The organism is Nocardioides albus, assembly GCF_014648255.1.
GTDB classification, from domain to species: Bacteria; Actinomycetota; Actinomycetes; order Propionibacteriales; family Nocardioidaceae; genus Nocardioides; species Nocardioides albus.
On the sequence record NZ_BMQT01000009.1, the window covers coordinates 168,112 to 224,209 of the forward strand.

Sequence of the window (56,098 nt, forward strand, 5' to 3'; positions counted from 1 at the left end):
CGTATCGTCGAACTCGTACCGGAGAACTTCTCCAGATTAGCGCAGGGACCCGCCCATCACGCTCGGAAGGACACGCATGAGCCAGCGCCAGATGCTCATCGGCATGCAGCTCGGCAACGGATACGGCTCCCAGGTCACCGCCTGGCGTGCTCCAGGCGTCGCCCCGAGGAACTATTCCGACTTCGATGCTCAGGTGCGCTACGCACAGGCCGCCGAGCGCGGAAAGCTCCAGTTCCTCTTCCTGCCCGATACCCCGGCGCTGTCCAGCGACCTCACCCATGAGGCCCCGCAGATGACGCTCGACCCACTGCTGACTCTGGCGGCGGTTGCGCGCGGCACCGAACGTATCGGCCTGGTCTCGACCGCGTCGACGACCTTCATGGAGCCCTACAACATCGCCCGCCAGTTCAAGGCGCTCGACGTGATGAGCCACGGTCGCGCCGGCTGGAACCCGGCCACCACCAGCGACCCGAACGCGGCCGCGAACTTCGGCGGAACCATCGCCGAGCGGCCCGTGCGCTACCAGCGCGCCCACGAGACCATCCAGATCGTCCAAGCGCTCTGGGGAAGCTGGCAACGTGACGCCTGGATCACCGACACGGCCACCGGCCGCTACGCCGACACCTCGAAGATCAACCCCATCAACATGCAAGGCGAGTACGTCGCCTCCCGAGGCCCACTCCCCATCCCACCTTCCGAACAGGGCCAGCCCGTCATCTTCTCCGCCGGCGGCGGCGACTACGGCCTGACCATCGCCGGCCGCTACGCCAACGGCGTCATCGGCTCCACGTTCTCAATCGACGACGCCCGCGCCCAACGCGACGCCGCCCGCGAGGCCGCCCGGGCCGCCGGCCGCGACCCTGACGAGATCAAGTTCTTCGCCGGCATCATGCCCGCCATCGCCCCCACCGTCCGCGAAGCGGTCGAGCGGCGCAAGCAGCTCGGCGTGCACACCTTCCCCGCCCGGGTCCCCTACCTCGGCCAGATGCTCGGCATCCGCCTCACCCCGGACCAGATCGACGACCCTCTGACCCCCGAGCAGCTCGCAGCCGCACGACCGAGCCCCTTCGACCCGCGGGCACCACGCGCCCTGGAGATCGCCCGGGAGGGATGGACGATTCGCGAGATCCTCGGCCACGGCGCGATCGACTACCACCCCACCCCCGTCGGCCCGGCCTCCGCCACCGCCGACCACATGACCGAGTGGTTCGAATCCGGCGCCGTCGACGGCTTCTGGTTCTCACCCGACATCTACGAGGACGGCATCGACACCTTCGTCGACGAAGTCATCCCGGTCCTCCAGGAACGCGGCCTCTTCCACACTGACTACGAGGGCACCACGCTCCGCGACCACCTCGGCGCACCCGCCCAGTACGGGCTCGACGCACGCACCACCGCCGCAACCGCAAGCTGACCCACCGCATCAAGGAGATCCAAGCGTGAAGATCGGAATCATCGGAGCCGGATACGTCGGCGGAACGCTGGCGACGAAGCTGGCCGCAGCAGGCCACGACGTACGCCTCGCCAACTCGAAAGACCCCGCGACCCTGGCCGAGTTCGAGGAGATCGACGGCATCACGCCCGCCTGGGCCGCAGCCGCGGTCACCGACGTCGACGTCGCCATCCTCAGCCTTCCCCTGAAGGTCATCCCGAAGCTCTCGGACGAGCTGATCACCGCCCTCGCGACGGCCGAGATCGTGATCGACACCGGCAACTACTACCCCGCCCGAGACGGACGCATCGAGCCGCTCGACCAGGGGACCCCGGACAGTGAATGGGTCGCCGCGATCCTCGGTCGCCCGGTCTACAAGGTCTTCAACAACATCGTGGCACCGAGCCTGAAGCACAAGGGCGACAGCGACCCACGTCTGGCAGCCACGGTCGCCGGACCGTCCGGCGAGGACAAGAACCGGGCGTACGCCCTCGTCGGCCAGATCGGCTTCGACCCCGTCGATGCCGGTGATCTCGACCAGTCCTGGCGTCTCCAGCCCGGCACCCCGACGTACTGCCAGGACATGACCGCCGACCAGATCCGCGCCGGCATCGCGGCGACCAGTCCCGACGACGTCGAGGCCTACCATGCCGGACGGGACGCCATCGAGGACTTCGACGCCGCGATGGTCGCGATGCGCCAATACATGTAGTCGGCCAGTCGATCCCAAAGGGCGTGACCGGGGTTGGGCGGTCCGGCAGAGTGGTTCGTAGCACTCGCCGTACTCGACCTTCCGCCGTCAGGAGACGTGAGATGGACACGACCACCGCGATCGCTCGCTTCGACGAAGTCCGGGCTGACACCGAACGCCTCGCCGCACCGCTCTCCCCCGAGGACCAGACGGTCCAGTCGATGCCGGATGTCTCTCCCACCAAATGGCATCGCGCGCACGTCACCTGGTTCTTCGAGACCTTCGTGCTGGCGGAGAACGAGCCCGGTTTCACCCCGTTCCAGGACACGTACTGGTTCCTCTTCAACAGCTACTACGAGCAGGTCGGGCCGAGGTACGCACGGCCGATGCGTGGCGTGATCAGCCGCCCCGGGGCGTACGAGGTCGGCGACTATCGGCGCAACATCGACGATCGGATCCGGGACCTGCTCGACCGCGTGGACGAGGGCGCCTTCGCCAAGCTCGCCCCGACGATCGAGCTCGGCTTCCATCACGAGCAGCAGCACCAGGAGCTGCTGCTGATGGACATCAAGCACGTGCTGTCGCTCAACCCGTTGCAGCCGACGTACGCCGGGGGTCCGGTCGCGGGCGCCGGGACCGATCGTCTCGGCTGGGTCGACTTCGACGGCGGTCTGGTCGAGATCGGCTCTGCTGACGGCGGGGAGGGCGGCGGGTTCTGCTTCGACAACGAGCTGCCGCGGCATCAGCAGTGGCTGGAGCCTTACCGGCTCGCCGATCGGCTGATCACCAATGGCGAGTGGCTCGAGTTCATGGCCGACGGCGGCTACCGGCGTCCCGAGCTGTGGCTCTCGGACGGATGGGGGCGAGTCAACGCCGAAGGCTGGGACGCGCCGTTCTACTGGCGCGAGCTCGACGGGGAGTGGTTCGAGCACACCCTGCACGGCACCGCCCCGCTCGACCCGGGGCTGCCGGTCTGCCACCTGAGCCACTACGAGGCCGATGCGTACGCCACCTGGGCCGGCAAGCGACTCCCGACCGAGGCCGAGTGGGAGCACGCGGCCAGGGCGTACGAGGTGGTCGGCAACCTGGCCGACCGGGACAGCTTCCACCCGCGCGCGGCCGGCCCCGCGACCGATGGTCTGCGACAGCTCTTCGGTGACTGCTGGGAGTGGACCTCCTCGGCTTACCTGCCCTATCCGGGTTTCCACCCCGCCGCCGGCGCGATCGGCGAGTACAACGGAAAGTTCATGTCGAGCCAGATGGTGCTCCGTGGCGGATGCGCGCTCACCCCGCCGGGACACACCCGAGCCTCCTACCGCAACTTCTTCCCGCCTGGTGCGCGCTGGCCGGTCACCGGCCTCCGGCTCGCCGACGACGGGCGTCGTGCGTGACCTGGTCGGCAGCCGTCACATGTGCCCATCGCGGCATCCTCGGACCACCCCAGACGCACCTCGACTGGGCCTGTGACCACAGCTACTGCCCCGCTCCGCTGCGGCTCGGTCCGTGGACCGTCGCGGTCAGCGGCACCATCGACGACTCGTGGACGCTCATCCTCGACAACGCGCAGCATCAAGGTCTGCCGGTCGGGTCTGCCGTGGTCCAGATCGGAAACGAGATCGAGGTCGGCGGCTACTCGGTGCTCCTCAGTGACGGAGAAGACCTTGCGCTGCTGACCGGAGACGAGGGCAGTCACCTGGCAGTGCCGGCGTCCTGGGAGTACGTCGTCAGCAGCCGTCCGCTCGCAGGCGCACCGTCCACCCCGATCCCACCGCGCACCATCGGCGTCCTCAGCCCCTGCGGGCCCACCTGGTGGCGGCTCGACGCACCGCTTCACAACTCGAAGGAGAACCACTCGTGACCCACAGGATCACCACCCTGTTGACCGCCGAGCACCTCCGTCGAAGCCTTGCGGAGGACGCCCGCACCGGCTTGAGCTCGTCGCCGAAGTGGCTCCCGCCGAAGTACTTCTACGATCGACGTGGCTCGGAGCTGTTCGAGGAGATCACCCGGCTACCGGAGTACTACCCGACCCGCACCGAACGGGCGCTGCTGACCGAGCACGCGAGGGAGATCGCCGAGGCCTCCGGCGCCGAGGTGCTTCTCGAGCTCGGATCGGGTTCCTCGGAGAAGACCCGGCTCCTGCTCGACGCGCTGACGCAGGCCGGTCAGCTGACGACGTACGTCCCCGTCGACGTGAGCGCCAGCGCGCTCACCCAGGCGATGGACGCCCTCGCCGAGGAGCGGCCGGGGCTCGCGCTGCACGGTGTCGTCGCCGACTTCGACCAACATCTCGCGCAGCTGCCGAGCCCGGGACGTCGGCTGATCGCACTGCTCGGCAGCACGCTGGGCAACTACGACCGCCCCGGCCGCGAGCGGTTCCTGCAGTCGGTCGCCGCCGCCATGCAGCCCGGCGAAGGGCTGCTGCTCGGGCTGGACCTGGTCAAGGACCCCGGGCAGCTGGTCGCCGCCTACGACGATGCGGCCGGCGTGACCGCCGAGTTCAACCTCAACGCGCTGCACGTCCTCAACCAGAGCCTGGGTGCCGACTTCGACACCGACGGGTTCCGCCACCTGGCGCTCTGGAACGCCGACGAGGAGCGGATCGAGATGCGGCTCGTCGCGCAGGACTCCACCCGCGTGGAGCTGCGCGAGCTCGACCTCGTCATCAAGTTCGACGAAGGCGAAGAGCTCCTCACCGAACTGTCCTGCAAGTTCCGCCGAACCAGCGCCGCTCGCGAGCTCACCGACGCCGGCTTCCGCAACCTTCGTTGGTGGACCGACCCGGAGGAGGCGTACGCGCTCGTCCTTGCCAAGCACTCGCGCAATCCCTGATCAGCCAAGGCTGAGCGGAGCGGACACCCGGGCCGTGCCCACCTACAGATCGACCTGTCCGTTCTCAGGAATCCGACCAGCGAAGGCGATGGCAGCCGCCGAGGAGCGACCACCCCGGTCTTGCCGGCAGGTCGGGACGACAGCAACGATGCTGTGGGCGTGGTTCAGCAGGTAACCGCCCACGTCTCCGCGGCTGCCGACCACGACCATGTGCATGGCCTGGGCCTGCTCGGTGAGTGCATGCGCGAGGCTTCCCGCCTGGATCCGTAGGCACGGACGCAGGTCCGGATGACGCTCGCGGAGTCCGGAGATGCACGCCGCGACCCGCACCTGGTCGCGGGCCGGGCGATCGGGACCGCCGGCGCCGTAGCAGTACAGGACCGTGACCGGGAGGTGACCTGTGGCGGCCCGCTCGAAGGCGAACTCGAGCGCAGGTATCGAGTCGGCGGTCCCGTCGATGCCGACGAGCACACCCTGGCCCACGCCACCTGCGCCCGGGCACAGCACGACCACCGGGCACCGCGCGTCCCGGAGTGTCGATCTACTGACCGACCCGAGGACCCAGCTGCCGATCGGCCCCCTCCCCCGCGACCCGAGCACCAGCAGCGACGCATGCTCGGCGGCGAGGTCCAGCACGGGAGCCACGGCACCGACCTGCAGGGCCACGCTCACCTCCGGCCGGCGGTGGCCGTAGAACGCCGGAATCCTGGACAGCTCGTCGAGGCGGCGGGCGGTGAAGCGCCTCGCGCTCGCCAGCACGATCCTCCCGTGGGCCTGCGCAGGCTCCCCGGGGGAACCTGCTTCCAGCGTCGTGCGCGGCACCACATGGAGCAGACATACGTCCCGTCCGTCACGGAACGCCTGCTCGGCTGCCCAGGACACGCTGTCGGCCGCCGCCGGCCAGTTCTCGATGCCGACCACGACGGCACCCTCGGGGATGGCTGCGTACGTCATCTCGTCTCCTTCGGCTCTGCTCGTCAACCGCGACATCTCAGGCCGGCAGCACGCGGCGGCCGGTGATCTGCGTCGGCGTGATGCGCACGAACAGTGTCCGTCGAACGTCGGTCCAGGGCTCCGGCTCGATGTCGTGCTCCTCCAGCCAGGGACCGTCCACGAAGTCGGCGGTCCCGCGCGCCAGTACGCTCCAGCCCGAGGACATGCAGGAGCCGAGCTCGTCGACCTGATAGGAGAGCCGGCCGGCGCCGACATGATCCGCGATCGCCGTGCGCGGCACCGTACGGAACACGATCCCCTCGCCCACCATGACGTGGTTGACCGGCAGGACCAGCGGTCCCGCCGGCTCGCCGAGACCGACTCTTCCGACCTCGCTCCGCCCCAGCAGCTCCAGGCATTCGTCACGGTCGATCTCGGCCAGGTGACCGGGGAACCATCGTGCTGTCAGATCCATCGTCTACTCCTCGGTTACGCGCGTCCGGCGTGAACCAGCTGGTTCTCCGTCGCTGATGTGACACCGTCCGTGGCCCCGGCGCCCCCCTCGAACGTCGGGGCCACGTGCGGGTCTGTCTCGACCGGGCAACGGCTCTTGCAAAGCACCGTCAGGCGATGCCGCCCAGGTTCCCGGAACCGAGAAAGCTCTATCCACGCCCCAGGATCGCCAGATCCGAAGGCACGGGACGCGCAGCACTCACCAACGCGCCGAAGTCGACGTCTGCCTCCGGGTAGACGCCGTCGGCTCGTCTGCGGGTGAGACCTTGCGTTTGTTCATGGATCCACCCTCGTTCCTCGGTGCCGCTCCATGACAGGGACCCTGGGCCTGAGCCGAAGGGCCTTTGGTCGCTTCTACGAGGCGAGGAAACAGGGTCGTACGCCTCGTCGGCCCCCACCAGACGCGCGAGTCACCCCAGGGGTACCGCCCACTCGACGACGGTGCCCTTCGGCTTGGCCGCCTTCACGGTGCAGCGGCCGCCGTGCGCCTCGGCGCGATGACGCATGTTGGCCAGCCCGCTCTCGACCGCGACGTCGGCCACCAGCGCCTCGAAGTCGAAGTGACCGAGCTGGTCGGCCGACGCGACGGACACGCCGTGACCGCGGTGGTCGACCGCCCGCACGACGTACCCAGCCCCGACGAGCGCCCGAGCGAGCCGGTCGTAACGCTGCCCGTGCTCGGCGATGCCGTGGGCGATCTGGACGACGCCCCGCGGCGCGGACAGCTCCTCTCCCCATGTCCGGATCGCGAGCGCGGTGCCGTCGGTCGGCGAGACGAATGTGGCTGTGGTCGGCATGGGGCCTCCTGGTGACGGGGTGCCCATGCTGCCATTCCTACGGCGATCCCGCCGCCTGCTTTGCCGTTCAGCCGACCGCGGCGCGCAGTCCGTCGAACGCGTCGGCCATCCGGTTCATCTCACGTTCGGCGATGCCGTTGCCGGCTGCAACCTGACGCCAGCTCGCGGTCGCGGCGAACACTTCGTCCAACACTTCGGTGGCGCGTTCGTCTTTGAGACCGAACGCCGCAGCGGAGGCCTTCAGTCCGTCAAGCTCTTCGTCTCTGGCGTACGCGGACCCGATACCAATTTCGCGTTCCTTGGCGGTGTCGGGATTGGGGTTGACGTCGAAGACCGGAGACAACGTCCAACCTGCCTTCCTGCGCAGGAACCCGTGGTTACGGAGGTGGTCGTCGGTGTTGTGGATTGCGACCGAGAACGCGACTCGACGCCAAAGCTCGCGTAGGTCTTCGGCGATGGTGACGTCGCCGTGTTCGGCCAGGGCCTCTGCGATGTCGACGTAGTCGTACTCGCTGCTCTCACCGTCTCGTGCCTCGAGCAGGCTCATGGCCGACATGTACGGGATACGACTGCCGTCATCTGCCCGGTCGAACCGGTCCAACAGCAGGACCGCCTTCCCGTTGACGCGTTGCAGACGACGCCGCGGCACCCGAAGCCCTGCGTTCTCGGCGAGATCGAGGGCTGTCTTCTCCCAGGCGATGACATCCCAGTCGTCTTTGGGGCTCGCGAACTTCGCAATCAGGATCCGGTCGCCGTCACGCACCGACGCCTTCGGTCGTGCGCCACCGAGCGACCCTGTACCAGCGTCCAAGAGCTCCTTGACTGCTGACAGGTCGTCATCATCGAGCTCGACCTGTTCTGCGGCATGCAAGAGCCGCGGTAGCTCCAACAGCTTTGGCACGTCAGGGTCATCGGCGAGGAACGGACCTTCTGTGCCGCTGTCGGTGTCGGTGAACCGAAGTGCCCCCTGTCTGGTGAGGTCGGTGACACCCAGCAGGTAGTCGATCTCAGCGACGTCCCGACGGCTTCGCCCAGCATCGGCATCAGCGGCCTGCGGCCGCTTTCGAATCAGGTTCCTGCCCCAGCGGTCAGGGGCGCAGTCGGTGAAGCAGTACGGGAGCCCATCCGCGATCGCGTGCACTCCTTCGAACAGCGGCAACGCCGGGTCCAGCGGAAACGCCCGCTTGTGCGCCAGGTACGCAGGCTCGTACCGGAACGTTGTGGCAACACCTCGCCGGCTGACTGCGAAGAACGCTCGTCCGGCTCGGACCTCTTCGCACCCAACCTGCCCTGCCCCGATCGGCAGGCTTGTGTATACGTCGGCGCTTCGACTCATCGGCGCACCCGCTTGGGCAGGGCAAGGTTCTGTTCAACCAGCGATTGTCCCAGTGCCGTCTCGTAGGGGTTCATTCCTTCAGTGACAAAGTCGAGCACCCCAAGGACACGGCAGACTTCCAGGAACACGTCGAGGCCGACGCTGGCGTCTCCCTGCTCGAGCTTTCGGAGCGTGTTCCGGGTGATGCCGGCACGGTCAGCCACCTGTTCTGCCGTCAGGCCTTGCAGACGGCGGAACGTGGAGACGTAGTCTCCTAGCGCGCGGGCTGTACGCCGCGACTTCGCAGACAATGGGCGCTTCGGCATGAACAGTCACCTTGACCTCATAATGGTCATTACATTGACCATCCTACAGCGCATCGTGGTCAGCGCAATGATCATTGAGCGCCAACTAGCCCGTCCTTCGACCAGTCCTCAACCACCATTCCGAGCCCACGGCCCACCGACACATTCCCTAGTCGCGCTCTCCCCCGGTTCGAGATCAAGAACGGCAACGATCGTGGGGTCGGCGTCCACGAGGTGGAAGAGGTGGCCCACTCGCCCGTTGTCCACGGTGCCGTCCGAAGTGCCGATGACCTGCCACATGCCGTCATCGGCATCGTGGGAGACGAAGAGAATCGGCTCGGCGCCGGCCAGGACCGGAGCCGTCGTGATGCTGTTCGTACGCAGCAGCCAGTGCCGCAGCCACGCCGCTCTGCCGTCTCGATCCATCACAGAATCGGCGACTGCCCACACGAACGGCAGATCCTCGTGTGCACGCGCCTCGGCTGCTGTGAGATCCGGCCCGCCCTCTGGCACATCCTCGAACGGCTCATCGATCAGCGCGTACGCGATAGCTCCGTCGTTCTCGAAGACGGCCGCGTGGAACGTTCCGCCACCTTCGTTGCCGGCACCGATGCCGATGGAAAGTCGTCCGCTGTCGGCTTCCGAGCACCACCCAAAGGCGTACGACGCCAGCTCGCCGCCTGGACCGATGAACTCGCCGAACACCCGGCGATCCGTACCGTGCTCGGTCACAGACGCGACGATGCGACCCTCTTCTACCTTTATCTTCACGGCGTGAGAGTAGTGGTCGCGCTGCCGCCGCGACATACGGATTTCCATCCCCAACACAGGGGACGCGCAGCGTTCATTCCGCATGAGGTAGACGACCCGCGGATGTGCTGAATGCGTGACCTTCTTGGAGGAACCCGCGCCGAGCGCCGGGCAGGAGAGGCTGTACGCCGCGGACGTCGCTGAGCACGGCTACGTCTGGGACCTGACGCAGGTGTGGGCGCATCAGCCGGCGGCGAAGGAGCAGCTCATGGGACTGTTCGCGGCCATGGCCGATGCCGCAGGGCTGACACCGCGCGACAGGGCCGTCATCGTGATCGCGCAGGCAGCGGCCATCGGTGACTCCTACTGTGCCGTCGCATGGGGACAGCGCCTGACCGACTGGGCCGACCCCGAGACCGCGATCGCCGCGCTCACCGCCGACGACGAACCGTTCAGCGAACGGGAACGGGTGCTGGCCGACTGGGCGCGCACTGTCGCCCGCTCCCCCGGCAACAGCACACCGCAAGACATCCAGCGTCTGTGCGACGCAGGGTTCATGGAGCCCCAGATCGTTGCCCTGACCATCTTCGCCGGCCTACGCACGGCCTTCTCCAGCATCAACGGCGCGCTCGGCGCCCGACCAGATCTGCCCCTTGCAGAGGCCCTCAACCCCACCGTCCGCGCGGCCATCACTTGGGGACGAGCGCCCGAGCGGCGAGGATGACCGAGCCGCCCCACATCGCCCAGAAAGACGGGGCACGACGGCTCGCCGTTACCACCGAGTTGATTGCGCATCCAGGTCACCCCAGCGGGTCGCCGCATAGGGCACACTTCGGCCTGTGGCAGACCATGGGAAGTACGTCGACGACTTGATCGAAACGGTTCCGTGGTCGCGGCTGACCCATGCATACGACGTCGCACTCGATGCGCCGACACGGCTTCGGACGCTCGCATCCAGCGTGGAAGCCGGTACATCCGAGGGCGTTGACGACCTTGAGGATTGGCTTCTGTGGTCGGTCGTGCACCAGGGGACGCCCTACTCCGCCACAGCACCCGTACTTTGGATCGCGCGCCGGATCCTCGGGGACGGATCGACGCACCCAGCACTTGGCTGGTGCCTGCCGGCAGTGGCGGAGAGCGCGACCGCACTGCGCTGGATGCAGGAGTACGCAGCTAGCCATCCCGATGAGACGCCCGATCCCCAGCGGAGCACCGCGGGCCAGCCGCCCTGGGCGACTTACCTTCCACTTGAGCGCGAGCTCACCTCGAAGCAGGGCGACCGCCTCGATGATGATTACTTCCTCGCGGCCCCGGCGGACGACGTCACACTCACCGCATGCGTCATCGACTGGGAGCAGACCGTTGCGGAGTGCGTTCGAGATCGCCGATTCCTAGACGAGGCGATCAATGCGGCAAGCGCAATGGTGAGGCTTGCGCCCTCGCCACCTCTGGTTCATGCGCTGCGATCGCTTGTGAACGGCCCAGAAGACAGCGGCCGACGTGCGGCCGCGGCGTTCGCTCTTGCCTCCGCGGGCTCAGCGACCGGTGATGCTGAGGCCCTCATGGATCATGACGACCGCGCGATCCGAATGTCTGCAGCGCTTGGATGCCCCGACCATCCACGGGCCCTCGAGACTCTTGTTAGTGCGGCCGCAGACCGAACCTGGGTCCTTGAAACGTTTCCGCACGGGTTCGCTGGCCCGGACCCGTGGCTCGCTCCCGCGCTGTTGGCGGCCGTGCTCGATCGTGTGCCCGTCGACGCGGCAGATGACCGGCTCGTCGACGGTCTGGAACAGCAGCTCGCGACGCTGCCGTATGGACCCTTCGGTGCTACATATGAATGGGGACGCATACTGGCCTGGATTTTCCCGGACCGCTGGCAACAGACTGCGTATCGCGACGTGCCGTCGTCCGGTGATCTGTCGAACACACAGCGCCGGCTCCTCGGCGCCCTCGCTCGCAACGACGATCCCTGGGAGAGGGGTGCAGGCAACGCCAGTCTCGTGCTTGGACAAGTCGGGCTCCCTCATAACCGTGCTGTCGTCACTGAGCTGGCGGGCGTGGAAGTTCCGCGCCGCGGATCGTGGTGGCGTCGTAGTTGACACAGCCGACGGCTAGCCGCGGCAAGTCCTGCGGCAGTGACACGTCGGTTGGTGCAGAGTGTCGGTGTGAACCGGGCCGGACAGGTCCCGCGCCACAGACCCAGTTCGAACACCGGCACTCCTCGAAGGGCCAGGCGCCTCGGCGGGATCGCCGTCTCAGGCGGAGGCTTAGGTGTTGGCACGGACACAAGCGCGCGCTCCTCGCTGACATCCAGAGAACGCTGCGCTGCACCTCGAGAACCACCGTCAGGCCGTACGCGATTCGCAGGTGTTCCACGTCCGCACGGTTGCGGCATCACGTTTACGTGGACGCTAGCGTTCGGGCATGGCCTACGGTCTCCATCTCTTCCGCGGCGACGATTGGTCTGATCCGGAGCCGTTCTCCATCGAGGAATGGGACGAATTCATCGCTGCAACGAGCGACGTGCGTGGGACTGGGTTTGTGGAAACAACCTCGCCGACAGGTGAGGCGATCCGAATGGTGGATCCGGGTCTGGCCGAGTGGACGGGCCATAGTCACCACCCGATCATCCTGCTGTTTCGCAACAACAGGATGACGGTCACGAACCCTGACGACGAGACGATCGCGTGGCTCGTCTCGATCGCCAGGCCACTCCGGGCACGCATTCAAGGCGACGAAGGCGAGTTCTATTCCAACGACGGTGATACCGATTCCGAGTCGCCGCGCGCCGGTTGGTTATACCGTCTCCGCCGCCGTACGTAGACCGACGTGAGAGCGGCACAACCGCGCGACAGCCGTCTATGAGTACTCGAGCACTTCCGCCGTCGTTGGCCCCGCGGGATCATCTACGCCGTAGACGTCACGCCGCTCCCGTGGCGACGATCCACCGGGCATGTCACGCCGCTGCCAGTCGGGCGCGCTCTCATGCCGATGAGCGCGCCCACGTCTCGTGTCCGAGACTCGATAACGTGCGCCGATGGCGAAGATCAGCTCAGTCGGGTCGGGGCGATCCCGAAGCAGAAGGCGGGCAAGACCGGGGCGTGACGCTGCGCCGAAAACCGGGGCACCGTGAGGCTGCGCCGTGCATGATGGAAGCGTGGACGCACTCGAACTCATCGTGGACGAGGGGCGGCCCGCCAACGCGGGACGCTTCTTCCACTTGGGTGTCGATCTGCTCGACCTCCTGGACGAACTGTCGGAGGACGTCACCGTGGATTGGCGCATTCAGGACCTGCGCACCGGCTCGGCCCTGGCCACCGTGGCCGCGCCGGAAGACCGACCGCAGGCGGGTGCCGTGCTGCGACTGGTCGTCGGGTCCTTGGCCGGCGTCGTCCAGGGTGCGCCGCTGCCTGACGGCTGGAGTCCCGACGCGGTCAACGTCGCCCACCGCTTCGTGGAGCACGGCCAAGCGGCCGACAGCGAGAACGACTGGGTGCCGCCCAGGCTCCGACTGCTCACCGACGGCAAGCGGTCAGGGAACGACGTTAGTCTCACGCCCGCACTGGGCGAGCGACTGGCAACGCTGCAGCCCTTCGAGCGCAAGATGCCCGGCTCCGTGCGGGGCACTCTGGTCGGCCTCAACGTGTCGCGCGGCAACCGGGCGTCTCTGAAGGTCGCGAGCGGCCGGGTTGTGCGCGTCGGTTTCGACAGCGGCATGCGCGAGACGCTGAAGGAAGCGCTCTACAGCGCCGTCGAACTGCGCGGCGAGGTGCGCCAGGACGGGGACGGCCGGGTCTTCCACGTTCGCGCCGACGACGTCGCGCCCTTGGCCGAGCCGCGTGCCCGGTGGGCGGACATGTTCGGCGCGGCCCCGGACTACACCGGCGGCGCGCCCGTGGACGAGTGGCTGGAGGCGCACCGTGGCGAGGCCTGACAAGGTGGAGACCGCCCTGCTGGACGCTTCGGCGCTCCTTGGACTCGTAACCGGGGAGCCCGCCTTCGCCTGCCTCAAACCGCTGCTCGTCGCTGTGGACCGCGGGGAGATCCGACTCGTGGAGTCCACCGCGATCCTGATCGAGGTCCGCCCCCACCACGATGACGACGACGAGGAGAACGCCCGCGCGCGGGAAGACTTGCACGACCTGCTCCAGTCGGAGCGGACGCAACTCGTAGATGTCAACACGGTAGTCGCCCGCAAGGCGGGCCAGTTGGCCGCCGAACTGGGGTTGAAGACGTGGGACGCGATACACCTTGCGACCGCGATCCTTGCGCGGGTGGACGTGCTGATCGTGCGCGACCGCAAGTTGCCGGAGGGCGATTACGAGGGCGTGTGGGTGACGGGACCGTTCGACCTCAACGAGGACAACCTTCTCGGTCTGCTCCCGCCGTAGCGCGAGGGGGCTGCACAAGCCGATGCCAGCTGGCATAGCCCATTCCGCATGTGAGACTCCTACCGCTGGGTCATGCGCATCCAGCGTTCGGGCGGCGCTTTGTGAGCCCGAATCGCCTCCGCTTCCAAGATCTCCCAGCGTTGCAAGACATGCCGTTCGAACTCACTCGGAAGGCGCACACTGTGGTCTTCGACGTAGTGCGCGAGTCCCTCCGGCCACAAGTACGAACCGTCGGTCAGTTCGGCGTTTCCGTTGGCCGAAAGATTGCAGATCCGGCAGGACGAGAACCCCATCATGTGCAGCACGGGCAGACCACCTCGAAGGTACGCGACCACGAGTTCCCGCTCGTCGTCATCCCAAGTCTCGTCAAGGTGCCCCCGCGGATCTGGAAGCGTGGGTTCGTACTCACTGCGCCAATACCCGACACGAATGAGGATCGTCATATCGACATCCTGACGCAGCTGTCGCGACGTGTCGCTACAACGTGCCCACTCGAACCGCCGGGCGCGTCGGAACTGCGTCACACCGCCGCGAATGTCTCTGTAGGGCCGGAAGACCTCACCCGGTGAGGATGCGGAGGGCGGCTTGGCCCTCAGCCCGCCGATCAGCAGAGAGGGCCGTCCATACTCGGGCATTGTCGGGTATGGCTGTCGCGAGCGCTGCCAAGCGTGCCTTGTCTGACCCCGCGAAGTGCTCGCGCTCGGCATAGGGATCTTCGATCACCGACAACAGGAGCGCCGCGTCCTGGAGATGACGTTCATTGTCGCGCGAGTCGGACTGGTACGCGGCCGCCTTCAGGATCAGCGCACCGAACGGTGACGGCACGCTGATCGTCGTCACTCGTCCGGGCGTGATCTGCAGACGCGCGTTGATCGTTCGCCGCAACGCTTGAGTGCCGCCCTCGATCGACATCATGTTCTTGCCACGCAGCTTCTCGACCACTCGGGGCGCGGCGTGGTCGGCGACCAGTACGTCGACCACGTCCGTCGCACCCGTGACGAGATCCACCCGCGATGTGCCTCGGACGAAGCGGTGGGCGATCGTGTTTCGCGCATCGAGCGACGGAGCGAACACATAGCCGATCGACTCCAAAGCACACGTGGCTTCAGCGGCGACGCCACGCGTGGTTTCGACGTGCAGCACGATGTCCACGTCGTTCGTCGGCCGGATGGCGTCGATACCTCGATGGATGGCGTGGAGCTGAGCCATCAGGCCGCCTACGAGCGTCCACTTCTCGTGTGCCAGCACGGCCTCGATCTCGGCGACGTTCGGCCACGGTGCGCCCCATCCACCGCTTGGACTCGGCACCTCGATAGTGGGGCGTTCAGTCACGGAGGTCCTCCAACGCCCTCTCGATCGCGTCGAGGCCGGCCCGGCGCTCGCGTACATCGAGGGAATCGGCCAGATCCATCGCCGCGAGCACGACCCCCCGCTCCGAAAGGTCGCGCACCTGATCGAGGTCCATGGTTGTCGCGCGGAGCGTGACATGACCTTCCTCGTCCGGAGACAGGGCATACCGCGACACGACGCCGGCAACATTCGCGACCGCGACGTAACCATCGATGTCGGTCGTCTCGACGAGTCCGAGCCGACCGGCCACCCCGACCGGATACACCAGCTCTGACTCGAGGTATTTGCCTGCGCTGGAATGAGCGCGGTAGCGGGTCACAGCGGCCCGCCCACGGGCACGTTCGACCAGGTCAGTCGCGGACAGAACGCGAAGTCGCGCCCTGACTCGGGACTGCTGCCGCTCCCCCAGCCAGTCGGCGTCCGCTCCCGACAGTATCGCCACCGCTGCCCATGCCGTGGCCTCCGACCACGCGCGACGATGTGAACCACCCCGGACTGCGATGAGACGTTCGACCGACGTCTCGTCCACCACACCACGGGCCACCCGGCAGAGCTCTCCATTGGCGACGAGGTGTTGCACCTGTCGCGTGGACACCCCGAGACGCTCCGCGGCCTCGGCTACCCCGATGAGACGCATGACAGATAGTTTCGCATACGCGAAGCTATCTGACCATGTTAGCTGCAGCGGCCCTAGCGGCGAGGCGCGTGAGAGATCCATCGAGGTCATCGAGCGCCTCGCCCCAGGTGGCGTCACTCGAGGGCTCGCTGTGGGCGAAGGTGCCGGCGAGCTCGAGGGTGATGTAGCCGTGGATGAGGCTGGACATCAGACGTACGGCGTACGTCTCGTCGGTCTGGGCGATGCCGTAGCTGCGGACGACGGCGAGGGCGAGGTCGGCGTTGCGGCGGCCGGCGGTGATCGCGGCGGCCACCGAGTCCGGGATCTCCGCGGCCGGGTCGGAGGCGGGTGGGACGCGCTGGCGGGTGGTGGCGTCGTAGCGGCCGGGTGAGCGGCGGGCGAAGTCGCGGATGGCGTCGGCGTACGCGACGAGGAGGTCGCGGCCCTCCCCTGCGGCGATCGCGGTGCTCGTGGCGTCGGCGAGCTCGTCGAGGACGTACGCGGTGACGGCGGTGCGGAGGTCGGTGGCTCCGGAGATGTGGGAGTAGAGGGTCGGCGACCTGACGCCGAGGTGCCGCGCGAGGACCGAGATCGTGACGGCGTCGAAGCCCAGCTCGTCGGCCAGGTCGGCGGCGGCCGCGATCACGGCGGTCCGGTTCAACCCTGGCCGGCCCATCGACACCCTCCTAAATAACGAATTGCCTAACAGTTGTAGGAAATCTAGCATGGTTGGCATGAAGCCGCTGACCGAGACCGACGTACGCGCATCGTTCGTCAACCTCACCAAGGGTGCGACCAAGCGCCTCAACCTCCCCGCCGACCTGGCCGAACAGCCGTGGGACGACCTCGACTACCTCGGCTGGCAGGACCCGAAGGCACCGCAGAACCACTACCTCGTCACCGAGCACGACGGGCGCCTCTGCGGGGTGGCCCTCCGGGCCTCGCGCGAGACGCGAGGGCCACGGAAGACCATGTGCGCGCTGTGCGCCTCGGTCGGTGACGTCGCGCTGCTGGTCGCCTCCCGCGCCGGTCGCTCCGGGCAAGACGGCAACTCGGTCGGCACCTACATCTGCGCCGACCTCGACTGCTCACTCAAGGCGCGCAACAAGCGGAAGCTCGACTCCCCGGTCATCCACGAGACCCTCAGCGCCGAGCAGAAGGTCGATCGGCTGCTTGGCAACCTCGACGCCTTCGTCGCGAGGGTGCTCCGACCCGCCTGACACCCACGCCCGGCGGACAGGCTCGGAGCTCTCGCGTGTCGTCCAAGCCGGGTGGCATCGCAGAGATCGCCTAATTGAAGCTACCCAGTAACGCGTTCACACCGAAGAAGCTGGCGCCGACCAGGGGCACGGTCATTACGAGCATGAGCGTGGCCAAGCGCAGGGTTGCTCCCCACCCTGCCTGACACACAGCCAAGAGGAGGTCCCAAAATTCGATGTGATCGCGGCCGTAGCATCCCCGACTCATTTCACGGCGCGCGCGCCGACGGATCTTCTTACCCACAAGACCAGCATCCGCTTCACATAACCCCAGGTCAACTTGCTATTTATGACGTTTGCAGCGGATCGACACTGCTGTATCAGCAGACCTACTTCGACTTCTCACTTAGAAGACATCTGCGGGTGAGCGGAGTTACACTGCGTTTGTGCAGGAAAGTTTAAAGAAGTGACCCCTAGAACCCCTAGGACCCCCAGAACCCCCGTACCGCCAGTTGCACCGCTACAAGGGTCGGACCGCCAACAGAAATTAGCTCCCGAGTCCGAATCGGCGTACCTCCTGAGGCGCGCTGTCGAGCGTTCTCAGAGGACGAGCGGTCTCCAATTGCCAAGAGCCTTCTTTCGAGCGACCTCAGACGAAGGCCCGCCCTTAGCAGCAATGATGAGAGGTGGGCGGGGAGGGGAGGTGCGGCTCAAGTTGTACCTCTCGATGTGTTTGGTCGCCACCAAAGCGCCGTACCGCATCGAGCAGCCCATTCCAGCGAGGGTTTGGGCGTCGATGCTCGCCTTGCCGGATCCCGAACTCAACGGCGCCCGCCGAGTCTCCGATGCACTCACCTGGCTACACAAGAAGGACTATGTCCGACTCGTGCGCAGCGGAGGCGCACCCCCAGAAGTGAGGCTTCGCAGCGCGAGTGGAAACGGGGCCAAGTTCGTGCGGCCGCTGACGAACTACGTTCAGGTACCTCTTGGACTCTGGAAGAATCAGTGGATCGCCCGCCTGAGTGGGAGATCACTGGCGGTCTTGCTTGCACTCCTGGACCTGCAGGGCGGCAAGGACCCCGCCAGTCCACCGTCCATGAATACCCAGCAGCGAAACCGGTATGGCTTTTCTCAAGACACGTGGACCCGCGGCGAGCGCGAACTCAAGAACCTCGACTTGCTCACCGTCCGCCGAAGTCCGCAAGGCGCGGAGTTCGACTGGCGCCGCATGCGAAATACCTACTGGGTAGACGTGGAAGCGCTCAACAGCCGAACCGCGCCACTTCACGACCCATCCGGTGCGGATTCGCACGGGAGCGGACGAGGCCACACGTCACCAGAGCAATAATTTCGAGCAATGAGAGGGAGATCGCGCGCGACCTGGACACAATGAATGCATCAGCCGGCGTCGGCCAGTTCTCCGAGGACCTCGATTCGATCGGACTCGCTGAGTAGGCCACCCATGGGCGAGACCTCGCGCATCTCGATGGAGTCGCGGTCGAGTCCTGTCATGACACGCTGCAGACCGCGTACATCCTCGTTGTCCACGAGCGAGGTCCAGCGCTTGAGGTTCCGCTCGTGAGGTTGTCCGCTGACGTTGCGGCGGAGGTGGTCGAGGCGGCGTTCGATCCTCGGCTTCCACTCACGCAGGGTCGTCGGAGTCAGATCACCCGACAGGCGACGGTGAAGCATCCACGAGCGGCGTTCCGAGCGCGTCAGTTCGGGCGTGATGGGGCGGCGTACGACCTCGAGACGCCAGCCCATGCAGGACAGCAGGCGGTCGAGCTGATCGTCGCTCAGATCGACCTTCCCGGAGAGGAACTGGCTGATGCTCGGCTGATGAACGCCGCTGGTGCGGGACAGCGTCGACTGGGTGGTGCCCGTCTCGAGCATCACCTCGCGCAGGATCTCTCCACGTGACGACACGACCCCATTATAGCAAGATCTACTATCGACCGTCGCTGCTCAGCATTCGATGACGTTGACCGCGAGGCCGCCGCGGGAGGTCTCCTTGTACTTGACCTTCATGTCGGCCCCGGTCTCGCGCATGGTCTTCAGCGCCTTGTCCAGGCTGACCTTGTGGGAGCCGTCGCCGTTGAGGGCGAGGCGGGCGGCGTTGATGGCCTTCACGCTGGCGATGGCGTTGCGTTCGATGCACGGGATCTGCACCAGCCCGCCGACCGGGTCGCAGGTGAGGCCGAGGTTGTGCTCGATGCCGACCTCGGCGGCGTTCTCCACCTGCTCCGGGCTGCCGCCCAGCACCTCGCAGAGGGCACCGGCTGCCATCGCGCAGGCCGAGCCGACCTCGCCCTGGCAGCCGACCTCGGCGCCGGAGATCGAGGCGTTCGTCTTGCACAAGATTCCGATGGCGGCAGCGGTGAGCAGGAACCGGACGATGCCGTCCTCGATCGCGGCCTCGTCCAGGCCGGCCTCGGGTGCCACGAAACGTACCCAGTAGTGCAGGACGGCGGGCACGATGCCAGCCGCGCCGTTGGTGGGAGCGGTGACGACCCGGCCGCCCGAAGCGTTCTCCTCGTTCACCGCCAGGGCGAACAGGTTGACCCAGTCCATGACCCGGAAGGGGTCCTGGGCGCCGGCTCCGGAGGCCAGGTCGCGGTAGAGCAACGGCGCCCGGCGCGGGACCCGCAGACCCCCAGGAAGTACGCCGTCACTGACCGGATCACGGTCGCAGCCCGCCTGCACACAGTCGGCCATCACCTGCCAGATCTCCAGGAGACCGGCACGGACCTCGTCCTGCGTACGCCAGGTCAGCTCGTTGGCGAGCATGAGGTCGGAGACCCGGAACCCCTCGCGCTCGCAGGTGCTGAGCAGCTCGGCACCGGTGGTGAACGGAAACCGGACGCTCGAGTGGTCGGGCACGATCCGCGCGGCGCCGGAGGCGTGCTCGTCGACCACGAAGCCGCCGCCGACGGAGTAGTAGGTCCGCTCTCGGCTGACCTGCCCTGAGGCGTCGTAGGCGGTGAACACCATACCGTTGGGGTGGCCCGGCAGGCTCTTGCGCCGATGCATCACCAGGTCGGTCTGGCTATCGAAGTGGATCGGCCGATGACCGCCCAGCGACAGCTCGCCGCGCTCGCGGATGTCCGCCACCCGCCCGGACGAGGCCCGGGTGTCGACAGTCGCCGGCTCCTCCCCCTCGAGGCCGAGCAGCACCGCCCCCTCCGAGCCGTGCCCGTGCCCGGTCGCGCCGAGCGACCCGAACAGCTCGGCCTTCACCCGCGTGACCGCGTCCAACTGACCGTCCTCGACGAGGCTGTCGACGAAGGTCTTCGCGGCCCGCATCGGTCCGACGGTGTGCGAGGACGAGGGCCCGATCCCGATCGAATACAGATCGAAGGTGCTCAGGGTCACCGCCACGACCGGGGCCGGGGCGCCGCTGACAGCACCCATTGCTTCGGGCTCCGCTTCAGCAGCAGCGGTCACGGACGGTTCACTCCTCGATCAGAGCGTCGTAGGCCGCGGCGTCGAGCAGGTCGGGAGCGCCAGAGACACGCATCTCGAAGAGCCAGCCGGCGCCGAACGGGTCGCTGTTGATCAGCGCGGGGTCCTCGACGACGGCCGAGTTGATCTCGAGGATCTCGCCGTCGGCAGGCGCGAAGAGGTCGCTGACCGACTTCGTCGACTCCAGCTCACCGCAGCTCTCTCCCCCGGTGATCTTGCTACCCACCTCGGGCAGCTCGACGAAGACGATGTCGCCCAGCGCCTCGGTGGCGAAGGCGGTGACGCCGACGCGCGCGACATCACCGCGGGTCTCGATCCACTCGTGCTCGGCGGTGTACGACAGGTGGGACGGGTTGCTCATGGCAGTGCTCATTTCTTGGAGTAGAAGGGAAGGTCGACGATCTCGGCGTCCTCGCGGCTGCCGCGCACGTCGACGTGGACCTTGGTGCCGACGGCAGCCAGATCGGGCCGGACGTACGCCATCGCGATGGGACGTCCGAGGGTCGGCGACGGGGAGCCGCTGGTGACGGTGCCGATCTCATCGCCGGTGGCCGGGTCCGCGATGGCGTAGCCGGCCCGAGGAGAACGGCGCCCGGCGGCCACCAGGCCGACGAGCACGCTGCGCGGACCCTCCTCGCGACGCGTCGCCAGGGCGGCATCGCCGACGAAGCCGTCGAGCTTCTCGAAGGAGACGACCCGACCGAGGCCGGCCTCGAAGGGGGTCGTGTCGCGGTTCAACTCGTGACCGTAGAGCGGCATGCCGGCCTCGAGCCGGAGGGTGTCGCGGCAGGCGAGCCCGGCGGGCTGCAGGCCGTGCGGCGTACCTGCCTCGGTGATGGCCTCCCAGACCGCAGCGGCCGACGAAGGCTCGCAGTAGATCTCGAAGCCGTCCTCGCCGGTGTAGCCGGTGCGGGCGAGCAGGACGTCGACCCCGGCGACCGTGCCTGCGTCGATGGCGTAGTACTTCAGGGACGGGACGTCCAGGTCGGTCAGGGCAGCGACGATCGCCGGCGAGGCGGGGCCTTGGACCGCGATCAGCGCCCACTCCGCGGAGGCGTCGCGGACCACGGCGTCGTACCCCTCGGCACGCTCGACCAGCGCCGGCGCGACCACGTGGACGTTGCTCGCGTTGGCGACGACCAGGTAGCGCTCTTCCTCGAGCCGGTAGACGACGAGGTCGTCGATGATGCCGCCGTCCTCGGCGCAGATCATGGAGTAGCGGGCGCGGCCGAGGCCGATCTTCGACGGCCGCCCGACCAGGGCGCGGTCGAGGGCGCGTCCTGCCTCGCGGCCGGTCACCTCGATCTCGCCCATGTGAGAGAGGTCGAAGAGGCCCGCGGTGGTGCGTACGGCATTGTGCTCGGCGGTCTCCGAGCCGTAGCGGACCGGCATGCTCCAGCCGGCGAAGTCGGTGAACGAGGCACCGAGCGCCTGGTGGATCGCATGCAGAGGGGTAGGGACGGGTGAGGTCATGTGCGGGAGGCTCCCTGGTGATGGGTGCCGACAGCCGGCACCCGTGGACGGGTGACCTCCCCGCTCTGTCATCGCTACCTGAGAGCTTCACCGCCCGAGAGGGGCGATTTGCACCGTGGGTGCAGGATCCAGCGGATCCTGTCTTTCCAGAGGTCGCCTCACCACAGCGGTCATTGGGCCTGAGAGATTCTGGGGAGGTTTGCTCCTTCGGCGCCTCACCCCGGATGGGCGAGGACTCTCCCGCTGCGGTTCAAATGGCGGATGTGAAGTTGTGCGGCACAACCTAGGTCTGGCCACCTCGGTCGTCAAGACGTGACCCCCTTAACGGGAACTGTTCTCATCGAGCTCTACGATGGCCAGATGCCACCGACCAGCGCCACCCGGGTCCCCGTGGTCATCCTCACCGGCCATCTCGGGTCGGGCAAGACCACGCTTCTCAACCATCTGCTGCGCCAGCCCGGCGCGCGGGTGGGCGTGGTCGTCAACGACTTCGGCGACATCAACGTCGACGCCGGCCTCGTCACCGGCCAGGTCGACGAGCCGGCCTCGATCGCCGGCGGCTGCCTGTGCTGCCTCCCCGACGCCGGCGGCCTCGACGACGCACTGGAGAAGCTCACCCACCCGCGGCTCGCGCTCGACGTCGTCATCGTCGAGGCCAGCGGTCTCGCCGAGCCCGGCACGTTGGCCCGGCTGGTCCGGTTCAGCGGTGTCGAGCGGGTACGCAGCGGTGGGCTCATCGAGGTCGTCGACGCCTCGGCCTACTTCGACACCCTCGACGACGGTCGGGGTCCGGCACCGGTCCGGTTCGCGGCCGCCTCCCTGGTGGTCATCAACAAGACCGACCTGGTGCCGGCGGCCGACCGCCCGGGGGTCCTGGCGCGGCTCGAGGAACGCGTGCGGGAGCACAACCCCGAGGTCCAGATCGCGTACGCAGTCGGTGGCCGCATCGATCCCCAGCTCGTCTACGACGCGGCCGTACCCGAGGACCCGCCCGACGAGCTGCCGATCGCTGCGCTGCTGCGCGAGGCGGCCGCCTCGCACGGCGCGCACCAGCATGCCCGAGCCGTCACCGTGACCACGCCAGGCACCATCGAGCCGGCTCGGCTGCTCGACCTGCTCGAGGACCCGCCGGAAGCGGCGTACCGGGTCAAGGGGACTGTCGCGGTCGCGACCGGACAGGGTCCGCGCAGCTACCAGGTGAACCTGGTCGGGCGCAGCGCCCATGTGGCAGCGGAACGGCGGACCGGCCCGGGAACCGCGGTGCCGAGGAGCGAGCTGGTGGCCATCGGCCTGGAGCTCGATCCGGATGCGGTCCGGCAAAGGCTCACCGATGCGCTCGCCCCGGCCGAGCGACCGAGCACCGACGGCCTTCGCCGGCTCCGTCAGCTCGTGCGGGTCAGCCTCTGACCAGCAGGATCAACCCGCGCGGCGCACGATCCGCTCCATGTCGGTGATGACCACCGAGCGCGACTCCAGCCGGACCCAGCCCTTCGCCGCGAAGTCGGCGAGTGCCTTGTTGACCGTCTCCCGGGCCGCGCCGACGAGCTGGGCGAGCTCCTCCTGGGTGAGGTCGTGACGGACGTGCACGCCCTCGTCGGTGGTCTCGCCGAATCGCTCGGCGAGGTCCAGCAGCGCCTTCGCCACCCGGCGGGGCGCGTCGGCGAAGACCAGGTCGCCGATCACGTCGTTGGCCCGACGCAGGCGACCCGACAGCAGGGCGAGCAGTCCGCGCGTCACGCTCGGCCGCCCGTCGAGCAGGGTCAACAGGGCGTCGTGGGACAGCGAGGCGAGCTCGACCCGGTCGGTGACGGCCGTGACCGTCGAGGAACGCAGACCGGGATCGAAGAGCGACAGCTCACCGAACACCTGACCCGGGCCCAGGATCGCCAGCACGCTGTCCTGCCCGCTGGCCGAGGCGCGGCTCAGCTTCACCTTCCCGGCCACGACGGCGTAGAGCCGGTCCGCGGCATCGCCCTCGTGGAACAGCACTTCGCCCCGCCGCAGGCGGGACTCCCCCATCATCGCGAGCATCGCCGTCATCGACTCGTCGTCCAGCTCGCCGAAAAGCGGCGCGTGCCGAAGCACGTCTCGATCCATTACTAAGCCGCTCCTGTCGTCGTTTGGCTCAAGCCATCAGCGTACCGAGATCAGCGACACCGACAGTGGATGTGTGTCCCTCATCGCACGCCTTTCGGGTGCGTTCTTCGCCACACCGAAGGCGCCGGGAAGCCTCGGGGGTCCTGTGTGGTTGAGCCTGCCGTGAGGCTCTCCATGCTGGACCGCTCCCGTACCCGGACGGGCTATCCCGAAGGCGCTGCGCTGACCCACACGATCGAACGGGCGGTGGCTGCCGAGCGGCTGGGCTACCACCGATTCTGGGTCGCCGAGCACCATGCGGTGCCTGGGATCGCGTCAGGATCGCCGCCGGTGCTGCTGGGAGCGCTCGGCGCACACACGTCCACGATCCGGCTCGGGTCCGGCGGGGTGATGCTGCCGCACCACCAGCCGCTGGTCGTGGCCGAGCAGTTCCTGATGCTCGATGCTCTCTATCCCGGTCGGATCGACCTGGGCCTGGGTCGCACGTTGGGCTTCACCGCTCCCGTACGCCGCGCCCTGCGGCACGATCTCGACGACCCGGACACGTTCGCCGAGGACATCGACGAGCTCCGGGGCTATCTCGACCGTACGGCGGCGGTCACCGCCCGGCCGGCGGCTGAGCGGCAGATCCCGATCTTCGTGCTCGCGACCGGACGAGGCCTCGCCCTCGCTGCGCAGCTCGGGCTGCCGGTCGTCGTGGGCGGTCCGGTGCTCGACAGCCCGCGGCTGGGCGATCTGCTCGGGGCGTACCGGAAGGACTTCCGGCCCTCCTCGCGAGCAGCCGAGCCTTCGGTGACGGTCTCCGCCGACGTACTGGTCGCCGACACCGACGCCGACGCCGCCGAGCTCGCGCTGCCGGAGGCATGGGCGATGGCCAGATCGCGGCAGACCGGGGAGTTCGGTCCGCTGGAGCCGGTCGCGTCGATCCGGGACCAGGCCTGGACCAACCAGGTGCGGGAGCGGGTCGAGGCCCATCTGGCGCGTACGACCGCGGGATCTCCCGACACCGTCAGACGTCGTCTCGACCAGCTGGCCGAGGCCACCGGCGCCGACGAGCTGCTGGCTTTCACCTCCACCTACGACCGCGACGCCCAGCTCGCCTCCGACGCCGCGCTCGCCGAGATCATGACCGGATCGGCGTCCCTCACGCGCCCGAGTGCACCAGACCTGCCCACGACTCCGCGCGCAGCGGGTTCGCTCTCCTGAGCTCTTGGACGACGTCGTGGAGCACGCGCGCGGCCGGGAGCGGCGCGTCGACGACAGTGTGCGGTTCCATCTCGGCGTAGAACGCTGACGATGCCTCGCGAGCGGTCTGATTCAGCAACGGCCACATGGTCGAGATCGTCTGCCGAAACCCTGCTGCCTGGAACGCCGAGCCGATGTGGACGACCTCGCCCATGGCCGTCGCCCCGTCCGAGAGCACAGCCGCGTCGCAGACCGAGAGATAGGCCAGCTCGCCCAGGCTCAAGCGCCGATCGGCAACGTCTCGCGCGGTGAGCTCACCGTTCGCCAGGAACAGGACGCTGTCGACGAGGCTGTCCGCACCGTTGTCGACGGCGCCGGCGTGACAGGCGAAGTGGGCGAGAGACGCCTGGTCGATGACCTCGAGGACCCCCTCCACCGTCGCATCACAACGCACAACCTGCTCGGGACCAAGGCGCAGCAGCGCCTCGACCTCCGCAACCTCCTCCAGGAAGTTCTGCAGCTCGCGCTCGTCGTGGTGGCCGTTGCGGGTCGCGGCGACCGGGAGCAGCCGCACCGGGCGCTGCGCCTGCGGCAGCGAGAGACCGTGCAACAGGGTTCGTACGTTCGGGGTGTAGGACGAGACCACCCGGTCGAGCGCCGCAGCACCCACCTCGTCAAACCGTTCGGCCGCATGCAACGGCAATCCCTGGAGCAGTCCGGTCGGCATCCACCAGACTCGGGGAAGCGAGGTGCCCGCACCCCCGGAGCGGTGGCCGAGGTCATCGAGCACCGGGCCGACCACCTTGTCCCACAACCAGGTCAGGGTGTCTCGCATCAGCTTGCCGTAGAGGCTCGGAGCCGAGACGACCCTCGGGGCCAGGACCCGGAATCGGGCCGCAGTCTCACGCAGATCGTCGAGCCGGAGCTCCGGCAGCGACACGATCAGAGGATCCCCCTCATGACGAAGCACCACCGCGTCGCAGCGGAGCTCGCTCAGGTTGAAGGTCACCACGGCGCCGTCTCGGGCCGCCGGGCGCATCGCATCGACGGAGAGCGGCACCTCGGTCACGAACCTGCTGAGCTCGTCGGAGGCCCGGACCCTCTGGATCACCTTCGCCATCCGGATCTGGGCATCGATCTGCGCCTTCTCCTCGGTCGAGGTGAGAAAGCGGGAGTACGGATCGGTCGCGAGCTGCTTCCGATGCAGGCGCACTGCCTCCACGTACTCCCGATGCAGCTCCGGGTCGATCGCCTCCATCTCGGCGATGTCTCGTCGCATCGCGACGTCCTGGCCGAGCATCGCGGAGGCGTTCCGCTCGATCTCCTCCAACGCCGAGAAGGCATCACCTTCGGCGATCTGCGCAGCGACGGTCTTCGCGGCCGCCGGAGTCGGATGCTGGCCGGTCCCGCGGAAACCGGCCGCCAGCACCCACGTCGAGAACAGCGCGAACAGCTCTCGGTGCGGCACCCGGACGTCGGTCAGTGCCTCCCGAGCGTGCGCCACCGCCTCCGCGTACTCATCGTCTCGTCCCCCGCCGAGGAAGCGGGAGAACAGCGCCAGCGCCAGGTGCGCCAGGCACGCTCGGCGTTCCTCGGTCGACGGGCCACGTCGGGCGAGGGCCTTACGGCTCTCTGCGATGTAGCGGTCGAGTAGTCCGAGCTTGTCGAACGCCGTGCCGCTCGCGTTGACCGTCAGCACGAGTCCGCCCGGCCCCATCCCGTCGTACGTGGTCCGCAGAGCGTCCTGCATCTGCCCGAGCAGAGGTAGGAACTCCTCGAGGAACCTCATCTTCGAGGCCACGTCCTCCTGCCCGGTCGAGCTCTGGCGCTCGGCGAAGTCCAGGGCCAACAGCCGCGAGCGCACCATGACCTCCTCCATCGAGCCGGGGGTGGCCACCTCGAGCAGGGCCTGACCCGTCGCCTTCAGCTCGTCTCGAACCTGCGGGTCTCGGACCAGTCCCGGCAGTCCCGGCAGTCCCGGCAGTCCCGGCTCGAGCTCGTCGGCGGGCGGCGCCGGGCTGACCTCCCCGGCGCGGATGGCGTGGACCGTACGAGTGATGAAATCGTCCATGGCGGGACTCGTGCTTCCGGCCAGGAAGCCCTGGACCATCCCGCCGGCATCCTGCGCGAACCTCGTCTCCTCGTCCCCCTGACCCAGGCCGAGCATCTCGAGCATGACCTGCATCAGTCCTTGCTCCGGCGTGTCGTCATCCTGCCCGAGCAGCGCCGTCATCTGCGCGGTCATCTCGTCGAGGTTTCGATCGTTGGTCATCCGGCCGCGCACCACGTCGGCGCGCGCACGCAGATCGGCGTCGGCATCCGGCCCCAGCGCCGGTCCCGTGAGCAGCGCCATCGCCTCGTCGTGTCGTCCAGCCGAGGCCAGAGCGTCCGCCGCGCGCAGCGTCAGCTCCGGATAGGCGGCGTCGTCGGGCTCGGTCAGCTCCAGGAGCGCACAGAGGACGTCGCTCATCTCGTCTCGAAGCTCCGTGGACGGGAACGGGACCAGTGACAACGCCTGGTGCAACGCGTCGAGATAGATCCGGCGCGCGGCCGGCACGCCGACGGTCAGATCTACTGCCCGGCGCAGTGCGTCGATCGCCTCGTCCTCGATGGTCAGGTCGGCATCGTCCTGACCGACTGCGCCCCTCCGGACCATCAGGGCGTCGGACAGCACACCATAGGTCATCGCCAGCACCGGCCGGACGGTCAGGTAGGTCGCCGCGGCCACCGCCTCGCGCAGACATGCGATCGCCTCGTCCAGAGTCGTCAGATCTCGACGCGCCAGCGCCACCTGACACAGCAGGCGTCCGAGCAGACCGACCACACCCGGGTAGTCGACATGCTCGGCGGGAACCCGGCTCCGGGCCTGCTCCAGCAGGTCGAGAATCCTCTGCAGGTCGTCGTCCGACCCCGCCCCGAGATCGGCGAGCACCACGCCGAGCCGACCGGCCGCCACCGCCTTGTCGAGCGACCCTTCGACGAGCTGGTCGTACGCCGTCTCGAGCAGGTCTCGCGACGCCATCAGCCACTCCGCCAGGCCGAGACTCTCACCGCCCGAGGCCAGGAACCCGCCGAGCGCCAGGACGCCGGACCAACGCTCTCGGCTCAGGTCCTCCTCCCCCAGCCACTCTCGCGGCGGCAAGCCGACCTCGCCGAGCCGAGCTGTCACCCATGCAGGCAGGTCAGGTGCATCTGCCGCGTACAGGAAGCTCTTGACAAGCTGTCGCCCCTGTTCCCGCGCGACGGCGGTGTCGGGCTGCCCGGGGGCGGAAAGACTTCGGCCCAGATAGAACGAGCCGAGGGTCACGGCGATGTCCCTGTCGACCTGCCAGGTGTCACCGCGCTGGGTCACGAGGTGCTGCAGCAGGTACGTCGCGTGCTCGTCGATCTCCGCCGACTGCAGGGCACTGCTCTCGACCGCCACCGCGGCCGCGACCCTGCGGAGCGCGTCGTCACGATCGTTCGGCCAGTCACGTACGAAGAAGTCCCGCACTACGCTCCCATGCTCTTGCGAAAGATCGCGGTCATCGTCTGAGCGCCGCTGGGGCGCAGCGGTGCGTCCGGATCGAGCAGCACCGTGCTGAGGTCGTGCAGGTGAACGTCGACCACCGACTCGACCATGGCGGCATATTCGGCGGCCCTGATCCGGCACAGTGCGTTCGCGTAGACGCAGAGCACGACGCCGACAGCGAGGGCCGGCCACCAGAGGATCCCGGCGGCGAGGTAGAGCAGGCTCCACCCGCCGATGCGCAACGCACCGTCCAACCGCTGACGCGACTCCCACAGTGCCGTCTTCGGAGCGTCGGGAAGCACGATCCACAGGCGCGGCCACAGATCCACCAGACTCAGCTTGTAGAACTCGCGCACCCGCTTCTCCGGACCTTCCAGGACCTCTTTGAGCCGCGGCAGCACGATCGCTGTCGCGGCGGGGAGGGAGCGAGTGGTGAGCCAGCCGTAGCCGGCCTGCATGACCTCGGCAGCCTTGGCGCTGGCCCACACCGCCGCGACCACGGCCGCGCCGATCATCAGCGTCTGACCAGCCGTTCGCGTCGGCGACAGCGCTGCGTTCGTCTTCGTCGCGAGCTCGGCGAAGTCCGACCACTGGGACTGCCCGAGCACGCACCCGACGGCAACCACGGCGGCATAGACCAGCCCGGTGAGCCACCTCTCGGCAAGAGCGCGGCCGGCGAGGTTCTTGCCGAGGTCCGCGACCACTGCGGTCAACATCAGGCGAGACCACCGTCGAACTCGAGGAACCGATCGAAGACGCCGCACGTCGGCCGGTTCGAACCGGCCGCGACAACTCGTCTGGAGCATCGTCGTTCCGGGCAGACATAGGCGCCCCGAACCACAGCCGCTGCGCCCTCGACCCGTGGCGGCGTGCTCCGCGACCGTGTGTCCCCCTCGGACACGGCGTCGGCGTCGGCGTCGTCGACCAGGCCGGATTCGCGCAGCGCAACCCACGCCTCGGTGCCGGACCTGATCGCGGCCAACGCCTGCTCGAGCTCCATGACGCCGCCGGAGCGCCGAAGGTCGGGAAGCTCTTCGCACAGATGCCCAAGATCCATCCGTGCACCGTAGCGACCCGTCATCGGTCCCGCAGCGATTTCTTCCACCGCGCTGCTCAGCGCCGCTGCCGCGCCTCACCCAGGGGCGGTGAGGATGTGGGCGGCCTCGAGGAGGAGGCGGCCGAGCTCGGTCTGACGAGGGGGTGCGAGGCGGGCCTCGATGCCGGTGATGCTGAGCGCTCCGTACGGCTGTCCGTGGGCGTCGAAGACCGCGGCACCCAGGCCCCAGCTGCCGACGACGAGCAGGCCCGGGTTGACCGCGAAGCCGAGCTCACGGGTCGCGGCGATGCGCTTGCGCAGAGCGGACGCCGAGTGCTGCTCGCCGTAGGCCTCGACGAGGTCGGCGCGGGCCAGGTAGGCCTCGCGCCGCGACTCCGGCAGGAAGGCGAGGATCGCCAGGCCGGCCGAGGCGACGCCGAGCGGGAACCGGATCCCCTCGTGGAGCACGTGCGAACGGATCGGGAAGCTGCCGTCCTCGCGCAGGACGCAGACCGTCTCGTCGCCGCGCCGGATCGAGAAGAAGGCGCTCTCCCCCGTCTCGCGCGCGATGCGGAGCACGGCCGCCCGGGCCGCCGGCGTGATGTCGTGGCGGGTGGTCGCGGCGGCGCCGAGCAGGAAGCACTCCGGACCCAGGTGCCACGTGCCTGTGCTGTTGTCGCGCTCGACGAGCCCTTCCTCCTGGAGCGCGCTGAGCAGCCGGTGGGCGGTCGGGCGCGGGATGGCGGCGGCCGTCGCGAGCTGGGTGGTCGTCGAGCCCTCCGGCTCGCGCGCGGCGAGCAGCCGCAGCAGGTGCGCGCTGCGGCGGATGACACTGGGCTGTTGCGGGCCCGGACCGGGTTCCATGGGACGTACGATAGGTGCGTCCATTCAGTGAACGCCAGTGCGTCAACTGGGTCGCTCATCGAAAGATTGAGCGTGAACTCGCGCTCATCTATTGACCGATCGGCGCGCCCACCCTTGACTGATCATCATGGACAAGGTCATCTCCTCAGCCGCCGAGGCGGTCGCGGACGTACCGAGCGGAGCGACCCTCACGGTCGGCGGTTTCGGGCTGTGCGGCATCCCCTCGGTGCTCATCAATGCTCTCCTCGAGGCCGGCGTGACCGACCTCGAGGTGGTCTCCAACAATGCCGGCGTCGACGACTGGGGCTTGGGCCTGCTGCTCGGTGCCGGGCGACTGCGGCGGGTCGTCGCCTCGTACGTCGGTGAGAACAAGGAGTTCGCGCGGCAGTACCTCTCCGGCGACCTCGAGGTCGAGCTGACCCCGCAGGGCACGCTCGCCGAGCGGATGCGCGCGGGCGGCTCCGGCATCGCCGGGTTCTACACCCGCACCGGCGTCGGCACACAGGTGGCGCAGGGCGGGCTGCCGTGGAAGTACGACGACGCCGGCAACGTCATCAAGACCTCGCCCGAGAAGCCGGTGATGACCTTCGAGACGCCTGAAGGCGAGCGCGAGTTCGTCCTCGAGGAGGCCATCGTCGCCGACTTCGGCATCATCCGCGCGTGGAAGGGCGACCGCCACGGCAACCTCCTCTTCAAGGACTCCGCCCGCAACTTCAACCCGCTCGCCGCGATGGCCGGGCAGATCACGATCGCCGAGGTCGAGGAGCTCGTCGAGCCCGGCGAGATCCCGCCGAACGACGTCCACCTCCCCGGGGTCTACGTCCACCGCGTGGTTCCCCTGACCCCCGAACAGGCCGCCGAGAAGCGCATCGAGAAGAGGACGGTCCGCTGACATGGCATGGACACGTGAAGAGATGGCCGCCCGCGCCGCCGCGGAGCTCTCCGACGGCGACTACGTCAACCTCGGCATCGGGCTGCCGACGCTGGTGCCCAACTACGTCCCCGACGACGTCGAGCTGGTGCTGCAGAGCGAGAACGGCATCCTCGGCACCGGCGCGTACCCGGCCGAGGACGCCGTCGACCCGGACCTGATCAACGCCGGCAAGGAGACGGTCACCGTACGCAAGGGGGCGAGCTTCTTCGACTCCGCCATGAGCTTCGGGATGATCCGCTCCGGCAAGATCGACGCCGCCATCCTCGGGGCCATGCAGGTCTCCGCGGCCGGCGACCTGGCGAACTGGATGATCCCCGGCAAGATGGTCAAGGGCATGGGCGGTGCCATGGACCTCGTCCACGGCGCCAAGAAGGTCGTCGTGCTGATGGAGCACGTCGCCCGCGACGGCTCCTACAAGATCGTGAACGAGTGCTCGCTGCCCTACACCGGCCTCGGCGTCGTGCAGCGCATCATCACCGACCTCTGCGTCCTCGACATCACCCCCGAGGGCCTGCGCCTCGTCGAGCTCGCCCCGGGCGTCACGCTCGGCGAGGTGGAAGAGAAGACCGAGCCTCCGATCCTCCGCTGACCGCCGAGACGTCAGTTTCTGGGCGCGAGACGTCGAATTCTGACGCCGAGACGTCGCGTACGTCGGTCGAGATGTCATTTCGATGCCATCTCGGGCGACGCGCGTGACGTCTCGGCCGACGTGCGTGACGCCTCGGCACCAGAAACTGACCTCTCGCGGTCAGAAACTGACGTCTCGGCGGGGGGTCTGCGAGAATGGGCGGCGTGGAACTGAAGGTGGTGCGGCCGACGCGCGGGAGCGTGTGGCTGGCGCTGCTGGCCGCGATCGAGATCACCACCGGGTCCAGCCTGGCCCACCTGGCCGGCGGCGGAGAGCTGCCGGACGCGTTGTGGCTGGTGGCGACCGGGTTCGCTGCTTTTGGCACCGGCGTCGTGGTGCTGCAGCGCCGGGTCGGGATCGCTCTGGGAGCGGTGCTTGCCGGAGCGGCTCAGCTGGGGATGCACGAGGCGTTCGAGGCGTACGCCGCGCCGGTTGCACACGCGCACGAGACCGGCTCGGGCGGCACCTCGATGCTCCTCGCGCACGCTGTGGCCGCGGCGCTCACCGTGGTGGTGTGGATGCTGCATCGCCGGGCCTGGCGGGTCATCGCCCGTGCGCTGGCGACGCCCCAGGCCCTGGTTCCGTTCCGCCTGCCGGTCCCGGCACAGCCGGTCGTGCCGCGCACCGGACTGTGGACGTACGTCGCTGCCGGCCGGGGTCCACCGGTCCTCGCCTGAGGACTCGACCCCGACCACCGGGCACACGAACGCCCGTCAGCAGACCACTCCACAGAAAGCAACACCATGTCTCGACGTACCCTCGCGCGCCTCGGCGCGCCCGCCGCCGCTGCCGCGGCCGTCACCTTCCTCGTCGCCGCTCCGGCCTCCGCACACGTCACGGTCACCCCGACCGAGACTGCGGCGGGCGCGTACACCGTGCTGACCTTCAGCAACGGCCACGGCTGCGAAGGCTCCCCGACCAAGCAGATCACCATCCAGGTGCCGGAAGGGGTCAACACGGTCACCCCGACCCGTCAGCCGTTCTACGACGTCAAGGTCACCAAGGAGAAGCTCGCCGAGCCGATCAAGGACGCCCACGGCAACGAGCTGACCGAGCGCGACGCCACCATCGTCTACACCGCGAAGACCCCGCTGCCCGACGGGCAGCGTGACGCCTTCGAGGTCTCCCTGCAGCTTCCCGAGGAAGAGGGCACGCTCGCCTTCCCGGTCATCCAGACCTGTGTGAAGGGCGAGACCGCCTGGATCGAGGAGACCCCCGAGGGCGCCACCGAGGAGCCCGAGAACCCGGCTCCGGCCTTCGAGGTCACCGCCGCGAGCGGTGAGGACGGCCACGGCCACGACTCCGAGGAGTCCGCCGAGAAGGCAGAGCCTGTCGCTGCGGACGTCGAGGAGGGCGACGACGGCAACCTGTGGGGCGCTGTCGGCGCCGGCGCCGGCATCCTCGGCCTGATCGCGGGCACGACCGCCCTCGCGCTGGGACGTCGTAAGGCGTGAGTGCTCCCCTGACGCGCCGGCCCGGCCTCGACTACCGAGGCCCGGGCCGGCGCGGCCTGGGGCGGTTGCTGGTGGTGCTCGCAGCCACTGCGTACGCCGTCCTGCTCAGCATCTCCCCCGCCCAGGCTCACGCGACGCTGATCGGCACCGACCCGGCAGAGGGTGCGGTCCTCGAACAGGCGCCGGAGACGATCACCTTCACCTTCGACGAGGCCGTGACCCTGCCGCCGGCGGGTGTGACGGTCTACGACGCGAAGGGCCAGGAGGTGACCTCCGAGGCGACCGCGAGCGGCACCGAGATGGAGGTCGCGCTCGCGGATGCGAGCAGCCTCGGCGACGGCACCTACGTCGTCGCCTGGCGTGCCGTCTCGGCCGACGGCCACCCGATCTCGGGCTCGCTGACCTTCGCGGTCGGAGCGCCGAGCCTCAGCGTCGCCCCACCCCCGTCCTCGGAGCCGTCGCGGGCGACAGCGGTGATCCACGGGGTTCTCCAGTTCATCCAGTACGCCGCGTTGCTGCTGGTCGTGGGCCTGGTCTGGTTCCGTGCGCTCATCCTGGGTGGGCCCAGCGTCGGTGACCGCCGCATCCCCGACCGGGCGATCGCCCGGGTCCAGCGTCTGCAGATCCTCGCCGGCATGGTCGCGGTCCTCGCGCTGGTGTTCCTGGCGCCGGCCAGCGGTGCGCTGCAGAGCGAGAGCGGGCCGGGCGCGATCCTCACCTTCGACGCCTGGTCGCCGGCGTCGGTCGGCAAGGAGTGGCTCAGCGCGCTGGTCGGGATCCTGGGCATCGCGGCCACGCTCGCGCTGCGCGAGCGTCCCCGCCTGGCTGCGGCCGCCGGCCTGGTCGCGATCGCCTCACCGGCACTGGTCGGCCACTCCCGCGCGGTCGTACCGGCCTGGCTGGTCACCGCGACCGACATCATCCATCTCATCGCCGGGGCGCTCTGGCTCGGCGGTCTGGTCGGTCTCGCGCTGACCCTCCCGCTGATCACCCGGCGCGGCACGGTCGCGGCCGAGATCGTGACCCGTTTCTCCACCCTCGCCGCCATCTCCCTGGCCGCGCTCGCGGCCTCCGGCGTGCTCCTGGGCTGGCGGATCCTCGGCTCCTGGGACAACCTGCTCAACAGCACGTACGGCACCTTGCTGATGACCAAGGTCGCCCTGGTCGTCGCGGTCGCGGTGATGGCGGCCGGCAACCGGCTGCTGGTCCTCCCGCGCGTCCGGCAGGCGGCCGGTCACGACGACACCGTCGAGGCCGGCTCGATGCTGCGCCGCGCGGTGCTGATGGAGGCGGGCGTGCTCGTGGTGGTTCTCGGGGTCACCGGCTTCCTGGTCGACCAGCCGCCGCAGGCCGACGCCGGCTCGACAGGGTCCGGCACCGCCACCGTCGCCCAGACCAACACCCAGGCTGCGGAGCTCGGTGACGACCATCGGGTGTACGCGACGCTGACGCCCGCAGGCCCGGGGCCGAACGTGCTCCGGCTGCAGATCCAGGACGCCGCCGGCGAGCCGGTCGAGGCCGCAGCGGTCCCGACCGCCAAGCTCAGGTCCGGCGACGTGGACCTCGGGAGTCTGGCCCTGACCACGGTCGGCGCCGGCACCTGGGAGGCCGACGTCGTACTTCCCAAGGGTGGGACCTGGGAGGCGACCGTCGGACTGCGGCTCGGTGAGTTCGAGAGTCCGTTGGCGGTGCTGGAGTTCCCCGTAAGACAGTGACCTTCAGACCGTGATCTTCAGACCGTGACAGGGAGCCGGAGCGTGTGGATCATCCCGTCGACGCGGACCTGCGCGAAGAAGACGTAGTCACCCGCCTTCGGCGGCTTCACATGGATGCCGAGGCGGGTGCCGCCTTCGACGTTCTCGGGGCCGCCGAGCGGGTGCAGGTGGATCACCTCGCCGGTCTCGCGGCTGAACGCGGTCACGTGTGCGTAGACCCCCAGATAGGTCCCCAGGTTGACCGGGTTGCCGGCCGGGTCGGAGACCAGGACACCGATCTCCTGGTCGATCCCGGGCTTCGGAGTCTCCTCGAGCGCGGCGATCACGACGCCGTCGTCGGAGCCGGGTACGTCCACCTCGGTCGGGCCGGCGACCTTCGCCGTCGCGCCGAGCATGGCCTGCTCGCCCTTGTCGTCGGGGGTCCGGGCCGCGAACTCCGCGACCACCCGGTAGGTGCCACCAGCAGGGAGCGTCAGGTCGCCGGACCAGGCGCCGTCATCGCCCTGGGTGGGGTGGACGTGACGGAAGACCTCCAGGTCGTCGCGTACGACGTAGACATGGATGTCCTTGGTCTGCTCCTCGATGTAGTCGGTCACCGGGTCCCCACCCTTGGTGATCGTGAAGCTCAGCTTCCCCGGGGTGCCCGCCTCGGCGGGCAGGCTGACGTCACCGATCGTGTAGCCGCCCGCGGTCGCGGTGGTGCCGTCAGCGCCCTTGATCTCGGTCACGACGGTCGCGACGCTGGCCGACTCGCTAGACGTCGAGGTGGGGTCGGCGGCCTCCGGCTCACCGCCGCAGGCGATCAGGGTGATCGCGAGGCCGAGAGACAGGACGACAGCAGCAATTCCGACACGCACGGGACAAGGGTGTCATGTCACTGGTCGACCGGCCGACTCCCCTCGGGTCGATTGCGAGCCCCTTCCACCCAACCGATAGGCTTCACTTCGAGGGGAGTACCTCATCAAGCTCATTCCGGTCAGTACGTCGGTGCCGACACCGTCCCGGAGTGGCGCCTCGGTCTCGGGGTGAGGGAGACCTCAGACGTTCATCGATACGCCTGAGGACACTGCCTGATGCATTCCATTGCCACGCCCACTCTGTGGGCCGTCACCATCGCCGCTGTCGTGGTGCTGATCGCCCTCGACTTCCTCCTGACCCGGCGACCGCACGAGGTCTCCATGAAGGAGGCCATCGGCTGGTCGGTCTTCTACGTCGCGCTCCCGCTCGCCTTCGGTGTCTGGGTCTGGACCGCCCACGGCAGCCAGACCGGCTTCGAGTACTACACCGGCTACATCGTCGAGAAGTCGCTCAGCGTCGACAACCTGTTCGTCTTCATGCTGCTGCTGGCGGCCTTCGCAGTGCCACGACAGCTGCAGCAGAAGGTGCTGCTCTTCGGCATCGTCGGCGCGCTGGTGCTGCGCGGCATCTTCATCGCCCTCGGCGCCGCGGCGCTGTCCCAGTGGGACATCGTCTTCCTGCTCTTCGGCGCGATCCTGCTGATCACGGCCGCGAAGCTGTTCGTCGAGGCGCTCCAGGGCCACGACAGAGAGATCGACCCCGAGTCGATGCTGGCCGTACGTCTCGGCCGCAAGGTCGGCCTCAAGCCGATGGCCATCGTCGTGCTCGCCATCTTCGCGACCGACATCATCTTCGCCGTCGACTCCGTGCCGGCGGTCTACGGCATCACCGGCGACCCCTACCTCGTCTTTGCGACCAACGCGTTCGCGCTGCTGGGGCTGCGGGCGCTCTACTTCGTGCTCGAGGGGGCGCTGGCCAAGCTGGCCCACCTGAACTTCGGCCTGGCGGCGATCCTCGCCTTCATCGGCGTCAAGCTCGGCCTCCACTGGGCCCACGGGCACTGGGACTTCGTCCCGGTGGTGCCGACCTGGCTCTCACTGGTGATCATCGTCGGCATCCTCGCCATCACCGTCACCACCAGCCTGATCGCCTCCGCGCGTACGCAGGCTCGGGAGGAGACCGAGGCCTTGGAGGAGACGAACGCGTAAGCGACTGTGTTGGTCTCGACACGCTCGGCCGCAGGCGGCCTCGCGGCTCGACCAGCGGAGGCTGCGGCGGCTCGACCGACGGGCCACCCCGTCGGTCGAGCCGGACTCGTGAGGAACGAACGAGTCCGTGTCGAGACCAACACATTCCCACCCGCGGTCAGTCCAGCGCGAGTCCCTCCGCCGGACTGACCTTGGTGGCCCGCTTGGACGGCGCCACGCAGGAGACCAGGCCCGCCAGGCCGGCGGCCACGACGACCCCGACGAGCTGCAGCACGGGCAGCTTGAAGGTGGCGTCGGGCATGATGTCGCCGACCAGGATCTCGCTGCCTCCCCAGGCGAAGAAGACGCCCAGCGCGGTGCCGACGAGGGCCGCCACCGCAGAGAGCAGCACCGCCTCGGCGGCCAGCGTCCGCCGCAGCTGGCGCTTGGTCAGACCCAGTGCCCGCAGCAGCGCGTGCTCGCGCCCGCGCTCGAGCACCGAGAGTCCCAGCGTGTTGGCGATGCCGGCCAACGCGATCAGCACCGAGATCGCCAGCAGGCCGATGACCGCCCAGGTGAACACGTCCAGCTGGAGCTCGACCCAGGCGCGCTGACCCTTGCCGTTGATGAGCTCGGCGTCCGGAGCCAGCGCTCCGAGCGTCCCGGCCAGGTCCTCCGGATCGGCGCCGGCCTCCGCACGGACCCATACGGCATACGTCTGCGGGTCCTCGGTCAGGGTCCGAAGCGTCGCGGCAGAGATCTGCGGGGCTCCGTCGATCTCGCGTACGTCCAGGGTCACGGTGGCCGACCGGTCACCGACGACCAGCGTCACCTTCTCCCCCGACGCCTCGAAGGAGTCCTCCACGAAGGCCGAGGCGGCGACCGGAGAGATCACCATCGTGCCGGGCTTCACGGAGAGGTCGCGCAGTGCGATGTCTCCCCCTGGCGGGGCGACGACAGGCACCGGAACGGGTTTCCCGCCGGCCTCCACCGAAGCCATCGCACCCGGTACGGCCACCGCGTCGTCGACGCCGGGGACCGACTTCGCGTCGTCGAGGACGGAGTCCTCCAACGGCTTCGACTCCGCCTGCAGAGCGAGGTCGATCGGGTGCTGCGCGGCCATCTCGTCGAGCGTGGCGGAGCGGATGGTGTTCATCCCGGTGAGCACTCCGGTGGTGAGGGTGACACCGACGAGCAGCGAGGCCGCCGTGGCCGCGGTGCGCTTCGGGTTGCGGCCGGCGTTGGCCGCGGCCAGCTTCGCCGGGGACCCGGCGACCGTCGCCAGGGCAGACCCGGCCAACCGAACCAGGCCGGGCACCAGCACGGGCCCGAGGAGCATCACCCCGAGGAACGTGACCGCACAACCGAGCAGCACGATCAGCATCCCGATCTGCGCGTCGTCCCAGCCGACGGCCACGAAGATCGTCGCCACCCCGGCGAGGATCACGGCGACGCCGAGCCCGATGCGGAACATGCCGGCACCGCGTACGTCGAAGCCCTCCTGAGGGCGCAGCGCAGCGAGCGGGCTCAGCCGCATCAGCCGACGTGTCGGCAGCCACGAGGCGACCAGGGTGGTGAGCACCCCGAGCACGAACGCGCCCACGAGCCACGGCCACTCGAAGGAGACCGCGCCCAACGGCGCCGTCTCGGCGAGCTGCCGCACGAGCGCGACGATCCCCCAACCGAGCAGCGCACCCACCGCCAGACCCATCAGCGAGGCGAGCAGCCCCAGGGCGAGCGCCTCGCGGCGTACCGACCTCAGGACCTGTCGCTTCGTCGCACCCATCGCGCGCAGCAGTGCGAAGTCGCGCATCCGCTGGGCGAACAGGATCGAGAAGGTGTTGGTGATGACCAGCACCGAGACGAACAGCGCGATGAAGGCGAAGATCAGAACCATGTACGCGACGACGTTGACCTCCTTGTTGAGCTGGGTCTGCAGCTCGGTGAGGTAGTCGTCGGTGTTCAGCCAGCCGTCGGCCTCGTCGCCGGTGGTGGCGGTCATGACGGTCTGGACGTACTGGTCTTCCCAGCCCTGCATCTCGGGCAAGGTGACATAGATCGGCGAGGACCACATCGCCGGGGCGTCCACCAGACCGACCACGGTCGTCTCGACCGCCGACTCCCCGGTGCCGACCTTGAGCGTGTCACCGATGCCGACCTCGTTGGTCTTGGCGGCGTTGGCGTCGACGACGGACTCACCGGCGGCGGTAGGGAACCGGCCCTCCTCGAGGTCCTGCCACTGCCAGCGTTTCTCGGTGGAGACGGCGCCGACCATGATCTCCTGGCCCAGCAGCTTCGTCTCGGAGCGGACCGACTGCATCGAGGCGGCGATCGGCCAGCCGCCCTGCTCGGTGTACTTCTCGGTGACCTCCTCCGACGGGAAGTCGACCGCCCCGACCGCGTTCTGGAACGGCGCGTCGATGCCCGCGAACAGGCCCGCCTTCGTCGCGGTGGTGAGCGCGTTGGTGACCACGATCAGGGCGACCGCGGCGATGACCGCCACCACGGCGGCGGCATATCTACGGGCGTAGGTTCGCAAGGACGCGAACAACACCGTCCGCATCAGCGCGTCACCCCTTCGATGCGCCCGTCCTTGACGGTCACGATCTCGTCTGCGTACGCAGCGGCGGACGCCTCGTGGGTCACCATGACCACGGTCTGGCCGAGCTCGCGGACGCTGCGGCGGAGATGGTCGAGCACCTCAGCGGAGGTCTCGGAGTCGAGGTTTCCGGTGGGCTCGTCGGCGAAGAGGATCGCGGGCTGGGTCACCAGCGCACGGGCGATGGCCACGCGCTGCTGCTGACCGCCGGAGAGCTCCGACGGCTTGTGCCCGAGACGCTGGCCGATGCCGAGGGTGTCGGCGATCATCTGCGCCCGTGCGCGGGTCTCGTCGGTCACCCGCTTGCCGGCCAGCTCCAGCGGCAGCTGGATGTTCTGCCCGGCGGTGAGCATCGGGAGCAGGTTGAACGCCTGGAAGACGAACCCGACGTTCTCCCGCCGGAAGATGGTCAGCTGGTCGTCATTGAAGTTCTCCAAGGGCTGCCCGGCAACCGACACCTCGCCGCTGGTGGGCCGGTCGAGCCCGGCCAGGCAGTGCATCAACGTCGACTTGCCCGAGCCGCTCGGGCCCATGATCGCGGTGAACGCACCCCGGCGGATCTCCAGGTCGACGCCGCGCAGCGCGTGCACCTCGGTGGCACCCTTGCCATAGGTCTTGGTCAATCTCACCGCTCGGGCTGCGGCCGTTGTCGTGGGAACAGAGGTCTGTGTCATGACACAGAGCCTCTCGCCGCAAGGCGTCAGCGCACATCGGGCTGGGGGCTGATCCCGGCGTACGACCTGGGGTTGATCGGCAAGGGTCGGCTCAGGGTCTTCCCTGGTGCTCGGGCGGGGATGTTCGTCAAGGTATGCAGCCGAACGGGCGCTCCCCTCGCGGAACTCCGCTAGGGATGTGATGACTGGCCTGCATACCTAGACGAACATCCACCACGGTCAGCGGCCGACCAGGCCGGTCTCGTAGGCCAGTACGACGAGCTGGACCCGGTCGCGAGAACCCGTCTTGGCCAGCAGCCGGCCGACGTGGGTCTTCACGGTGGCCTCGGCGACCACGAAGGTCTCGGCGATCTCGGTGTTGGACAGGCCGCGGCCGACGAGGGTGAGGACCTCACGCTCGCGCTCGGTCAGTATCGCCAGGCGCTGCTCGGCGGCGGCCGTCGTGGGGGTCAGGGGTGCGGCGGCGGCGAAGTGCTCCAGCAGGCGCCGGGTGGTGCTGGGTGCGACGACGGAGTCGCCGGCGTGCACGGTGCGGATCGCGGTGAGCAGGTCCTCCGGACGGGCGTCCTTGAGCAGGAAGGCCGCCGCGCCTGCCCGGATCGCGGCGAAGGCGTACTCGTCGAGGTCGAAGGTGGTCAGCACGATCACACGAGGTGCGCCCTCACGGCCGGCGATCAGACCGGTCGCCTCGACGCCGTCCATGCGGGGCATGCGTACGTCCATCAGGACCACGTCGGCTTCGGTCCGGCCCAGCGCGGCGACGGCCTCCTGGCCGTCGCCGGCCTCACCGACGACGGTGAGGTCGGGCTGGGAGTCGATGAGCATCCGGAACCCGGCGCGGACGAGCTCCTGGTCGTCGACGAGCAGTACTTTGATGGGCTCGGCACGAGGCGTCATAGCGGCATCTTCGCGTAGACGCGGAAACCGCCACCGGGCGCCGGGCCGGTCTCGAGGATTCCGTCGTGGGCGGTGATGCGCTCGCGCATGCCGATGAGCCCGAGCCCGCTGGAGTCGCGGGTCTCCTCGGCGGCGGCGCCTCGGCCGTCGTCGGTGACCTCGATCTCCAGGCTGCCCCCGTCCGCCGTCACGGTCACCCGGGCAGCGGCGCCGGGACCGGCATGCTTGCGTACGTTGCTGAGCGCCTCCTGGACCACCCGGAAAGAGGTCAGCGCGACGCCCTCGGGCACGGCGAGGCTCGGATCGGGAAGGGTCGCGGCCAGTGTCATCCCACCGGCCCGGGTCTCCTCGACGAGCGTCGCGATGTCGGTGAGACGCGGCTGGGGGCGGGTCAGCGTGTCCCCGTCGCGCAGCAGACCGAGGAGCTGTCGCATCTCCGCCAGCGCCTCGCGCGCCGTCTGCGCGACGGTCTCCAACGCCTTCGGGGCGAGGGCCGGGTCCTGCTCGGCGGCATAGCGCGCGCCGTCGGCCTGCACCACGATGACGCTCAGCCCGTGAGCGACCACGTCGTGCATCTCGCGCGCGATCCGCGCCCGTTCCTGGGTCGCTCCGAGCTCGGCCCGCTGCTCGGCCTCGCGGCGCAGCTGCTCGTTGCGCTCGATCAGCGAGTCGACGTACGCCGCTCGGGTGCGTGCCAGCGCTCCGAGCGCCCAAGCGGCCACCGGGAACGTGGCGAGGGAGAGCACCACCGAGACGTACGTGCTCCAGTTGATGCCGCCCTGGGTCCCCCCGCTGGACGCGTCGACGGTGCTCATCCAGTCGTACGCGCCGAGGAAGGAACCGAAGACGCCCACCGCGAGGGCGGCAAGGCCCCAGCGCGGCCTGGCGTAGCGCGCGACCGAGTAGACCGCGATCGGGAAGGAGAGCTGGGATACGAGCGGATAGTCGAGGAGGAGCACCTGCAGCCCGCACGCGGAGGCCACGACGGCGTACACGATCACCGGATGGCGACGCCGCCACAGCAGCGGCACCAGCTGGATGATCACGAGGACCAGGTCGACGACGTGGTCGGTGCTGGAGACGTCCTGCGCCGCGCCGCCGTCGAGCATGGCCTGGACCGCGTAGAACGGGATGATCAGGAACAGGGTGCCGGCGAGCAGCACGTCGAACCACCATCGCCCCCGCGGGCCGAGCCGCCAGGGCCGTACCAACTCCTCCACGCAACCACCGTAGAGGAGGCTGGGCGGTCGGGACGTCAGCCCGGGGACGGATGTGCTCCTCAGACCCTGGGCGGACTAGAATCCAGAGGCTGGCGATGGACCTTCGCCGCTTGATGGTGCTTGGGAGGGCTCGTGGAGGCAGTGCGCTACGTCGCGATCGGTGACTCGTTCACGGAAGGAGTCGGCGACGAGACTCCTGACGGTCACGTACGCGGCTGGGCCGATCTGGTGGCCCAGGGCTGGGCCTCCTCGGGCGTCCCGGTGGAGTACGCCAACCTCGCCATCCGCGGCCGGCTGATCCGCCCGATCGTCGAGGAGCAGCTCCCTGCCGCGCTGGCGCTGAAGCCGACCCATCTCTCCTTCAACGGCGGTGGCAACGACATGCTCCGCCCGAAGGCCGACGCGAACGCGATCGCCGACCTCCTCAACCCCGTGCTCGAGGCCTGTGACGCCAACGGGATCACCTTGATCCTGCTCTCCGGTGCCAACCCGTCCGCCCGGCTCCCGCTCGGCAAGGTCTTCCAGCGCCGCGGCGACGAGCTCGTCGGCCTGGTCGAGCAGCGAGTCGCCCACCGCGACGACATCGTACGCGCCTACAACTGGCCCGACACCACGCTCATGGACGGACGCTTCTGGTCCGAGGACCGCCTCCACATGAACGCCCGCGGTCACCACCGCGTCGCCGCCCGCGTCCTCGACTCGCTCGGCGTCGAGGTCCCCGAGGGTTGGTGGGACCTCGACTTCGAGGCCGCGGCGGGCAAGAAGGGTCTGGCCTACTACCGCGAGTTCGTCGGCCCGTGGATCCACCGTCGTCTCACCGGCCGCTCCTCCGGCGACGGGCGCACCGCCAAGTTCCCCACCTGGACCCCGATCGCCGACTGAGAACCGAAGCGTCACCCCCGTCGGCCGAAGCGTCAGCCCCGTCGGCCGAGATGGCATTCGCGTGCCAACTCGGCCGACGCGCGTGACGTCTCGGCATCAGGACCAGTGGCGGCGGATCACGGCAGTGACATCGAAGGGGTCGGCACCGCGCTGAGCGGCCAGGACGCCGGCACCCTCGGGCGAGCCGGTGTAGAGGAGGCCGGAGCCGCCGACCCAGTGCTCCCAGGCGTCGCGGAACGCATTCGCGTCGGCAGCGCGACGCCCCAGGGCCGCGGGGACGGCGTGCCATGCCTCGCCGTCCGCAGTGTGGCGGCCGGAGACGCCCAGCCGCAGCCGCTCGAGCGCCGCCAGGTCGCCGACGACCGGCCGGGAGACCAGGTAGCGCGGGGCCGCGATCGGCGCCACCGCCTCCTCGAGCGAGGTCGCGAAGAGCGCCGACTCCTCCTCCGGCACCCCGGCCAGGTGGAGCCGGTAGCTGCCGTCGGAGTCGACCGCGATCTCGAGCCCGTCGGCACCGACAGAGGTCTGGCCGGTCGCCTTCAAGGCGTCGGCGACCGCAGCACCCACCGCCCCGACCGTCGGTCGCCTGCGTAGCTGGGAGGCGATCCGTGTCCCCTCCCGATAGGCGTACGCGGCCCACATCGCCCACAACCCGCCGGCAGCACCACCCAGCACTGCCGCGGCGCCACCGCCTACCCCGATGACCACCGCCAGCGCGAGGCTGATCAGCACGGCGGCCGCCAGTGCGCCCTTCGCCGGCAGCTGCCACTCCGGGACGCGGTCCGCCAGCAGCCGAAATCCTGGCGGCCGAGGAGCGAGCACGACTCCCGCCGGCGCCCGCAGCGCACCGGCCCGGCGCAGCCGCACCCTGACGGTGCGACCGGCGACGTCGGCGTACGGCTCTCCGATCCGCCACCGCTCCCGGATCCCCGCACGATCCTCCGAACGCGCCACCATCCGGGCGTTGACCTCGTCGAAGTCGGACTCCGGCGGGGCCGCGTACGGGGAGAAGGACTCGTCGATGTGGCCGACGCCGTCGACGACGGAGCCGTCCTCATCGGCGCCGAAGAAGCCGGTGTGCTTGCGCACCAGCCGCTTCCAGTCGTTGTCGCCGCGCGGGTGCTCCTCCTCGACGCAGACGACGGTCCAGTTGACCGCGACCTTGTCGGGCCGCTCCGGATCCGTACGCAGCGAGCGTCCGCGCAGCTGCACGACCGCGGTCGTGGTGGTGGCCGCGGTGAGGTCCACGATGCCGGTGACCGACCGGGCGTCCCAGCCCTCACCGAGCAGCCCGCGCGTCCCGACCAGCACCCGGCAACCGCCGGCCTCGAAGAACCTGGTCACGTGGCCCACCCACTGCCGGCTGCCCCAGCGCCCGACGAGCGTGGCGTACGCCTCCCCCTCCTCGACCACGAGCCCGCCGGCCAGACCGGGATCGGTCTCGGCGATGTGGTCGACCAGCGCGACGAGGGTCGCCGCCGGCCCGGCGACGGTGGCGCCGGTGACCAGCAGGACGTCCTCGTTCGCCGTGCACAGAGTCGTCAGGACTGCCCGCGCCGAGCCCGCCTGCTCGGCGATCACCCCACGCAGGTCGACCGGCAGCGTGGCCGAGGCCCGCTCGTGGTCGGTGACGACGAGGAGCCGCAGCGAGTCGCCGTGCGCCAACCGCTCGTGTTCCACGATGGCCGCCGTCGCGGTCGTCTTGGCCTCCGAGCGCGCCAGCACCCGGTCGACGGGCGATCTCCCGGCCCGGATGCCGCGCCGGGTCAGTGTGTAGCCGACCGCCGGCAGCGCCTGCTTGATCGCAGCCAGGGCTTCATGGTCGCCCTCCGCCTCGGAGGCCGCCAGCTGTCCGCGTACCCAGTCGCCGATCAGCGCCACCCAGTCTTCGGCCGACGGGTCGCGACGGTGCGCCTCGGTCAGGGTTGCTCCGTTCGGGAGGGCGAGGAGACCGCGATGGTGCGCGCGCAGGGCCGCGGTGGCCAGGTCCGGAGACGCTTTCGCGATCTCGGTCCAGGTCGGCGCTCCGTCCGCCTGGGACAGGAACCGTCGGTCCAGCCACGTCAGGAACGGCACGGTGCCCAGATCCGCGGAGGTCAGCGCGGTGAGCAGCTCCTCGAACCGCTCCGCACTCCCCCGCAGCCACTCGCGCTCGCCCGACGTCGGGGCGGTCAGCCACACCAGGTCCGCGAACGGCGCCAGGTCGCCCTCGCGCACCGCTGCCGGGATCGAGGTCGAGAACACGATCTCCCCGAACAGCAGCTCGACGAGGGCGGACTCCTCCTTTGTCAGCGCCTCCGGCGGGGTCGCGGTCAGCCCCAGCACCCGGGCGTCCGGCAACAGCAGGAGGATCTCGCCCAGCAGCTCGCCCCAGACCTCGAGCAGATGATGGCACTCGTCCAGCACGAGCAGCAGCGGGCCGGCGGATCGCAGCACCGAGACCAGCGCCCGGCCGTTGTCGTGCAGCCTGGCCAAGTGGCTCTCGCCGGTCTCCGCCTCGTCGTCGGGGTCACCGAAGACCGCGACCGACTGGTACGTCAGCGAGGTCAGCGGCGCGTCGAGGTCCCGTGACGCGGACGCCGACAGGCCCAGCGCGGACGCCTGCCGCAGCCACTGCCCCTGGATGGCCGTGTTGGGACTGAGCACGACAACCTTCGCGCCGTCCGCGATCGACTCCCGTGCGGTCTCGAGCCCCACCAGCGTCTTCCCTGCACCTGGCGGCAGCACGACCCACGCCCGCCTCCGCCCCTCCACCCAGGCCTCGCCGAGCGCCGACAGCGCACGCTGCTGATGAACACGGAGCTTCACGCGCGAAGCCTAACCACTGCCGAGACGTCACCCCCGTCGGCCGAGACGTCACGTAGGTCGGCCGAAGCGTCACGTACGTCGATCGAGACGTCACTCGCGTCGCGCGACCCGTCACATACGTCGATCGACTGTGCAACGGGTGCCGTCTCGGCCGACCTACCTGACGTCTCGGCCGACCTACCTGACGTCTCGGCCGAACTAAGTGACGCCTCGCCGGGGGCTAGCGGTCGATCCGAGCGATCGACCCCTGAGCTGCGGCGACGAGCACCTCGGAGCCGTCGGCAGCGACGGTGAAGACCTCGCAGCGGGTCAGCGCGTTGCGGCTGGTGTGGTTGATCACTTCGGCGTACGCCCGCAGGTGGTCGCCGTTGGACGGGCGCAGGAAGTCGATCGAGAAGCCTCGGGTGAGGACGTGCGGTCCGAGGATCGTGCCGCCGGCGAACGCGAGTGCGTTGTCGGCGGCGTAGGAGAGTACGCCGCCGTGGACGGTGCCGAACTGCTGCAAGAGCTCCTCCCGCAGCGGGATGCGCAGCGTCGCGTGCCCATAACCGACCTCGCCGACCTCGACGCCGATCAGCCGGCTGAAGGGTTGGTTCGCCAGGATCTCCTCGGCCTCCGAGGCCGTCACCGCAGGTGTCTCCGCCATGGCTGAAACCTACCGGGCGAGGCCCCGGCGCCGAGAAGCTCAGGCGGCGGTCGCGAAGACCGCCTCCGACTCCGGGTTGCGCGCGATGGAGCGCCGGGCGAAGGAGAAGGTGACCGCACCGAGGACCGCGGTGACCACCATGGTGATCGCCAGCGGCACAGCGGTGTGCTCGCCGGCGACGGCACCGAGCGGCGAGGCGAGCCCGCCGCCGAGGAACATGATTCCGCCCATCAGCGCCGAGCCGGAGCCGACCGCGGGCCGGGCCTGCTCGATCGCCAGCGCGCCGGTGTTGCCCATGATCAGGCCCACCGAGGTCGTGACGACCAGGATCGGCAGCAGGATGAGTACCTTCGGCACCGGCAGGAGGGCGACGACGAGCACGAGCATCGCGCCCATCGCGAGCACCGGCTGCGCCGACCGGATGATCCGCGCCGGGTGCACCTGGCGCTTGGCCAGCCGCGCAGAGACCAGTCCGGCGACGGTCAAGAACGCAGCGTTGACGGCGAACCCGATGCCGTAGACCGCGGCCGAGGTGCCGATGACCGACTGGTAGAGGAACGAGGAGGACGAGACGTACGTCATCAGGGTGGCGAAGGTGAGCGCCTGCGTCAGCGTGTAGCCGAGGAAGGCGGGCTTGGCGAGCAGACGGCCGAGGTCGGCGTACTCGACCCGGGTCGTCCGGCGCTCAGCGGGAAGCGACTCGCGGATCACCAGCAGCACGACGACGACCTGGAGGACGGCGATCGCGGCGACGATGCCGAGCACCCCGCGCCACGGCACGAACCCAGCGATGGCGCCACCGATCACCGGTGCCACGATCGGTGCGATACCGCTGATCGACATCATGATCGACATCGCCCGGGCGGCGGCGAAGCCATGGAGTACGTCGGCCACGATCGCCCGCGCCATCACGATCCCGGCCGCGGCGGCGAGCGCCTGCAGGAAGCGCGCCGCGATCAACATCTCGACGCTCGGTGCCAGCGCGGCGAGCACGCCGGCCACCGCCGCGACGACCGATCCGATCAGCAGCGGCTTGAGCCGTCCGAACCGGTCCGAGATCGGCCCCCAGGCGATCTGGCCGAGCGCGAGCCCGATCAGGAAGGCGGTGAGGGTCAGCTGTACGTTGCTCGCCGCGGCCCCGAGATCGGACCCGATCTGGGGGAAGGACGGAAGATAGAAGTCGATCGCCAGCGGCGCGGACGCCGAGAGCAGAGCGAGTGCGAGCAAGAGCCGCGGCGGGACTGACGTCACCGAGGAGACCTCCGGAGAAAAGTTTGGTTGAAGAAGACAACCAACTGAACGCCTCGGTCCCGCCGGGCATTCCTCACCAGAGCGTGACGGACCTCTCGAAGATCCCGGCCAGATCCTCCGCGGTCGGCTGCTTCGGAGCGGTGGCGAGCAGCCGCTGCTGCTTGAGCGCACCCTCGACCAGGTCAGGGATGTCACCGGTCGTGTAGCCGACCTCACCGATGCCCGCCGGGATCCCGATGTCGCGCATCAGATCGGTCAGCACCCGCGGCAGCAGATCGCGAGGCTCCTCTGTCGACTCGTCGAAGCCGGGAGCCAGCAGGCGGGCCGCCCGCAGGTGACGCTCGGGAGCCGCGTCGAAGGTGTAGCGGAACGCCTCCGGCGCGGTCAGAGAGACGGCCATCCCGTGCGGCACCATCGCCTCCTCACCGGGGTAGTCGGCAAGGTGGAAGTCCCGCACCCGCCCGGCGATCGGGTAGGCGTTGGCGTGCGGGATGTGCACACCGGCGTTGCCGAACCCCAGGCCCGCGAAGGTCGCCGCGAACGCCATGTCGCCACGCGCGATGGTGTCGTCGCCGTTGGCCACCGCCTGCCGGAATGAGCCCGCGAGCAGCGACAGCCCCTTCTCCGACCACATGTCGGAGATCGGGTTGGCACCGCAGTAGGGCACCCGCTGACCCGGCTCCTTGCGGTCGTAGGAGGTGTAGGGCCGGGCCGTGTAGCTCTCCAGCGCGTGGCACAGGATGTCCATCCCGGACGCGGCGGTCACCCCGGCCGGCTGCGTCATCATCAGGTCCGGGTCGACGACGGCCAACGTGGGCCGCAGGCGGGCGTGCGAGATCCCGGTCTTCACCTTGAGCGAGAGCACGTCGAGCACGCAGACGGTCGTCGACTCCGCCCCGGTCCCGGTGGTCGTCGGCACCGCGACCAGCGGCAGCAGCGGGTTGGCCGGCGCGAGTCCGCGCCCCACCGGCGCGTTGAGGTAGTCCATCAGATCACCGTCGTTGGTGGTCAGCAGGTTGACCGCCTTCGCGGTGTCGATGCTCGAGCCTCCCCCGACCGCCACGATCGCGTCGAACGGCCCGTTCTCACGGGCGAACTCCACCGCGGCGCGCATGCTCTCGTCGGTCGGCTCGACGTGGACGCCGTCGAAGACGACGGCAGTGACGTCGTACGCCTTCATCTGCTCGGCCACCCGCTGCGGCAGCCCGGTCGCAGAGATGCCGGGATCGGTCACCACGAGGGCGCGGCGGGCGCCCAGGGACGCCAGGTCGTAGCCGATCTCGGCCGATGCTCCGGTGCCGAACTTGAGCTGCGGGGAGCCATAGGTGAACACGGTCTCGGGTGTGGCATGCGTCATGAGCGCACGATATCGACCGGCTCCCACCCACATCACCGGGCAGAGTGCACAAACGTCTCGTGAGACACCCATGGTCTTAAGTCATCTAATTCACTAGACTTTATTCAGAACAGATCGCCGTCACGAGGAGACCACGCAATGACCATCGCCGAAGCAACACCCGCGACCGACCTCACCGACCTCACCGTCCACAAGGTCGGCGGCCGGATCGGCGCCCGCATCGACGGCGTGAGGCTCTCCGGGGACCTCTCCGCCGAGACGATCGCCGAGATCCGGTCCGCCCTCCTGAAGCACAAGGTCGTCTTCTTCCGGGGCCAGGACCATCTCGACGACCGCGCGCAGATCGCGTTCGGCGAGCGCCTGGGTCCGCTGACGACCGCCCACCCGACGGTGAACACCGGCAGCGCCCGCGTACTGACCCTCAAGGCCAACCGCGGCATGGCCGCCAACTCCTGGCACACCGACGTCACCTTCGTCGACCGGCCGCCGGCGTTCTCGATCCTGCGCGGCGCGGAGATCCCGGAGTACGGCGGCAACACCGTCTGGGCCAACACCGTCACCGCCTACGAGCGGCTCCACCCGCAGCTCAAGGCGCTGGTCGACAACCTGTGGGCAGTCCACTCCAACGACTACGACTACGTACGCCCCGACCAAGCCGAATCCACCGACGACGTGGCCGCGCGCCGGCGCGAGGAGTTCGTCTCGACGATCTACCGGACCGAGCACCCGGCCGTCCGGATCCACCCCGAGACCGGCGAGCGCGCGCTCGTCCTGGGCCACTTCGTCAAGCACTTCACCGGCCTGAACCAGAAGGAGAGCGCGATCCTCTTCAACCTGCTCCAGGACCGGGTCACCGCCCTGGAGAACACCGTCCGCTGGCACTGGCAGCAGGGCGACGTCGCGATCTGGGACAACCGCGCCACCCAGCACTACGCCGTCGCCGACTTCGACGAGCTGCCGCGCGAGGTCCGCCGCATCACCGTTCAGGGTGACGTACCCGTCTCCATCGAGGGCGAGCACAGCCGGGTGCTCGAGGGCTCCGCCGAGGTCTACAACCGCCTCGACGAGCTGATCTCCTGACCGACGTACGTCCGGGAGGTCAGGCGAGGGTGAAGCTGACCTTCCGGGCGACGACGTCGGCCGTCTCCAGCCGCACCTCGACCTCCTCGCCGAGCGGGAGGGCAGTCGTGCCGGTGACCCGGGCCTCGATGGCCGGCTCCTCGACGGTGATCGAACCCTTCTGCTTGTCCTCGTCGTCGACCTCGACGACGACCGCGGCGAAGGTCTCCCCGACCCGCTGGGACAGCAGCCCGGCCTCGACGAGGTCGACGACGCCGCGCTCGTAGGCACCGCTGGTGCGCGAGGAGGCACGCATCGTCTCTGGCAAGGTTTTGAAGGCGCTGGTGACCCAGTCGGGGACCGGCTCGTCGGCGCAGAGCGCCAGGCAGACCTCGCCGGCGTAGCGGTCGATCAGCCGGCGCAGCGGCGCGGTCACGTGCATGTACTCGTTCGCCAGCGCCGAGTGCTCGGTCAGCTCGGGAAGCTCACCATTGAACGAGGCGTACCCGCTGCCGCGCAGCAGCCGGGTGCACGCGATCGCCATCGCGGCGTGCTTGCCGTTCTTGCCGTCCAGGGAGCGGATGAAGTCGGGGTAGAGCATCTCCGCGGGCCACTCCAGCCCGAGCGCCCGAGCGGTGCGGTGCAGCCGCTGGACGTCACGCGGGTCGGGCTCCGGCAGGGTCCGCAGGAGCCCGACCCGGGCGTAGACCATCAGGTCCGCCGCTGCGAAGCCGGTGAGCAGCGAGATCTGGGCGTTCCAGTTCTCGACGGGCAGCAGGTCGCGGTATTCCAGCGACCAGTGGTCGCCCTCGACCGAGATCTCCTGGTCGCGCAGCGGCAGGTTGACCCCGCCGCGGGCCGCCTCGAGGGCGATCCGCTTCTCGCCGACCTCCTTCAGCAGCTCGAGGGACTCGGCATAGTCGGCGTCACCGAACCCGTCACCGTCGAACATCTTCTGCACGCCCTCGTAGGAGAGCTTCGCCCGCGACCTGACCAGCGCCCGCTCGACGACGGTGTCGGTCCCCTCGCCGGCCGCATCGAGCTTGTGGGTCCACAGCAGGGCGGGACGTACCTGGTCCGGGAGCAGCGAGGCGGCGTCCTCGGAGAGCACCTTGGGGTGGAGCGGGATCTTCGCATCAGCGGCGTAGAGCGTCTCGCCCCGCTTGTTGGCCTCCAGATCGACCGGGTCGCCGGGCGCCACGAAGGCGGCCACGTCGGCGATCGCATAGTGCACCACATAGCCGTCACCGTCGCGCTCCAGGTGAAGCGCCTGATCGAGGTCCATCGACGTCTCGGGGTCGATCGTGACGAACGGAAGGTCGGTGCGGTCCAGCTCCGGCAGCCTCGGGTTGGCTGCGGCGATCGCCGCGGCCTCCTCCACCTCCCGCGGGAACTCGGCCGTCACCCCCAGCTCGGCCTGGAGCGCGGCGATCCCGTCGCGGAGCGTGGTGGCGGCGACACCGCTGTCGGCACTTGCCACCCGGATGATGCGTGCGGAGCCCATGGCCAGAACTGTAGTGGCTACTTCTTCTTAGAGGCCTTGTACGACTTGTGCAGCGCGGCGGCTTCCTTGCCGAAGGCTTTCGGGTTGCCCTTGAAGGCGCCGAACTGATCCCACAGGCCCTTCGTGGACCCGTTGTACGCCTTCGCCGACCTGTCGATCCGGGCCAGTGCCTTACGCTGCGAGGAGGTCAGCGAACGCCTCGCCCTGAGGTGCTCCGACCGCGCCCGGGCCTTCTTCGAGACGTCCTGGATCAGCCAGAACAGCCCGACGATGATGATCACGACGAGGAAGCCGGCGAGGTTGGGCCCCGAGGCGGTCTCGGCAGCCAGAACGATCATGACTTGACGGTAGGCTCGCGTGTTCTCCCAGGTCATGGCCGCTTTGAAAGATACCCAATCCTCGATTCGGCCATCCTGGTCCCGGGCGGCACGATAGTCCCGTGCTGATCCTGCTGCCGCCCTCGGAGGGCAAGACCGCGCCCGTACGCGGCAACCCGCTCGCGCTCGACGACCTCCGCCTCCCGGTGCTCAACCCGGCCCGCACCAAGGTCATCGACGCGCTGGTCGAGCTCTGCACGACCCGCCCGGACGAGGCCGTCGAGATCCTCGGCATTCCGAAGACCCAGCCCGAGCTCGTCGAGCTGAACGCCGGGCTGAGCGATGCCCCCACCGCGCGCGCCGACCGGATCTACACCGGCGTCCTCTACGACGCCCTCTCCCCCGCCACCCTGTCGCCGGCCGCCAAGCGCCGCGCGACCAACCGGGTCATGGTGACCAGCTCCGTGTTCGGCCTCGTCGGCCTCGCCGACCGCATCCCTGCGTACCGTCTCTCGGGCGACACCACCCTCCCCGGCATCGGCGGCATCCAGGCCCACTGGCGCTCCCACCTCGGCGCCGGCGTCACCGAGGCCCTCGGCGACGGCCTGCTCGTGGACCTCCGGTCCGGGACGTACGCCGCCTTCTGGCGCCCCGACGAGGTCGCCGCCCGCACCGCCACCGTGCGTGTCCTCCACGAGCACAACGGCCAGCGCAAGGTCGTCAGCCACTTCAACAAGGCCACCAAGGGCCGCCTCGTCCGAGCCCTCCTCGAGTCCGGCGCCAACCCCCGCACCCCCGCCAAGCTCGCCGACGCCTTCCGCGACCTCGGCTGGACCGTCGAGACCGGCCCCACCACCAAGACCGGCACCCAGCTCGACATCGTCGTAGCCGAGATCTGAGTCCCGTTCCGCGCGTTCGGCCGTAGAGCGACTGTGTCGGTCTCGACACGCCTCCGCCTAGCGGCTCCGGCGGCTCGACCAGCGATTCCTCCGTCGGTCGAGCCGCGAGCGCCAGCGAGCGTGTCGAGACCAACACACTCACCTGCGGCGAAACTGTCGGTGGTCGCGCCCAGAATCGGGCCATGCCTTACATGTACATTCTCCGCTGCCGCGATCACATGCTCTACGTCGGAAGCACCTTCGACCTGGAGAAACGCATCGCCGAGCACAACGCCGGCATCGGCGCCGAGTTCACGGCTCGACGCATTCCGGTCACCCTGGCGTACGCCGAAGAGCATCAGACGATCGTCGGTGCCTACGAACGCGAGAAACAGGTCCAGGGGTGGAGCCGGGCCAAACGCGAAGCCCTGATAGCCGGGGACCTCGACCGGCTGCACGACCTTGCTCGCCGTCGTGACAAGCGGTCGCCATAGGGACTGTGTTGGTCTCGACACGCCTCCGCCTAGCGGCTCCGGCGGCTCGACCAGCGGAGGCCCGGCGGCTCGACCAGCGGAGCAACCGTCGGTCGAGGGCCACTTCGTTCAGACCCTCGCGCCAGCGAGCGTGTCGAGACCAACACGGTCACCTGCCGCGTCAGAAGGCGCCGGAGGCGAAGGGGTCGCGGGAGACGGGGAGGCCGTTGAAGAGCCGCATCGAGGCGCGGCCGTCGGAGAAGAAGGAGACGACGGTGACCGATGCGGGCGAGAGCTCCATGCTGAAGACTCCGCCGATCGGGGCACCCAGGGCGTGGGCGACGACCAGCTTGATCGGGGACACGTGGGAGGTGACCACGACGGTCTCGCCCGCATGAGCCTCGAGCACCCGCGAGAGACCCTCGAGCACCCTCACCTGAGCGGCGTCGAACGACTCCCCGCCCGGCGGAGCGACCTCGGTCGCCCCCATCCACGCCTTCATCTCGTCGGGGAACTGCTGGCCGACCTCGGCGAAGGTGAGCCCCTCCCAAGTGCCGAAATCGATCTCCGCGAACCCAGGGTCCTCGACCAGGCGGGCGCCGAGCGCGCCAGCGACGATCTCGCCGGTCTCGACGGCCCGCAGGACCGGCGAGGACACGACGGTCGAGACCGAAGACCCGAGCGGCTTGAGCCACTCCGCGGTGAGCAGAGCCTGCTCGCGTCCCTCCTGGGTCAGCGGCGGGTTGTCGCCGCCGAGGCCGCCGGAGAACGCCTTGGCGGCGGTGTGCTTGGTGACCCCGTGGCGTACCAGGACCAGCGTGGTCGCGGTCGCGCTGCCGCCCCAGCCACGCGAGGTGGACGAGGTGGTCACAGACCCGACTCGGCGGTGCGGACCAGGATCCGGGAGCACTCCTCACAGCGCACGACCTCGTCGGCGGCGAGGCGTCGGATCCGGGAGATCTCGGCGGGGTCGAGCTGGAGGTTGCAACCGCCACAGCGGCGCGCGCGCAGCTCGGCCGCACCGACACCCATCTTCTCGCTCAGCCGCGTGTAGAGGGCGAGCAGATCATCGGGGATGCCTTCGAGCGCGGGCTCCCGCTCCTCGGCGACCCCGGCGAGCTCGCCGTCGATCTTCGAGGTCTCGACCTCGACGGAGTCGACAGCGACCGCCAGCTTCTCGTCGATCTCGGCGAGCTCGGCCTCGAGCCGGGTCAGCTTCGCCTGAGCCTCTTCGAGCTGCTCCATGACCTCGAGCTCCTCGTCCTCGAGCACCGAGATCCGGCGGTCGAGGGTGGCCAGCTCGTGCTGCATGCGCTCGAGGTCCTTGGCGCTGCTGATCGCCCCGGAGTCCATCCGCTCCTGGTCACGGCGGCGGCGGGTCTTGACCGCCTCGACGTCGGCGTCGGCCTTCTTCTGCACCCGCTCGAGGTCGTCGCGGATGACCCGGGCGTCGCGTACGGCATCGTCGGTGGTCTTCTTCGATGCCTTCAGCTCCGCCACGACGGCGGACTGCGGCAGATGCGCACGGCGGTGTCGCAGCTGGAGCGCACGCGAGTCCAGCTCACAGACGTCGAGCAGCTTCACCTGGGCGAACGGGTCGGCTTTCAGCGGATTCTCCTCAGTTGTTCACAAACGCAAGTAGTCACAGGCGCAAGGTCCACGGGTCGGTGACGATCTGACTGACCCGGGTCTCCACCGTATCTCCCAAAGCCTCGTTCAGTCGCCTCGCCAGGACAGGCAGCCAGGTCCACTCGGCCGCCCAGTGCGGGATGTCGATCAGCGCACCACCTTTTTCGAGGAACTCCGAGGCCGGATGGTGGCGCAGATCGCTGGTCACATAGACGTCGTACGAAGCGACCTGATCGAGCAGGAAGTCGCCCGCACCGCCGCACAGCGCCACCGAGGACACCGGTCGGTCGAGGTCGCCGGCGACCCGGATCCCGGCCGCGGTCGCGGGCAGCGCCGCGGCCACGGACTCGGCGAAGGCACCCAGCGTCGTCGGCGCCACCGTCCCAGCCCGACCGGTCCCGACGTCATCGCTCACCCCCGGCACCAGCGGCCG

At 69.1% G+C, this 56,098-nt stretch carries 57 protein-coding genes and 2 riboswitches (1 of these 59 cut by a window edge); of the genes, 24 read left to right on the top strand and 33 right to left on the bottom strand.

The window, feature by feature from the left end; genetic code table 11:
* Positions 1-76: 76 nt before the first annotated feature.
* The 5 genes from IEY84_RS19530 (at position 77) to egtD (ending at position 4,955) form a co-directional block, all read left to right on the top strand.
* A complete protein-coding gene (locus tag IEY84_RS19530; RefSeq protein ID WP_183546034.1) occupies positions 77-1,414 on the top strand; it encodes an NtaA/DmoA family FMN-dependent monooxygenase in 1,338 nt (445 codons plus the stop codon).
* 25 nt (positions 1,415-1,439) lie between these two features.
* Positions 1,440-2,144, top strand: a complete 705-nt coding sequence (locus tag IEY84_RS19535; protein ID WP_221208855.1) for an NADPH-dependent F420 reductase — start codon at positions 1,440-1,442, stop codon at positions 2,142-2,144.
* Between the two features lie 101 nt (positions 2,145-2,245).
* Positions 2,246-3,514 carry an ergothioneine biosynthesis protein EgtB gene (gene egtB / locus IEY84_RS19540; RefSeq protein ID WP_183546036.1) on the top strand — a complete coding sequence of 423 codons (1,269 nt, stop codon included), beginning with the start codon at positions 2,246-2,248 and terminating at the stop codon, positions 3,512-3,514.
* On the top strand, positions 3,511-3,981 hold the full coding sequence (locus IEY84_RS19545; RefSeq protein ID WP_183546038.1) for a hypothetical protein: 471 nt from the start codon (positions 3,511-3,513) through the stop codon (positions 3,979-3,981). The genes egtB and IEY84_RS19545 overlap by 4 nt, the downstream gene beginning before the upstream one ends.
* A complete protein-coding gene (gene egtD, locus IEY84_RS19550) occupies positions 3,978-4,955 on the top strand; it encodes an L-histidine N(alpha)-methyltransferase (RefSeq protein ID WP_183546041.1) in 978 nt (325 codons plus the stop codon). The genes IEY84_RS19545 and egtD overlap by 4 nt, the downstream gene beginning before the upstream one ends.
* 42 nt (positions 4,956-4,997) lie before the next feature.
* Here the strand turns inward: egtD and IEY84_RS19555 are convergent, their stop codons facing one another.
* The 6 genes from IEY84_RS19555 to IEY84_RS19580 form a co-directional block, all read right to left on the bottom strand.
* Positions 4,998-5,909 (bottom strand): universal stress protein, encoded by a 912-nt coding sequence (locus IEY84_RS19555; RefSeq protein ID WP_183546043.1) that lies wholly within the window; start codon positions 5,907-5,909, stop codon positions 4,998-5,000.
* A 37-nt stretch (positions 5,910-5,946) separates the two neighbouring features.
* Positions 5,947-6,363, bottom strand: coding sequence for a pyridoxamine 5'-phosphate oxidase family protein (locus tag IEY84_RS19560; RefSeq protein WP_183546045.1), 417 nt, complete (start codon positions 6,361-6,363; stop codon positions 5,947-5,949).
* Positions 6,364-6,811: 448 nt separating this feature from the next.
* Entirely contained in the window at positions 6,812-7,198 is a 387-nt protein-coding gene (locus tag IEY84_RS19565) for an alpha/beta hydrolase (RefSeq protein ID WP_229788844.1), read from the bottom strand.
* A 67-nt stretch (positions 7,199-7,265) separates the two neighbouring features.
* Positions 7,266-8,534, bottom strand: coding sequence for a type II toxin-antitoxin system HipA family toxin (locus IEY84_RS19570; RefSeq protein WP_183546047.1), 1,269 nt, complete (start codon positions 8,532-8,534; stop codon positions 7,266-7,268).
* The gene (locus tag IEY84_RS19575) at positions 8,531-8,839 is read right to left on the bottom strand and encodes a helix-turn-helix domain-containing protein (protein WP_229788846.1); all 309 of its coding nucleotides are present in this window, start codon (positions 8,837-8,839) and stop codon (positions 8,531-8,533) included. Before IEY84_RS19575 ends, IEY84_RS19570 begins: the two co-directional genes overlap by 4 nt.
* Before the next feature lie 108 nt (positions 8,840-8,947).
* Positions 8,948-9,673 (bottom strand): hypothetical protein, encoded by a 726-nt coding sequence (locus IEY84_RS19580; RefSeq protein ID WP_221208856.1) that lies wholly within the window; start codon positions 9,671-9,673, stop codon positions 8,948-8,950.
* A 31-nt stretch (positions 9,674-9,704) separates the two neighbouring features.
* On the opposite strand from IEY84_RS19580, the gene IEY84_RS19585 reads away from it, so the two are divergent.
* The 5 genes from IEY84_RS19585 (at position 9,705) to IEY84_RS19605 (ending at position 13,962) form a co-directional block, all read left to right on the top strand.
* Positions 9,705-10,292, top strand: a complete 588-nt coding sequence (locus tag IEY84_RS19585) for a carboxymuconolactone decarboxylase family protein (RefSeq protein ID WP_183546049.1) — start codon at positions 9,705-9,707, stop codon at positions 10,290-10,292.
* 115 nt (positions 10,293-10,407) lie between these two features.
* Positions 10,408-11,670, top strand: coding sequence for a hypothetical protein (locus IEY84_RS19590; protein ID WP_183546051.1), 1,263 nt, complete (start codon positions 10,408-10,410; stop codon positions 11,668-11,670).
* Positions 11,671-11,995: 325 nt separating this feature from the next.
* Positions 11,996-12,394: a hypothetical protein gene (locus tag IEY84_RS19595; RefSeq protein ID WP_183546053.1), complete on the top strand. Its 399-nt coding sequence runs from the start codon at positions 11,996-11,998 to the stop codon at positions 12,392-12,394.
* Positions 12,395-12,728: 334 nt separating this feature from the next.
* Complete coding sequence (locus tag IEY84_RS19600; RefSeq protein WP_183546055.1) at positions 12,729-13,505, top strand: hypothetical protein; 777 nt, start codon at positions 12,729-12,731, stop codon at positions 13,503-13,505.
* Positions 13,492-13,962 (top strand): type II toxin-antitoxin system VapC family toxin, encoded by a 471-nt coding sequence (locus tag IEY84_RS19605; RefSeq protein WP_183546063.1) that lies wholly within the window; start codon positions 13,492-13,494, stop codon positions 13,960-13,962. Before IEY84_RS19600 ends, IEY84_RS19605 begins: the two co-directional genes overlap by 14 nt.
* Before the next feature lie 59 nt (positions 13,963-14,021).
* Here the strand turns inward: IEY84_RS19605 and IEY84_RS19610 are convergent, their stop codons facing one another.
* The 4 genes from IEY84_RS19610 to IEY84_RS19625 all read right to left on the bottom strand — a co-directional run bounded on the left by IEY84_RS19610 (position 14,022) and on the right by IEY84_RS19625 (position 16,604).
* Positions 14,022-14,405: a hypothetical protein gene (locus IEY84_RS19610; RefSeq protein ID WP_183546065.1), complete on the bottom strand. Its 384-nt coding sequence runs from the start codon at positions 14,403-14,405 to the stop codon at positions 14,022-14,024.
* A 115-nt stretch (positions 14,406-14,520) separates the two neighbouring features.
* Positions 14,521-15,114 carry a hypothetical protein gene (locus IEY84_RS19615; RefSeq protein ID WP_229788847.1) on the bottom strand — a complete coding sequence of 198 codons (594 nt, stop codon included), beginning with the start codon at positions 15,112-15,114 and terminating at the stop codon, positions 14,521-14,523.
* 172 nt (positions 15,115-15,286) lie between these two features.
* On the bottom strand, positions 15,287-16,030 hold the full coding sequence (locus IEY84_RS19620; RefSeq protein ID WP_183546068.1) for a hypothetical protein: 744 nt from the start codon (positions 16,028-16,030) through the stop codon (positions 15,287-15,289).
* Positions 15,975-16,604 carry a TetR-like C-terminal domain-containing protein gene (locus IEY84_RS19625; protein ID WP_183546070.1) on the bottom strand — a complete coding sequence of 210 codons (630 nt, stop codon included), beginning with the start codon at positions 16,602-16,604 and terminating at the stop codon, positions 15,975-15,977. Before IEY84_RS19625 ends, IEY84_RS19620 begins: the two co-directional genes overlap by 56 nt.
* Before the next feature lie 58 nt (positions 16,605-16,662).
* Between IEY84_RS19625 and IEY84_RS19630 the strand changes: the two genes are divergently transcribed.
* Together IEY84_RS19630 and IEY84_RS19635 are read left to right on the top strand one after the other, a co-directional pair.
* Positions 16,663-17,148: an FBP domain-containing protein gene (locus IEY84_RS19630; protein ID WP_183546072.1), complete on the top strand. Its 486-nt coding sequence runs from the start codon at positions 16,663-16,665 to the stop codon at positions 17,146-17,148.
* A 682-nt stretch (positions 17,149-17,830) separates the two neighbouring features.
* Positions 17,831-18,475: a hypothetical protein gene (locus tag IEY84_RS19635; RefSeq protein ID WP_183546073.1), complete on the top strand. Its 645-nt coding sequence runs from the start codon at positions 17,831-17,833 to the stop codon at positions 18,473-18,475.
* A 50-nt stretch (positions 18,476-18,525) separates the two neighbouring features.
* Here the strand turns inward: IEY84_RS19635 and IEY84_RS19640 are convergent, their stop codons facing one another.
* The 4 genes from IEY84_RS19640 to gcvT all read right to left on the bottom strand — a co-directional run bounded on the left by IEY84_RS19640 (position 18,526) and on the right by gcvT (position 22,062).
* Entirely contained in the window at positions 18,526-19,053 is a 528-nt protein-coding gene (locus IEY84_RS19640) for a helix-turn-helix domain-containing protein (protein WP_229788849.1), read from the bottom strand.
* A gap of 39 nt (positions 19,054-19,092) precedes the next feature.
* Positions 19,093-20,505, bottom strand: coding sequence for an L-serine ammonia-lyase (locus IEY84_RS19645; protein WP_308424458.1), 1,413 nt, complete (start codon positions 20,503-20,505; stop codon positions 19,093-19,095).
* Positions 20,506-20,578: 73 nt separating this feature from the next.
* The gene (gene gcvH / locus IEY84_RS19650) at positions 20,579-20,950 is read right to left on the bottom strand and encodes a glycine cleavage system protein GcvH (protein ID WP_183546346.1); all 372 of its coding nucleotides are present in this window, start codon (positions 20,948-20,950) and stop codon (positions 20,579-20,581) included.
* 8 nt (positions 20,951-20,958) lie between these two features.
* Positions 20,959-22,062: a glycine cleavage system aminomethyltransferase GcvT gene (gene gcvT, locus IEY84_RS19655; RefSeq protein WP_183546074.1), complete on the bottom strand. Its 1,104-nt coding sequence runs from the start codon at positions 22,060-22,062 to the stop codon at positions 20,959-20,961.
* Positions 22,063-22,117: 55 nt separating this feature from the next.
* Positions 22,118-22,218: riboswitch (glycine riboswitch) on the bottom strand.
* A gap of 1 nt (position 22,219) precedes the next feature.
* Positions 22,220-22,315, bottom strand: a riboswitch (glycine riboswitch).
* A 107-nt stretch (positions 22,316-22,422) separates the two neighbouring features.
* Here gcvT and IEY84_RS19660 point away from each other — a divergent pair.
* The gene (locus tag IEY84_RS19660; protein WP_183546075.1) at positions 22,423-23,469 is read left to right on the top strand and encodes a CobW family GTP-binding protein; all 1,047 of its coding nucleotides are present in this window, start codon (positions 22,423-22,425) and stop codon (positions 23,467-23,469) included.
* 9 nt (positions 23,470-23,478) lie between these two features.
* On the opposite strand, the gene IEY84_RS19665 is transcribed toward IEY84_RS19660, so the two are convergent.
* Positions 23,479-24,159, bottom strand: a complete 681-nt coding sequence (locus IEY84_RS19665; RefSeq protein ID WP_183546076.1) for a Crp/Fnr family transcriptional regulator — start codon at positions 24,157-24,159, stop codon at positions 23,479-23,481.
* A 174-nt stretch (positions 24,160-24,333) separates the two neighbouring features.
* Between IEY84_RS19665 and IEY84_RS19670 the strand changes: the two genes are divergently transcribed.
* Entirely contained in the window at positions 24,334-25,365 is a 1,032-nt protein-coding gene (locus tag IEY84_RS19670) for an LLM class flavin-dependent oxidoreductase (protein WP_229788850.1), read from the top strand.
* Here IEY84_RS19670 and IEY84_RS19675 read toward each other — a convergent pair.
* The 4 genes from IEY84_RS19675 to IEY84_RS19690 all read right to left on the bottom strand — a co-directional run bounded on the left by IEY84_RS19675 (position 25,304) and on the right by IEY84_RS19690 (position 30,755).
* Complete coding sequence (locus IEY84_RS19675) at positions 25,304-28,837, bottom strand: CHAT domain-containing tetratricopeptide repeat protein (protein WP_183546077.1); 3,534 nt, start codon at positions 28,835-28,837, stop codon at positions 25,304-25,306. The genes IEY84_RS19670 and IEY84_RS19675 overlap by 62 nt on opposite strands.
* Complete coding sequence (locus tag IEY84_RS19680) at positions 28,837-29,571, bottom strand: hypothetical protein (RefSeq protein WP_183546078.1); 735 nt, start codon at positions 29,569-29,571, stop codon at positions 28,837-28,839. Before IEY84_RS19680 ends, IEY84_RS19675 begins: the two co-directional genes overlap by 1 nt.
* Positions 29,571-29,912: a hypothetical protein gene (locus tag IEY84_RS19685; RefSeq protein WP_183546079.1), complete on the bottom strand. Its 342-nt coding sequence runs from the start codon at positions 29,910-29,912 to the stop codon at positions 29,571-29,573. Before IEY84_RS19685 ends, IEY84_RS19680 begins: the two co-directional genes overlap by 1 nt.
* 75 nt (positions 29,913-29,987) lie before the next feature.
* Positions 29,988-30,755, bottom strand: coding sequence for an IclR family transcriptional regulator (locus IEY84_RS19690; RefSeq protein WP_183546080.1), 768 nt, complete (start codon positions 30,753-30,755; stop codon positions 29,988-29,990).
* Positions 30,756-30,882: 127 nt separating this feature from the next.
* Here IEY84_RS19690 and IEY84_RS19695 point away from each other — a divergent pair, with 127 nt between their 5' ends.
* The 5 genes from IEY84_RS19695 (at position 30,883) to IEY84_RS19715 (ending at position 35,486) form a co-directional block, all read left to right on the top strand.
* On the top strand, positions 30,883-31,647 hold the full coding sequence (locus IEY84_RS19695) for a CoA transferase subunit A (RefSeq protein ID WP_183546082.1): 765 nt from the start codon (positions 30,883-30,885) through the stop codon (positions 31,645-31,647).
* 1 nt (position 31,648) lies between these two features.
* Complete coding sequence (locus IEY84_RS19700; protein WP_183546084.1) at positions 31,649-32,278, top strand: 3-oxoacid CoA-transferase subunit B; 630 nt, start codon at positions 31,649-31,651, stop codon at positions 32,276-32,278.
* A gap of 194 nt (positions 32,279-32,472) precedes the next feature.
* Complete coding sequence (locus IEY84_RS19705) at positions 32,473-32,994, top strand: cell division protein FtsQ (protein WP_183546086.1); 522 nt, start codon at positions 32,473-32,475, stop codon at positions 32,992-32,994.
* A gap of 66 nt (positions 32,995-33,060) precedes the next feature.
* Positions 33,061-33,771, top strand: coding sequence for a YcnI family copper-binding membrane protein (locus IEY84_RS19710; RefSeq protein ID WP_183546088.1), 711 nt, complete (start codon positions 33,061-33,063; stop codon positions 33,769-33,771).
* Entirely contained in the window at positions 33,768-35,486 is a 1,719-nt protein-coding gene (locus IEY84_RS19715) for a copper resistance CopC/CopD family protein (protein ID WP_183546090.1), read from the top strand. Before IEY84_RS19710 ends, IEY84_RS19715 begins: the two co-directional genes overlap by 4 nt.
* Positions 35,487-35,503: 17 nt before the next feature.
* On the opposite strand, the gene IEY84_RS19720 is transcribed toward IEY84_RS19715, so the two are convergent.
* A complete protein-coding gene (locus IEY84_RS19720) occupies positions 35,504-36,343 on the bottom strand; it encodes a DUF8832 domain-containing protein (protein WP_183546092.1) in 840 nt (279 codons plus the stop codon).
* A gap of 216 nt (positions 36,344-36,559) precedes the next feature.
* Here IEY84_RS19720 and IEY84_RS19725 point away from each other — a divergent pair, with 216 nt between their 5' ends.
* A complete protein-coding gene (locus IEY84_RS19725; protein ID WP_183546094.1) occupies positions 36,560-37,492 on the top strand; it encodes a TerC family protein in 933 nt (310 codons plus the stop codon).
* 157 nt (positions 37,493-37,649) lie between these two features.
* Here IEY84_RS19725 and IEY84_RS19730 read toward each other — a convergent pair whose 3' ends face one another.
* The 4 genes from IEY84_RS19730 to IEY84_RS19745 form a co-directional block, all read right to left on the bottom strand.
* Entirely contained in the window at positions 37,650-40,034 is a 2,385-nt protein-coding gene (locus tag IEY84_RS19730) for an ABC transporter permease (RefSeq protein ID WP_183546096.1), read from the bottom strand.
* Entirely contained in the window at positions 40,034-40,699 is a 666-nt protein-coding gene (locus tag IEY84_RS19735; RefSeq protein WP_229788852.1) for an ABC transporter ATP-binding protein, read from the bottom strand. Before IEY84_RS19735 ends, IEY84_RS19730 begins: the two co-directional genes overlap by 1 nt.
* A gap of 264 nt (positions 40,700-40,963) precedes the next feature.
* Positions 40,964-41,641: a response regulator gene (locus tag IEY84_RS19740; RefSeq protein WP_183546115.1), complete on the bottom strand. Its 678-nt coding sequence runs from the start codon at positions 41,639-41,641 to the stop codon at positions 40,964-40,966.
* Positions 41,638-42,861, bottom strand: coding sequence for a sensor histidine kinase (locus IEY84_RS19745; protein ID WP_183546117.1), 1,224 nt, complete (start codon positions 42,859-42,861; stop codon positions 41,638-41,640). Before IEY84_RS19745 ends, IEY84_RS19740 begins: the two co-directional genes overlap by 4 nt.
* A gap of 132 nt (positions 42,862-42,993) precedes the next feature.
* Here IEY84_RS19745 and IEY84_RS19750 point away from each other — a divergent pair, with 132 nt between their 5' ends.
* The gene (locus IEY84_RS19750; protein ID WP_183546119.1) at positions 42,994-43,743 is read left to right on the top strand and encodes an SGNH/GDSL hydrolase family protein; all 750 of its coding nucleotides are present in this window, start codon (positions 42,994-42,996) and stop codon (positions 43,741-43,743) included.
* Between the two features lie 96 nt (positions 43,744-43,839).
* Here the strand turns inward: IEY84_RS19750 and IEY84_RS19755 are convergent, their stop codons facing one another.
* The 4 genes from IEY84_RS19755 to IEY84_RS19770 form a co-directional block, all read right to left on the bottom strand.
* Entirely contained in the window at positions 43,840-46,551 is a 2,712-nt protein-coding gene (locus IEY84_RS19755; RefSeq protein WP_183546121.1) for a DEAD/DEAH box helicase family protein, read from the bottom strand.
* 220 nt (positions 46,552-46,771) lie between these two features.
* Complete coding sequence (locus tag IEY84_RS19760) at positions 46,772-47,197, bottom strand: PaaI family thioesterase (protein ID WP_183546123.1); 426 nt, start codon at positions 47,195-47,197, stop codon at positions 46,772-46,774.
* 39 nt (positions 47,198-47,236) lie between these two features.
* Positions 47,237-48,448 carry a multidrug effflux MFS transporter gene (locus IEY84_RS19765; protein WP_183546125.1) on the bottom strand — a complete coding sequence of 404 codons (1,212 nt, stop codon included), beginning with the start codon at positions 48,446-48,448 and terminating at the stop codon, positions 47,237-47,239.
* A 73-nt stretch (positions 48,449-48,521) separates the two neighbouring features.
* Entirely contained in the window at positions 48,522-49,805 is a 1,284-nt protein-coding gene (locus tag IEY84_RS19770) for a hydroxyacid-oxoacid transhydrogenase (protein WP_183546127.1), read from the bottom strand.
* A 138-nt stretch (positions 49,806-49,943) separates the two neighbouring features.
* Here IEY84_RS19770 and IEY84_RS19775 point away from each other — a divergent pair, with 138 nt between their 5' ends.
* A complete protein-coding gene (locus IEY84_RS19775; RefSeq protein ID WP_183546129.1) occupies positions 49,944-50,885 on the top strand; it encodes a TauD/TfdA dioxygenase family protein in 942 nt (313 codons plus the stop codon).
* A 19-nt stretch (positions 50,886-50,904) separates the two neighbouring features.
* On the opposite strand, the gene IEY84_RS19780 is transcribed toward IEY84_RS19775, so the two are convergent.
* Entirely contained in the window at positions 50,905-52,368 is a 1,464-nt protein-coding gene (locus IEY84_RS19780) for an RNB domain-containing ribonuclease (RefSeq protein ID WP_183546131.1), read from the bottom strand.
* Between the two features lie 17 nt (positions 52,369-52,385).
* A complete protein-coding gene (locus IEY84_RS19785; protein ID WP_183546133.1) occupies positions 52,386-52,706 on the bottom strand; it encodes a hypothetical protein in 321 nt (106 codons plus the stop codon).
* 101 nt (positions 52,707-52,807) lie between these two features.
* Here IEY84_RS19785 and yaaA point away from each other — a divergent pair, with 101 nt between their 5' ends.
* Both yaaA and IEY84_RS19795 read left to right on the top strand, forming a co-directional pair.
* On the top strand, positions 52,808-53,584 hold the full coding sequence (gene yaaA / locus IEY84_RS19790) for a peroxide stress protein YaaA (RefSeq protein ID WP_183546135.1): 777 nt from the start codon (positions 52,808-52,810) through the stop codon (positions 53,582-53,584).
* 182 nt (positions 53,585-53,766) lie between these two features.
* A complete protein-coding gene (locus IEY84_RS19795) occupies positions 53,767-54,057 on the top strand; it encodes a GIY-YIG nuclease family protein (RefSeq protein ID WP_183546137.1) in 291 nt (96 codons plus the stop codon).
* 160 nt (positions 54,058-54,217) lie between these two features.
* Here IEY84_RS19795 and IEY84_RS19800 read toward each other — a convergent pair whose 3' ends face one another.
* The 3 genes in view from IEY84_RS19800 to IEY84_RS19810 are tightly spaced (at most 58 nt apart) and all read right to left on the bottom strand, a layout consistent with a single transcriptional unit that may run on beyond the window.
* Complete coding sequence (locus tag IEY84_RS19800; RefSeq protein ID WP_183546139.1) at positions 54,218-54,907, bottom strand: histidine phosphatase family protein; 690 nt, start codon at positions 54,905-54,907, stop codon at positions 54,218-54,220.
* A complete protein-coding gene (locus tag IEY84_RS19805; protein ID WP_229788853.1) occupies positions 54,904-55,620 on the bottom strand; it encodes a zinc ribbon domain-containing protein in 717 nt (238 codons plus the stop codon). Before IEY84_RS19805 ends, IEY84_RS19800 begins: the two co-directional genes overlap by 4 nt.
* Positions 55,621-55,678: 58 nt before the next feature.
* Positions 55,679-56,098, bottom strand: the 3' portion of a protein-coding gene (locus tag IEY84_RS19810) for a Nif3-like dinuclear metal center hexameric protein (protein ID WP_183546145.1). It continues 378 nt past the right edge of the window; only the last 420 of its 798 coding nucleotides appear in the window; its start codon lies off the right edge, out of view — the gene reads right to left on this strand; it ends in the stop codon at positions 55,679-55,681.

Excerpts from the sequence above, each read along its gene's own strand:
- IEY84_RS19565 (WP_229788844.1), bottom strand. The coding sequence starts at position 7,198 with ATGCCGACCACAGCCACATTCGTCTCGCCGACCGACGGCACCGCGCTC.
- egtB (WP_183546036.1), top strand. The coding sequence starts at position 2,246 with ATGGACACGACCACCGCGATCGCTCGCTTCGACGAAGTCCGGGCTGAC.
- IEY84_RS19785 (WP_183546133.1), bottom strand. The coding sequence starts at position 52,706 with ATGATCGTTCTGGCTGCCGAGACCGCCTCGGGGCCCAACCTCGCCGGC.
- IEY84_RS19670 (WP_229788850.1), top strand. The coding sequence starts at position 24,334 with ATGCTGGACCGCTCCCGTACCCGGACGGGCTATCCCGAAGGCGCTGCG.
- gcvT (WP_183546074.1), bottom strand. The coding sequence starts at position 22,062 with ATGACCTCACCCGTCCCTACCCCTCTGCATGCGATCCACCAGGCGCTC.
- IEY84_RS19575 (WP_229788846.1), bottom strand. The coding sequence starts at position 8,839 with ATGCCGAAGCGCCCATTGTCTGCGAAGTCGCGGCGTACAGCCCGCGCG.
- IEY84_RS19530 (WP_183546034.1), top strand. The coding sequence starts at position 77 with ATGAGCCAGCGCCAGATGCTCATCGGCATGCAGCTCGGCAACGGATAC.
- IEY84_RS19625 (WP_183546070.1), bottom strand. The coding sequence starts at position 16,604 with ATGGGCCGGCCAGGGTTGAACCGGACCGCCGTGATCGCGGCCGCCGCC.
- IEY84_RS19610 (WP_183546065.1), bottom strand. The coding sequence starts at position 14,405 with ATGACGATCCTCATTCGTGTCGGGTATTGGCGCAGTGAGTACGAACCC.
- IEY84_RS19780 (WP_183546131.1), bottom strand. The coding sequence starts at position 52,368 with ATGGGCTCCGCACGCATCATCCGGGTGGCAAGTGCCGACAGCGGTGTC.
- IEY84_RS19665 (WP_183546076.1), bottom strand. The coding sequence starts at position 24,159 with ATGGATCGAGACGTGCTTCGGCACGCGCCGCTTTTCGGCGAGCTGGAC.
- IEY84_RS19770 (WP_183546127.1), bottom strand. The coding sequence starts at position 49,805 with ATGACGCATGCCACACCCGAGACCGTGTTCACCTATGGCTCCCCGCAG.
- IEY84_RS19740 (WP_183546115.1), bottom strand. The coding sequence starts at position 41,641 with ATGACGCCTCGTGCCGAGCCCATCAAAGTACTGCTCGTCGACGACCAG.
- IEY84_RS19680 (WP_183546078.1), bottom strand. The coding sequence starts at position 29,571 with ATGTTGACCGCAGTGGTCGCGGACCTCGGCAAGAACCTCGCCGGCCGC.
- IEY84_RS19725 (WP_183546094.1), top strand. The coding sequence starts at position 36,560 with ATGCATTCCATTGCCACGCCCACTCTGTGGGCCGTCACCATCGCCGCT.
- IEY84_RS19685 (WP_183546079.1), bottom strand. The coding sequence starts at position 29,912 with ATGGATCTTGGGCATCTGTGCGAAGAGCTTCCCGACCTTCGGCGCTCC.
- IEY84_RS19660 (WP_183546075.1), top strand. The coding sequence starts at position 22,423 with ATGCCACCGACCAGCGCCACCCGGGTCCCCGTGGTCATCCTCACCGGC.
- IEY84_RS19570 (WP_183546047.1), bottom strand. The coding sequence starts at position 8,534 with ATGAGTCGAAGCGCCGACGTATACACAAGCCTGCCGATCGGGGCAGGG.
- IEY84_RS19580 (WP_221208856.1), bottom strand. The coding sequence starts at position 9,673 with ATGCGGAATGAACGCTGCGCGTCCCCTGTGTTGGGGATGGAAATCCGT.
- IEY84_RS19700 (WP_183546084.1), top strand. The coding sequence starts at position 31,649 with ATGGCATGGACACGTGAAGAGATGGCCGCCCGCGCCGCCGCGGAGCTC.
- IEY84_RS19560 (WP_183546045.1), bottom strand. The coding sequence starts at position 6,363 with ATGGATCTGACAGCACGATGGTTCCCCGGTCACCTGGCCGAGATCGAC.
- gcvH (WP_183546346.1), bottom strand. The coding sequence starts at position 20,950 with ATGAGCAACCCGTCCCACCTGTCGTACACCGCCGAGCACGAGTGGATC.
- IEY84_RS19730 (WP_183546096.1), bottom strand. The coding sequence starts at position 40,034 with ATGCGGACGGTGTTGTTCGCGTCCTTGCGAACCTACGCCCGTAGATAT.
- IEY84_RS19630 (WP_183546072.1), top strand. The coding sequence starts at position 16,663 with ATGAAGCCGCTGACCGAGACCGACGTACGCGCATCGTTCGTCAACCTC.
- IEY84_RS19620 (WP_183546068.1), bottom strand. The coding sequence starts at position 16,030 with ATGGATCTCTCACGCGCCTCGCCGCTAGGGCCGCTGCAGCTAACATGG.
- IEY84_RS19690 (WP_183546080.1), bottom strand. The coding sequence starts at position 30,755 with ATGGAACCCGGTCCGGGCCCGCAACAGCCCAGTGTCATCCGCCGCAGC.
- IEY84_RS19775 (WP_183546129.1), top strand. The coding sequence starts at position 49,944 with ATGACCATCGCCGAAGCAACACCCGCGACCGACCTCACCGACCTCACC.
- IEY84_RS19595 (WP_183546053.1), top strand. The coding sequence starts at position 11,996 with ATGGCCTACGGTCTCCATCTCTTCCGCGGCGACGATTGGTCTGATCCG.
- IEY84_RS19555 (WP_183546043.1), bottom strand. The coding sequence starts at position 5,909 with ATGACGTACGCAGCCATCCCCGAGGGTGCCGTCGTGGTCGGCATCGAG.
- IEY84_RS19710 (WP_183546088.1), top strand. The coding sequence starts at position 33,061 with ATGTCTCGACGTACCCTCGCGCGCCTCGGCGCGCCCGCCGCCGCTGCC.
- IEY84_RS19795 (WP_183546137.1), top strand. The coding sequence starts at position 53,767 with ATGCCTTACATGTACATTCTCCGCTGCCGCGATCACATGCTCTACGTC.
- IEY84_RS19695 (WP_183546082.1), top strand. The coding sequence starts at position 30,883 with ATGGACAAGGTCATCTCCTCAGCCGCCGAGGCGGTCGCGGACGTACCG.
- IEY84_RS19760 (WP_183546123.1), bottom strand. The coding sequence starts at position 47,197 with ATGGCGGAGACACCTGCGGTGACGGCCTCGGAGGCCGAGGAGATCCTG.
- IEY84_RS19705 (WP_183546086.1), top strand. The coding sequence starts at position 32,473 with ATGGGCGGCGTGGAACTGAAGGTGGTGCGGCCGACGCGCGGGAGCGTG.